We start from the raw sequence: 43,536 nt of genomic DNA on the forward strand, positions 1-43,536 counted from the left end.
CTCGTCACAGATCACCGGGACCTCCTTGCGCTGCGGCGCACGGTCCAGGCGGAAGGCCAGGGCCTTCAGGTTGACCTCGAGGTACTTCGGGGTCTGGCCCTCACCCGCGTAGCCACCCTCACGGGCGACCTGGAAGGGGACCTTCTCCTTGCTGCGCTCGCGGACGGTGACCACGAAGCCCGGCTTCATCTGGAACGACGGCTTGTTGACCTTGCCACCGTTGACCTCGATGTGGCCGTGGACGACCATCTGGCGGGCCTGGTAGATGGTGCGGGCGATGCCCGAACGCAGCACCAGCGAGTCCAGACGGGTCTCCAGCTCGGCGACGAGCGCCTCACCGGTCTTGCCCTCGGCCTTCTTGGCGCGGTCGAACGCGCGCGACAGCTGCTTCTCGCTCAGGTCGTACTGGGCGCGAAGACGCTGCTTCTCGAGCAGACGGACCTTGTAGTCCGAGTTCTGCTTGCGGCCACGGCCGTGCTGGCCGGGCGGGTACGGGCGGGCCTCGAAGTACTTGACGGACTTCGGGGTCAGCGGCACGCCGAGCGCACGCGCGATCTTGACCTTGGGACGCTTCTGGTTCGCCATGAACCAAACCTTCCTTGCTTACGAATACGGCTTTCACCAGGTGTTGACGGAGGTCGCATGTCGCGACCCGGAGAAAACCCCGACGCATGCGCGAAGGGATCAGCCGCTCTCCGGAGCCGGGCACGAAAGTGCTGGTCACACGAAGGGCCCGGAAGCCGGGCCGTCCGCGACACCGAAAACGGTGCGCGACGCTCCTGGTGCGGGCCTCCTGACGGAGGCCTACGGCCAGTGCCCCGCTGGTGCGGCCGGTCGGTGGGGTCTCCCCCGCCGCCGTCCCGGGACATGGCACTCCGACGAAGTATACCGCCGGCTCAGTCGCCCTTTTCCCCGGGCTGCCGATCGGCCTCCTTCTCGGTCCTGTCGGCCGCGTCGGCCTGCTCCACCTTCTCCGCCTTCCGCTCCACCCTGCGCTCCCCCCGCAGCCGCCCGCGCGTCCACTCCACGGTGTCCGCGTACCGGACCTCGCCGCCGCGCCGGTTCGGACGGTAGTACTCCCTGCCGTGCACCGCGTCCGGCGCGTACTGCTGGGCCGCGATGCCCTCCGGCAGGTCGTGCGGGTACTGGTAGCCCTTGCCGTGGCCGAGCTTGCCCGCACCGCCGTAGTGGGCGTCCCGCAGGTGCGGCGGCACCGCGCCCGCCAGGCCCTGCCGGACGTCCGCCAGCGCCGCGTCGATCGCCAGGTAGGCCGAGTTGGACTTCGGCGCCAGCGCCAGCGCGATCGCGGCCTGGGACAGGATGATCCGGGCCTCCGGGAAGCCGATCAGCGCCACCGCCTGGGCCGCCGCCACCGCCGTCTGCAGCGCCGTCGGGTCCGCCAGGCCGACGTCCTCGCTGGCCGAGATCATCAGCCGCCGGGCGATGAACCGCGGGTCCTCCCCCGCCTCGATCATCCGGGCCAGGTAGTGCAGGGTGGCGTCCACGTCGCTGCCGCGGATCGACTTGATCAGCGCGCTGGCCACGTCGTAGTGCTGGTCGCCGTCCTTGTCGTAGCGCACCGCCGCCTGGTTGACGGCGGTCTCGGTGGTGGCCAGCGTGATGCTCGCCTCGCCCTTCTCCAGCGCTGCCCCGGCCGCCGCCTCCAGCGTGGTGAGCGCCCGCCGGGCGTCCCCGCCGGCCAGCCGCACCAGGTGGTCCTCGGCCTCCGCGGTCAGCTCCAGGGCGCCTTCCAGGCCGCGCTCGTCGGCCACCGCGCGGCGCAGCAGCGCCCGGATGTCCTCGTCGGTCAGCGACTCCAGGGTGAGCAGCAGCGAGCGGGACAGCAGCGGGGAGATCACCGAGAAGTACGGGTTCTCGGTGGTCGCCGCGATCAGGGTGACCCAGCGGTTCTCCACGGCCGGCAGCAGCGAGTCCTGCTGGGCCTTGGAGAAGCGGTGGATCTCGTCCAGGAAGAGCACCGTCTCCCGGCCGGACATGCCGACCGCCCGCCGGGCGCCGTCGATCACCGCCCGGACCTCCTTGACCCCGGCGGTGATCGCGGACAGCTCGACGAAGCGGCCCTCCACGGCCTGGCTGATCACATGGGCGAGGGTGGTCTTGCCGGTGCCGGGCGGCCCCCAGAGGATCACCGAGCTGGTGGCCGCCGGCCCGCGCGAGTTCGCGACCAGCCGCCGCAGCGGGGACCCGGGCTTCAGCAGCTGCCGCTGCCCGGCAACCTCGTCCAGGGTGCGCGGGCGCATGCGTACGGCCAGGGGCGCCCGCCCGGGCTCCTTGCTCTGGCGTTCCTCGGCGGCGGCGGTGAAGAGGTCCGGTTCGTCCACACCGGAAGCCTAATTGAGGCGACCGACAGCCCTGTTCCTGCAGGGGTTCGCCGCTCCGGCGGCACGGCCTCGGCCGGAGAAGTCCGAGACCGTGCCGCCGGACCGGCCTCGACAGCAGCGCCCGGCGGGCCCCGTCTACTCCAGTCCGGCAGCGTGATCCGGAACGTACTTCTGCAGATCGCGCGGGGGCCGCTGGTAGCCGCGCGGGGCCGGGCGGGGCGGCAGCTCGATCCTGGGCGGGGCGATCTCGTGGTACGGCACGGTGGAGAGCAGATGGGCGATCATGTTGATCCGGGCCCGGCGCTTGTCGTCGCTCTCCACCACGTGCCAGGGCGAGTCCGGGGTGTCGGTGTGCAGGAACATCTCGTCCTTGGCGCGCGAGTAGTCCTCCCAGTGCTCGATGGACTCGACGTCCATCGGGGAGAGCTTCCAGCGCTTCATCGGGTCCTTCAGTCGGCCCCGGAAGCGCCGTTCCTGCTCGGTGTCGCTCACCGAGAACCAGTACTTGCGCAGCAGGATGCCCGCCTCGATCAGCATCTGCTCGAAGATCGGGCACTGGTGCAGGAACTGCCAGTACTCCTCGTCCGTGCAGAAGCCCATCACCCGCTCGACCCCGGCCCGGTTGTACCAGCTGCGGTCGAAGAGCACGATCTCCCCGGCGGCCGGCAGGGCCTCGACGTACCGCTGGAAGTACCACTGGGTCTGTTCCCGTTCGGTCGGCTTCGGCAGCGCCACGACCCGGGCGATGCGCGGGTTCAGGTACTCGGTCACCCGCTGGATCGCGCCGCCCTTGCCCGCCGCGTCGCGCCCCTCGAAGACCACCACCAGCCGGGCGCCCTCGACCCGCACCCACTCCTGGAGCTTCACCAGCTCCTGCTGGAGCCGCAGCAGCTCCCGGTCGTACAGCTCCCTCGCCAGCTGCCGCTGCTCCTTGGCCACCCCGGGGTCCTCCGTCCGCCTGCCGCTGATGCGCCTTCACGGTAGGCGCTGGACGGCGACCCCGCAGGTCGTGGCCGACCGCGGTGGACGGCGACTAGACCGCCACGAACGGCTCCGGGTAGTGGCACAGCCCGCGCGGCCCGCCGTCGTACGCGGGCAGCGCGAGCGCCTGGAAGTACCCGTCCGGCACCTCGAACGGGCCGGTGACCTCGTGCCGCCCGGCCGGGGTGAAGCCGAACCTGCCGTAGTAGTCCGGATCGCCGAGGACGACCACCAGCTTCTCCCCCGCCTCCTCGGCCGCCGACAACGCGGCCCGGACGACGACTTCGCCGACGCCCTTGCGCTGCCACTCCGGCGCGACCGCGACCGGAGCGAGCGCCAGCGCGTCGCCGCCGCCGTCGCCGACCCGCAGCCGGGTCAGCAGGGCGTGTCCGATCACCAGCCCGCCCTCGTCCACGGCGACCACCGACAGGCCGGGCAGCCAGGCCGGATCGCGGCGCAGCGCGTCCACCAGGTCCGCCTCGTCCGGGCCGGGGAACGCGGCCATGTGGACCCGCCTGGTCGCCGGGGCGTCCTGCGGGCTTTCGATCCTCGTGGTGACCTGAGTGACCTGCATGAGTCAACCCTCCCTGTGTCACACGTCGTTGTGGACCGGCCCCGGACGGTGGGTGGACCGTCCGGGGCCGTTGAAGGTTAGCCGATGACGCCGCGTCAGCCCTTGGGCTGCGCCTCCGACTTGGCGTCCTCGCGGACCTTCGGCTGGGCGTCGACGCCGGCCTCGCGGCGCTGCGCCGGGGTGATCGGGGTCGGGGCGCCGGTCAGCGGGTCACCGCCGGTGGACGTCTTCGGGAAGGCGATGACGTCGCGGATGGTGTCGTACCCGCCCAGCAGGGTGACGATCCGGTCGAGGCCGAAGGCGACACCACCGTGCGGCGGCGGGCCGTAGTTGAAGGCGTCCAGCAGGAAGCCGAACTGCGAGGCCGCCTCCTCCTCGGAGAGGCCGATCGCGTCGAACGCCCGCTTCTGGACCTCGCGCTGGTGGATACGGATCGAACCGCCGCCCAGCTCCGAGCCGTTGAGGACCAGGTCGTAGGCGTTGGACAGGGCCGCGCCCGGGTCGGTGTCGAAGGTGGCCAGCGACTCCGCGGTCGGGGCGGTGAACGGGTGGTGCACCGCGTGCCAGCCCTGGAACGCGCCCTTGTCGTCCTCGATCGGCTCGAACATCGGGAAGTCGACGACCCAGAGGAAGGCCCACTTGGACTCGTCGATCAGCTCGCAGCGGCGGCCGATCTCCAGACGGGCGGCGCCCAGCAGCTCCTGCGAGGCGCGCTCCTTGCCGGCGGCGAAGAAGACCGCGTCGCCGTTCTTGGCGCCGGCCGCGGCGGCGAGGCCGGCCAGGTGCTCCTCGGAGAGGTTCTTGGCGACCGGGCCACGCAGCTCGCCGGTCTCGGCGTCGATCAGCACGTAGGCGAGGCCCTTGGCGCCGCGCGCCTTGGCCCAGTCCTGCCAGGCGTCCAGCTGCTTGCGCGGCTGCGAGGCGCCGCCCGGCATGACCACGGCGCCGACGTACGGGGCCTGGAAGACGCGGAACTCGGTGCCCTTGAAGTACTCGGTGAGGTCGGTGAGTTCCTGGCCGAAGCGGACGTCCGGCTTGTCGGAGCCGTAGCGGCCCATCGCGTCCGCGTAGGTCATCCGCGGCAGCGGGTTGGGGATCTCGTAGCCGTGCACCTCGCGCCAGACGGCGCCGATGATCTTCTCGCCGAGGGCCAGGATGTCCTCCTGGTCGACGAACGAGGCCTCGATGTCCAGCTGGGTGAACTCCGGCTGGCGGTCGGCGCGGAAGTCCTCGTCGCGGAAGCAGCGGGCGATCTGGTAGTAGCGCTCCATGCCGGCCACCATCAGCAGCTGCTTGAACAGCTGGGGCGACTGCGGCAGCGCGTACCAGTGGCCGGGCTGCAGGCGGACCGGGACGAGGAAGTCGCGGGCGCCCTCGGGGGTGGAGCGGGTGAGGTACGGCGTCTCGATGTCGAGGAAGTCGTTCTCCTCCATCACCCGGCGGATGATGTTGTTGACCTTGGAGCGCAGCCGCAGGCCCTTGGCCGGGCCCTCGCGGCGCAGGTCCAGGTAGCGGTAGCGCAGCCGGACCTCCTCGTTGACCGTGCCCGGCTCGTACTCGGCGACCGGGAACGGCAGCGGGGCGGCCTCGGAGAGCACCTCGATCCCGCTGACGACGACCTCGACGGCGCCGGTCGGGATCTCCGGGTTCTCGTTGCCCTCGGGGCGGACCCGGACGTCGCCGACGACCTTGACGCAGTACTCGGCGCGAAGGCCGTGCACCGAGTCCAGGTCACGGACCACGATCTGCACGGTGCCGGAGGCGTCGCGCAGGTCGATGAAGGCCACGCCGCCGTGGTCGCGGCGGCGGGCGACCCAGCCGGCCAGGGTGACGGTGGTGCCTGCGTGCTCCGGGCGGAGCGTGCCCGCGTCGTGCGTGCGGATCACAGCTGCTTCTCCTTCAGGGTGGTGACGAGTGCGTCGAGGGCGACGGGGGTCTGCTCGCCGGTGCTCATGTCCTTGAGCTGGACGACGCCCTCGGCGAGGTCCCGGTCACCGGCGATCAGGGCGAAGCGGGCGCCGGACCGGTCGGCGGACTTCATGGCGTTCTTGATGGTCTTGACGCCGAAGGCGAGGTCGGTGGCGACGCCGGCCCGGCGCAGCTCGACCACCTTGGCGAACAGGACGTTCTTGGCCTCCTCGCCGAGCGCGACGGCGAAGACCGAGGTCGCGGCCGGCAGGTCGAGGACGACGCCCTCGGCCTCCAGCGCCAGGTAGGTGCGGTCCACGCCGAGGGCCCAGCCGACGGACGGCAGCGCCGGGCCGCCGATCATCTCGGACAAGCCGTCGTAGCGGCCGCCGCCGCCGATCGCGGACTGGGCGCCGAGGCCGTTGTGCACGAACTCGAAGGTGGTGCGGGTGTAGTAGTCCAGGCCGCGGACCAGCTTCGGGTCGTCGACGAAGGCCACGCCGTTGGCGGTGAGCAGCTCGCGGACCTTCTCGTCGTACGCCTTGCAGTCCTCGCACAGGAAGTCGCGCAGCATCGGGGCGCCGACCAGCTGCTCCTGCACCGACTCGCGCTTGTCGTCCAGGACGCGCAGAGGGTTGATCTCGGCGCGGCGGCGGGTCTCCTCGTCGAGGTCCAGGCCGGACAGGAACTCGATCAGGGCGGTGCGGTAGACCGGGCGGCACTGCTTGTCGCCGAGGCTGTTGAGCAGCAACGAGTAGTTGCTCAGGCCCAGCGAGCGGAAGGCGTCGTCGGCCAGGATGATCAGCTCGGCGTCCAGCGCCGGGTCCTCGGCGCCGATCGCCTCGGCGCCGACCTGGGAGAACTGGCGGTAGCGGCCGGCCTGCGGGCGCTCGTAGCGGTAGTACGAGCCGGAGTACCAGAGCTTGACCGGCAGGTTGCCCGCCTTGTGCAGGTTGGCCTGGAGCGCGGCGCGCAGCACCGAGGCGGTGCCCTCGGGGCGCAGCGCGAGGTCCTCCTTGCCGCGCTTGGTGAGGGAGAACATCTCCTTGGTGACGATGTCGGTGGACTCGCCGACACCGCGCGAGAACAGCTTCACGTCCTCGAAGACCGGGGTCTCGATGTAGCCGTAACCGGCCCGGCGGGCGGGCGCGGCGATGCGCTCGCGGATCGCCAGGAAGGTCGCGGAGCTGGGGGGCAGCAGGTCGTAGGTGCCCTTGGGGGCGGTGAAGGTGCTCAACTTCTCTTCCGTCACATTCCTCGTCGCGGGAAAGCCGGGGCGCCGGCCGCCCCCGCTGCCTGTCGGAGGTAGGGGTTGGTGGCGCGCTCGCGGCCGATGGTGGTCTGACCGCCGTGGCCGGAGAGGACCACGGTGGAATCGTCGAGGGGCAGGCACACCCGGGCCAGCGAGCTCATGATCGCCTCGCTGTCCCCGCCCGGGAGGTCGGTACGCCCGATGGAGCCGGCGAACAGCAGGTCGCCCGAGAACAGCACCGGGGGGAGATCCTCGGCACCGGGCGTCCGGAAGGTCACCGACCCCCCGGTATGGCCCGGGGCGTGGTCCACGGTCAGCTTCAGGCCGGCCAGCTCCAGCACGCTGCCGTCGGTGAGCTCGCGCACGTCGTCGGGCTCGCCGACGGTGAGCTCGCCCATCAGCTGGGTGCCCAGGGAGCGGCCGAGCGCCTTCTCCGGGTCGGCCATCATGTACCGGTCCTCGGGGTGGATCCAGGCCGGGACGCCGCGGGCGCCGCAGACCGGGACCACCGAGGCCACGTGGTCGATGTGGCCGTGGGTGAGCAGCACGGCGACGGGCTTCAGCCGGTGCTCGCGGACGAGTTCCTCGACGCCGCGGGCGGCCTGGTGGCCGGGGTCGACGATGACGCACTCCTCGCCCGCCGCCGGCGCGACCAGGTAGCAGTTGGTGCCCCAGGCTCCAGCGGGGAATCCGGCGATGAACACGCGCGTCCTTCGGGTGTGCGGCGACAGGCTGCGATGGCTACCAGTAGTGATGTGTAAGGGCAGCCTACCGGCGGGCCGGGTCCGGTTGCGAACCAGATGACGGTGGCGGGCCGGGCCGTCGGGGCGGTTCACCGTGTTCTTACGGGCCCGGTCCCTACACTTGGCCGCCGATGGATGCGATGATCCGCTTCGGAATCCATCCACTCTTTCCGCACATCCTCAGGAGACACGGCCGGTGGTCAGCAGCGAACAGCGGCGGCGGCAGCTCGCCCGCGAGAAATTCGAGCGCCAGGAGAAGCGCCGCGCCGAGGCGGCGGCCGCCCGCAAGCGCCGCAACACGATCATGGGCACCTCGCTCGCCGTCGTGGTGCTGGCCGGCGGCGGCACGCTGTTCGCCACCGGCGCGTTCGACTCGGGCAAGGCGACTTCGGCCGCCTCCTCCCCCCAGGCCGCGCCGACCCAGGCCGCCCCCACCCAGCCGGCCGCCCCGACCCGCAAGCCGGTCGACGGCTGCTCCGCCCCGGCGCCGGGCGCGCCCAACGGCAAGCAGTTCAAGACCGAGCCGGCCATGACGATCGACCCGAGCGGCTCGTACACCATGGCGCTGGACACCAACTGCGGCAAGGTGACGGTCGCGCTGGACGCGGCCAAGGCCCCGCACACCGTGAACTCCTTCGCCTTCCTGGCCGGTGAGCAGTTCTTCGACCACACCAAGTGCCACCGCCTCACCACCGACGGCATCTTCGTGCTCCAGTGCGGGGACCCGACCGCCAGCGCGACCGTTCCGGGCGGCATGGGCGGCCCCGGCTACAAGTTCAAGGACGAGAACCTGACCGGCGCCGCCTACCCGGCGGGCACCGTGGCGATGGCCAACTCCGGCCCGGACACCAACGGCAGCCAGTTCTTCCTGGTCTACAAGGACACCCAGCTACCCCCGAACTACATCCCCTTCGGCAAGATCACCGGCGGCCTGGACGTGGTCCAGAAGATCGCCGCCGCGGGCACCCTGGAGGGTTCTTCGGACGGCCACCCGATGGCCGACGTCACCTTCAACTCGGTTACCGTGTCGAAGGGTTGACAGACCCCGAGGTCTTCGGCGGCGGGCGCCCGGGGGCGCCCCCGCCGGGCCCCGGAACGAACTCGCCCGGCCCGGATGCGGACAGCACCGGGCCTGGTCGCCTATGTTGGCGTTGTATAGGGTGCCCGGACCCGCCTAGCCGTCACCCGCGGCAGCAAGGCACGGCGGACGGGGACGGCGGACTCATCGGTCCGCCGCACATCAACTGTGGACGACGGACGCGCGCCGCCCCGGCGCGGGCGCGACGTCATGTGGAGGACGCGCTATGAGCAGCGACCCGTGGGGCCGTGTGGACGAGCAGGGCACGGTGTACGTCAGGACGGCCGACGGCGAACGCGTCGTGGGTTCCTGGCAGGCCGGCTCGCCCGAGGAGGCCCTCGCCTACTTCGAGCGCAAGTACCAGGGCATCGAGGTGGAGATCGGCCTGCTGGAGAAGCGGGTGCGCACCACCGACCTGGCCGCCAAGGACGCCCAGACCGCGTTGGAGCACCTCCGCGCGCAGGTGACCGAGGGGCACGCGGTGGGTGACCTGGACGCGCTGGCCAAGCGGCTGGACACGCTCGCCGGTGAGATCGAGAGCCGGCGGGAGGAGCGCAAGGCCGCCCGCGCCAAGGCCCAGGACGAGACCCGCTCCGCCAAGGAGGCCCTGGTCGCCGAGGCCGAGCAGCTCGCCGAGTCCACCCAGTGGCGGGAGGCCGGGGACCGGCTGCGCGCCCTGGTGGAGACCTGGAAGGGCCTGCCGCGGCTGGACCGCAAGAGCGACGACGAGCTGTGGCACCGCTTCTCGCACGCCCGCTCGGTCTTCTCCAAGCACCGCAAGGCGCACTTCGCCACCCTGGACGCCGAGCGTGACCACGCCCGGCAGACCAAGGAGGCGCTGGTCACCGAGGCCGAGGCGCTGTCCTCGTCCACCGACTGGGGCAGCACCGCGGCCGCCTACCGCGACCTGATGGCGCGCTGGAAGGCCGCCGGCCGGGCGCAGCGGGACGTCGAGGACGAGCTGTGGGCGCGGTTCCGCGGCGCGCAGGACGTCTTCTTCCAGGCCCGTTCCGCGGTGTTCAGCGAGCGGGACGCCGAGCAGGTGGGCAACCAGAAGCTCAAGGAGGCGCTGGCCGCCGAGGCCGAGGCGATCCTGCCGATCACCGACCTGAAGGCCGCCAAGGCCGCGCTGCGCGACGTCAACGAGCGCTGGGAGGCGATCGGGCACGTGCCGCGCGACGTCCGTCCGAAGCTGGACGGCCGGCTGAACGCGGTCGAGCGGGCGATCCGCGAGGCCGAGGACGCCGAGTGGAAGCGCTCCAACCCGGAGGCCAAGGCCCGCGCGGCCGGCATGGTGGGCCTGTTCCAGGCGAAGGCCGACAAGCTGCAGGCCGACCTGGACAAGGCCCGCGCGGCCGGCAACGCCTCCAAGGCCGCCAAGCTGGAGTCCGAGCTGGCGGGCGTGCAGACCCTGCTGGAGCAGGCGCACAAGAGCCAGGACGAGTTCAGCGGCTGAATCCCAGCCGACTGAACGGCGAAGGCCCCCGGGGAACTCCCCGGGGGCCTTCCTCATGCCGTGGTCACTTGCGGGCGGAGGTGACGCGGTAGACGTCGTACACGCCCTCGACGCCGCGCACCGCCTTGAGCACGTGGCCCAGGTGCTTCGGGTCGCCCATCTCGAAGGTGAAGCGGCTCATCGCCACCCGGTCCCGGGAGGTCTGGACCGCCGCCGACAGGATGTTGACGTGCTGGTCGGAGAGCACCCGGGTGACGTCCGAGAGCAGCCGGGAGCGGTCCAGCGCCTCGACCTGGATGGCCACCAGGAAGACCGAGGACTGGGTGGCCGCCCACTCGACGTCGATCATCCGCTCGGGCTGCTGGCTCAGCGACTCGACGTTGACGCAGTCGGCGCGGTGCACCGAGACGCCGTTGCCACGGGTGACGAAGCCGACGATCGGGTCGCCCGGCACCGGGGTGCAGCAGCGGGACAGCTTGACCCAGACGTCCTCGACACCCTTGACGATCACGCCCGGGTCGCCCTTGGCCCGGCGGCGGACGGCCCGGCGGGTGTCGTGGGTCGGGGTCGCGGTCTCGGCCAGGTCCTCGGTCGCGCCCTCCTCGCCGCCGAGCGCCTGGACCAGCTTCTGGACGATGTTCTGCGCGGCGACGTGCCCCTCGCCGATGGCGGCGTAGAGCGAGGAGATGTCGGGGTAGCGCATCTCGTGGGCCAGGGTGACCAGCGAGTCGCCGGTCAGGATCCGCTGGATCGGCAGGCCCTGCTTGCGCATCGCCCGGACGATCGCCTCCTTGCCGTGCTCGATCGCCTCCTCGCGGCGCTCCTTGGAGAACCAGGCGCGGATCTTGTTGCGGGCGCGCGGCGACTTGACGAAGCCCAGCCAGTCCCGGGACGGGCCGGCGTTCTCCGCCTTGGAGGTGAACACCTCGACGGTGTCGCCGTTCTCCAGCGTCGACTCCAGCGGCACCAGCCGTCCGTTGACCCGGGCCCCTATGGTCCGGTAGCCGACCTCGGTGTGCACCGCGAAGGCGAAGTCGACCGGGGTCGCCCCGGCGGGCAGGGCTATCACGTCACCCTTGGGGGTGAAGACGAAGACCTCGTTGCTGGCCAGGTCGAAGCGGAGCGACTCCAGGAACTCGCCCGGGTCGGCGGTCTCCTTCTGCCAGTCCAGCAGCTGCCGCAGCCAGGCCATCTCGTTGACGGCGCCGGCCTTGTCGTCCTTGCGGACCTGGGTCGGGGTGTCGGTGCGGACCTTGGAGGCCCCGGCGACCGCGCGCTGCTTGTACTTCCAGTGGGCGGCGATGCCGTACTCGGCCCGCCGGTGCATGTCGAAGGTGCGGATCTGGAGTTCGACGGGCTTGCCGCCGGGACCGATCACCGTGGTGTGCAGCGACTGGTACATGTTGAACTTGGGCATCGCGATGTAGTCCTTGAACCGCCCCGGCACCGGGTTCCACCGCGCGTGGATGGTGCCCAGCGCCGCGTAGCAGTCGCGGACGGTGTCGACCAGGACCCGGATGCCCACCAGGTCGTAGATCTCGGCGAAGTCCCGGCCCCGGACGATCATCTTCTGGTAGACCGAGTAGTAGTGCTTCGGCCGGCCGGTGACGGAGGCGGTGATCCGGGCGCCGCGCAGGTCCGTCTGGACCTGGTCGATGACGGTCGCCAGGTACTCGTCCCGCTTGGGGGCGCGCTCGGCGACCAGCCGGACGATCTCGTCGTACATCTTGGGGTAGAGGATCGCGAAGGCGAGGTCCTCCAGCTCCCACTTGATGGTGTTCATGCCCAGCCGGTGCGCCAGCGGGGCGTAGATCTCCAGCGTCTCGCGGGCCTTCTTCTCCTGCTTCTCCCGCTTGAGGTAGCGCATCGTGCGCATGTTGTGCAGGCGGTCGGCCAGCTTGATCACCAGGACCCGCGGGTCCTTGGCCATCGCCACGACCATCTTGCGGACGGTCTCGGCCTGGGCGGCCTCGCCGAACTTGACCCGGTCGAGCTTGGTGACGCCGTCGACCAGCAGGGCCACCGAGTCGCCGAAGTCCTTGCGCAGGGTCTCCAGGCCGTAGTCGGTGTCCTCGACGGTGTCGTGCAGCAGCCCGGCCATCAGCGTCGGGGCGTCCATGCCGAGCTCGGCGAGGATGGTCGCGACGGCCAGCGGGTGGGTGATGTACGGGTCGCCGCTCTTGCGCTTCTGCCCGCGGTGCCACTTCTCGGCGACGGCGTAGGCGCGCTCGATGTCGCGCAGCAGCGCCGGGTCAGCCTTGGGGTCGTTCGCCCGGATCGAGCGGAACAGCGGCTCCAGCACGGGGTTGAGCACGCTGGAGCGCTGGCCGCCGAGGCGGGCCAGGCGGGCGCGCATGCCGCCGCCGGTACCGGAGCCGCGGCCGAGCGGGGCGAGCTGGCGCGAGGAGGTGGGCGCCGGGCGTGCCGGAGTGGCCCCCGAGGGCGTGGGACGGTCTTCGGGGGCGGCCGCTGCGGCCGTGGGCACAACCTCGTCGGGCAAGGACACTCCTCGGGGCACCGGGGCCGACCCCCCGCCGAGGCCCGTGCGGTCCGGGCACAACCGGGAGGGGATGAATCTTCATGGTACCGAGCCGGGCGGCCCGGTGTTCATCCGGCCGGGCCCGTCAACGCAAGGACGGCGGTCGGATGATCCGACCGCCGTCCCTTCAGCCCGTCGCCGAGCCCGTCCCTCAGACCGTGACCAGCGTCTCCAGCGGGGCGCCGTTCAGGTGCCCGGCCAGCCGCTCGCGGCCGTCCAGGAAGCCCAACTCCATCAGCACCACGACGCCCGCCAGCTCGGCGCCGGCCTCCTTCACCAGCTCCAGCGAGGCGCCTATGGTGCCGCCGGTGGCCAGCACGTCGTCCACCACCAGCACCTTCTCACCGGGCTCGAAGGCGTCGCACTGCACCTCCAGCGTCGCCGAGCCGTACTCCAGCTCGTACGAGCGCCGGAACACGTCGCCGGGCAGCTTGCCCTGCTTGCGGATCGGCACGAAGCCCAGTCCGGCCGCGAAGGCCGCCGGGGCCGCCAGCACGAAGCCGCGCGCCTCCAGACCCACCACCTTGGTCGCCCCGAGCTCCTTCGCCCGGTCGGCCAGCGCCCGGGTCAGGGCACCGTAGGCCTCGGCGTCGGCGAGCAGCGGTGCGATGTCCTTGAACAGCACACCCGGCTTCGGGTAGTCCGGGACGTCCCGTATCCGGCTGTTCAGCAGCTCGGCCAGGGTGATGTCGGCGGTGGTCACGGTGGTGTCCTTAGGGTCTGGGTAATCAGCGCTTGGTGGACGGACGGCCCTTGGGCCGCGCGGCACCGGCCGCCCGACCGCGCTGACCGACCATACCCGCGGGCTGGTCCCCGTCCGCACCCTCGTCCGTCGACGCCGCGTCCGAGCCTTCGGCCTTGGCGGCCGCGGCCCGGTGCTGCAGGACCCGCTTGCGCAGGGCCTTCATCTCCGGCTGCTCCTCCTTGAGCTGCGCCAGCAGCGGGGTGGCGACGCAGATCGAGGAGTAGGCACCGGCCGCGAGGCCGATGAACAGCGCGAGCGAGATGTCGTTCAGGGTGCCGGCGCCCAGCAGGCCGCCGCCGATGAACAGCAGCGCGGCGACCGGCAGGAGCGCCACCACGGTGGTGTTGAGCGAACGCACCAGGGTCTGGTTGAGGCCGGCGTTGGCCGCCTCGCTGTAGGTGCGCTTGTTCTGCTTGGTGAGGTCCTTGGTGTTCTCCTTCACGGTGTCGAAGACGACGACCGTGTCGTAGAGCGAGTAACCGAGGATCGTCAGGAACCCGATCACCGTACCGGGGGTGACCTCGAAGCCCACTAGGGCGTACACACCGATGGTGATCAGCAGGTCGTGGATCAGGGCGACCAGGGCGGCCACCGCCATCCGCCACTCGAAGGCGATCGCCAGGTAGAGCGTCACCAGGACCATGAAGATGATCAGGCCGGTGAGCGCCTTGTTGGAGATCTGCTTGCCCCAGCTGGGGCCGATGACCTGGGCCTCGACGGTGTCCAGCGGCACGCCGATCTTCTCGGCGAGCTGCGAGCGGACCTCGTCGGAGCTCTTCGTCTCGTCGGTGCTGACCTGGATGCGGATCTTGTTGCCGTCGGTCGACTGCACCAGCGGGTGCGAGGAGACGACCTCATCGGCCTTGTCCTGCGCCTGCGAGACGGTCAGACCGGGCTTGGTCACGGTGTAGACCGAGCCGCCCTTGAACTCGATGCCCAGGTGCAGGCCCATGGCCAGGCCGATCGCCGCGACCAGCACGATCACACCGGAGATCGAGTACCAGAGCTTGCGGCGCCCGACGAAGTCGAAGCTGACCTCGCCCTGGTAGAGCCGGTGGCCCAGATTGGAGAAGCGTGACACGGTGTCAGGCCTCCTTCACGGCGGCAGAGGAGGAGCTACGGCGACGGCTGCTGCGCAGCGGCGGGCGGGCGCCCAGCCGCTTCGGGTCCAGGCCGGACCACGGGTGACCCTCGGAGAAGAACTTGCGCCGGGCCAGCAGCGTGATCAGCGGCTTGGTGAAGAGGAAGATCACCACGACGTCGAGCGCGGTGGTCAGACCCAGGGTGAAGGCGAAGCCCTGGACCTTGCCGACCGAGACCACGTAGAGCACGGCGGCACAGAGGAAGGACACGAAGTCCGAGACCAGGATGGTGCGCCGGGCACGCGGCCAGGCCCGCTGGACCGCCGGGCGCAGCGGCGCGCCCTCGCGGACCTCGTCGCGGATGCGCTCGAAGTACACGATGAAGGAGTCAGCGGTGATGCCGATCGCGACGATCGCACCGCAGACCGCCGGCAGGTTCAGCGCGAAGCCGATCCCGCCGCCGAGCAGGCTCATGATCGAGTAGGTCAGGGCCGCCGAGACGAGCAGACCGGCGATCGAGACCAGGCCCAGGCCGCGGTAGTAGATCAGCGAGTACGCGACGACCAGCAGCATGCCGATCGCACCGGCGACCAGACCGGCCTTGAGCTGGTCACTGCCCAGCGCCGGGGAGACGGTGGTGATGTCGCTCTTGGTGAACTCCAGCGGCAGGGCGCCGTAGCTCAGCACGTTGGAGAGGTCCTGGGCCTCGGCCTGGGAGAACTGTCCGGTGATGACCGCGCTACCGCCCGGGATCGGGCCGTTGACCTGCGGGTGCGAGACCACCTGGTTGTCCAGCACGATGGCGAACTGGTTGGCCGGCGGGGTCTGGGTGGCCAGCTGGCCGGTGACCTTGGAGAAGGCGTCGGTGCCGGCGCCGTTGAACTGCAGCTGGACCTGCCAGCCGCCGCCGGTCTGGGTGTCGAGGCCCGCCTGGGCCTTGGAGATGTCCGCGCCCTTCACGGCCGCGGGGCCGAGGGCCAGCTTCTCGTAGTAGCCGTGCTCGGCCTTCTGGGAGCAGGCCACCATGGCCTTGTCCTCGGCGCCGGTCTGGGTGGCGCGGACCTCGGGCTTGGTGCAGTCGAGCTTCGCGAAGGCGTCGGCCAGCTCCGGCGGGACGGTGCCCTGGGTCATCGCGGCGCTCAGGTCGGCGGCGCTCGGCGCGGTGGGCTGGGCGCTCGGGGCGCCGGTGGCGGCCGGGGCCGCGGAGCCGGTGGCGGCCGGGGACGGAGCGGTGCTCGCGCCGGTGGCGGCGGCCGACGGGCTGGCGCCCTCGGCGGCCAGGGCCTCACCGACGGCGCGGCCCTGCTTGGTGGCGCTCGCCGAGGCGGTCGGCGCGTGGCTGGCGGAGGAGCTCGCGCCCGCCGAGGCCGAGGCGGTGGCCGACGGGGTGGCGCTGCCCGAGGGGGCGGCGCTCGGGCTGCCGGTCGCGCCGGCGGACGGGGTGCCGCTGGGCGCGGACGGGGTGCCGGTGGGCGCGGGGGGGGTGACACCGCTGGGCGCCACGGCCAGGACCGGACGGAAGAACAGCTTCGCGGTGGTACCGACCTGGTCCGCCGCGTTCTGCTGGTCGCCGCCCTTGGGGATGTTCACGATGATCGTGTCCGAGCCCTGGGTCTGGACCTCCGCCTCGGAGACACCCATTCCGTTGACCCGGCGCTCGATGATCCCGACGGCGATGTCCATGTTGGACTTGTTGACCGCCTTGGGGTCGGTCGACTTCGCGGTCAGCGTGATGCTGGTGCCACCGGCGAGGTCGATTCCGAGCCGGGGCTTGGTGTTGCCCGTCCCGAACATGAGGGCGACCAGTCCGACGGTGACGACCAGGATGAGGGCCAGCGCCCGCCCTGGGTAGCCGTCGCGCGGGCGCGACTTGGGTGTTGCCACCTTGCTCGTTTCTCCCTGTCCATGCCACCTCCCCGACCGGACCCCCGTCCGGCTCGTGGCGGGACGGGGGCATGGCGGTTCTGCGGCCCTGAGGTCCTGTGGGCTCGCGGCACTGCGCCGCGCGGCCGGGCGGGTTGCCCGGCCGTACTACTTGCTCGCGGGAGCCCCGCCCTCGGCATCGCCCTTCTCGGCGCTGTCCTTGGTGAGCGACAGCGCCTTGTCCTCGACCGGCACGGCGTCCGCGTCCTCGGCCTCGGGCTCGGGCAGCTCGTCATCGCCGGGGCGACCGTTGATGATCGCGTCGTACTCCTGGGGGTCCAGGACGGCCGCGATGGCGCTCTTGGTGAAGTGGGTGACCACGCCGGGAGCGATCTCCAGCTCGACGGTCTCGTCGTTGACCGCCTTCACCTGGGCGTACAGGCCGCCGATGGTGCGCACCCCCGCCCCGGGCTCCAGCGCGGTCTGCATCTGCTGCATCTGCGACTGGCGCTTCTTCTGCGACCGGAACATGAGCACGATCGCGATGATCGGGAGGAGAAGGATGATGAGGTTCACTGCAGCCAGGGTCCTTTACGGGCCGCCGGCCGGCGGCCTGTGTGGTATGGGTCGGCCCGTCAGGTGAGAGGGGCGGTCCGGCGGAGTCTAGGCGACCCCGAACTGATCGGACAACGCCAAGCATCGCATCCTGCCGCCGAAAGTGGCGACCCTCGGCCTGCACAGTTTCCACGGACTTCTCCCCTGGCTCCTCCCCGCCCTGCGGCGCCTGGCCGGGCGCCGGGAACCGGTGGACACCTCTCACCCGTTCAGTCCATGCCGGTCAACTTCCGTCCGCCGGGAACAGCTGCGGCTGGGCGGTCGCCGCACCGCGGGTGGTCTGGACCGGCGCGGTCTGCACCGGCGGAGTCAGGCCGAGGTGCTGCCAGGCGGCGGCGGTGGCGATCCGCCCGCGCGGGGTGCGGGCGAGCAGGCCCTCGCGGACCAGGAAGGGCTCGGCCACCTCCTCGACCGTCTCGGCCTCCTCCCCCACGGCGACCGCGAGTGTCGACAAACCGACCGGCCCGCCGCCGAACAGCCGCAGCAGCGCGTCCAGCACCGCGCGGTCCAGCCGGTCCAGACCGCGGGCGTCCACCTCGTAGACGTCCAGCGCCTGGGCGGCGATCTCGGCGCTGACCTGGCCGTCGTGCCGCACCTGGGCGTAGTCGCGGACCCGGCGCAGCAGCCGGTTGGCGATGCGCGGGGTGCCGCGCGAGCGCCCGGCGATCTCGGCCGCACCGGCCGGGTCTATCTCGACGTCCAGCAGGGCGGCCGAGCGGTGCACCACTCGCTGCAGCTCGCTCGGGGCGTAGAACTCCATGTGCCCGGTGAAGCCGAAGCGGTCGCGCAGCGGGGGTGGCAGCAGCCCGGCCCGGGTGGTGGCGCCGACCAGGGTGAAGGGCGGCAGCTCCAACGGGATGGCGGTGGCGCCCGGACCCTTGCCGACGATCACGTCGACCCGGAAGTCCTCCATCGCCATGTAGAGCATCTCCTCGGCCGGCCGGGACATCCGGTGGATCTCGTCGAGGAAGAGCACCTCGCCCTCGGTGAGCGAGGAGAGGATCGCCGCGAGGTCCCCCGCGTGCTGGATGGCCGGGCCGGAGGTGATCCGGATCGGGGCGCCCAGCTCAGCGGCGATGATCATGGACAGGGTGGTCTTGCCGAGCCCCGGAGGCCCGCTCAGCAGCACGTGGTCGGGTGCGCTGCCGCGCTTGCGGGCAGCCTGGAGCACCAGGGACAGCTGCTCGCGCACCCGCTCCTGGCCGATGAACTCGTCCAGCAGCTTGGGGCGCAGCGCCGCCTCAACCGCCTGGTCCTCGCCGTCGGCGGCGGCCGTGACCAGCCGGTCCGCAGGTTCCGAGTCGTACATCCTCGCGGGCTCCAAAGTCTCCGTTGTCGACAAACAGACAGATCGTCAGGGGGGATTCAGCGGGCGCGGTTGAGGCCGCGCAGCGCCAGCCGGAGCAGGGCGCCCACATCCGGCGTCTGCTGCGCCTCCGCCTCCGGGGTGACCGCCGCGACCGCCTCGTCCGCCTCACGCGGGGCGTAGCCCAGGCCGGTCAGCGCGGAGTGCAGCTGCTCGCTCCACGGCGCCGGGCCGGCGGCGATCGGCTTCTGGGCGGGCACCGCACCGTGCGGCGCGCCCAGCTTGTCCTTGTACTCCAGCAGCAGCTTGGCCGCCTTCGCCTTGCCGATGCCCGGCACGGCGACCAGCGCCTTCTCGTCCCCACCCGCGACCGCGGCGCGCAGCGCGTCCGGGCTGTGCACGCCGAGGATGGCCTGCGCCAGCTTGGGGCCGACGCCCGGCGCGGCCTGCAGGATCTCGAACACCGAGCGCTCGTCGTCGTCCGCGAAGCCGAACAGGGTGAGCGAGTCCTCGCGGACCACCAGCGAGGTCGCCAGCCGGGCCGGCTCGCCCAGCCGCAGGCCGGCCAGGGTGTTCGGGGTGCACTGCACGGCCATGCCGACCCCGCCGACCTCGACCACCGCGACGCCGGAGGAGATGGCCGCCACGGGGCCCTGGACGAAGGCGATCACCGAAGCCTGCCTTTCACAGAAGTAGAGGGGGCTTTCAGAAGCACGGAGCGCGAGGTGGAGCGGGCGGCGTTGACCGCGGCCTCCAGGCGGTTGGTCGCCCCGCCGCGCCAGATGTGGCAGATGGCCAGCGCCAGCGCGTCGGCCGCGTCGGCGGGCTTGGGCGGGGCGTCCAGCCGCAGCAGCCGCTGCACCATGGCCGTGACCTGCGCCTTGTCCGCCCGACCCGAGCCGGTGACGGCGGCCTTGACCTCGCTGGGGGTGTGCAGGGTGACGGGGATGCCGCGCCGGGTGGCGCAGAGCATCGCGACCGCGCTGGCCTGGGCCGTCCCCATCACGGTCCGGACGTTGTGCTGGGCGAAGACCCGCTCGACGGCCACCAGATCGGGCCGGTGCTCGTCCAGCCAACCCTCGATCCCCTGCTCGACCAGCAGCAGCCGCTGCCCGATCTCGGCATCGGCGGGCGTGCGCACCACGCCCACCCCGACCATCCGCAGCGGCCGGCCCGGCGCACCCTCGACCACGCCGACCCCGCACCTGGTCAGCCCCGGGTCCACACCCAGCACCCGCACGTCACGCCCCGCCTCTCTGTGACTCACCACTCGCCGAAGGACCTGCGCGAAGGCTACCGTCCGGGTCCGACAGCCCCGCCGACGACACCGGCCCGGCGGTCCTGGGACCACCGGGCCGGGCAGTGAGAACGATCGCTCGGTGCCGTTACTCGGCGTCGAGCTGCGCGCCGACCTCGTCGGAGATGTCGAAGTTGGCGAAGACGTTCTGCACGTCGTCGCTGTCCTCGAGCGCGTCGATCAGCTTGAGGATCTTGCGGGCGCCGTCGACGTCCAGCTCGACCTGCATGCTCGGGAGGAAGTTGGCCTCGGCCGAGTCGTAGTCGACGCCGGCGTCGACCAGCGCGGTGCGCACGGCGACCATCTTGGCGGCCTCGGAGACGATCTCGAAGGAGTCGCCGAGGTCGTTGATCTCCTCCGGCTCCTGGTCGAGGACGACCTCGAACAGCTTGTCCTCGTCCACGCCGTCGGCCTTGGGGACGATCACGACACCCTTGCGGGTGAACAGGTACGAGACCGAACCCGGGTCGGCCATCGAGCCGCCGTTGCGGGTCATCGCCACGCGCACGTCGGAGGCGGCGCGGTTGCGGTTGTCGGTGAGGCACTCGATCAGGACGGCGACACCGTTCGGGCCGTAGCCCTCGTACATGATGGTCTGGTAGTCGGCACCGCCGGCCTCCAGACCGCCACCGCGCTTGACGGCGCGGTTGATGTTGTCGATCGGGACCGAGCTCTTCTTCGCCTTCTGGATGGCGTCGTAGAGGGTCGGGTTGCCCGCCGGGTCGGGACCGCCGGTGCGCGCCGCCACCTCGATGTTCTTGATCATCTTGGCGAAGAGCTTGCCGCGCTTGGCGTCGATCACGGCCTTCTTGTGCTTGGTGGTAGCCCACTTAGAGTGGCCGGACATCGCCAGCTCCTTTACGTCGCCAAATGGAAATGAAACAGATGAGATCTTACCGGTGTCGTCACCGGTAAGACGCACACGGCTACGGGTGCCCTATCGGGCGGCGAGGTGCTCCTCGACCATCCGCACGAAGTAGGCGTGCACGCGGTGGTCGCCGGTGAGCTCCGGGTGGAAGGAGGTGGCCAGCAGGTTGCCCTGGCGCACGGCCACGATCCGGGCCTCCGGACCGTCCGCGGCTGGCAGCTCGGCCAGCACCTCGACACCCGCGCCGACCGCCTCGACCCAGGGGGCGCGGATGAAGACTCCGTGCACCGGCACGTCGTCCATGCCCTTGAAGGCGATCCCGGACTCGAAGGACTCGTTCTGGCGGCCGAAGGCGTTGCGGCGCACCGTCATGTCGATGCCGCCGACGGTCTCCTGGTCCTCCCGACCGTCGAGGATCTTGTCGGCCAGCATGATCATGCCCGCGCAGGTGCCGTACACCGGCATCCCGGCGGCGACCCGCTCGCGCACCGGGTCCATCACGCCGAACAGCAGCGCCAGCTTGGACATGGTGGTGGACTCCCCGCCGGGGATCACCAGCGCGTCGACCTCGGCCAGCTCCTCGGCACGGCGCACCGGACGGGCGAGCGCGTCGGCCTCGGCCAGCGCCACCAGGTGCTCGCGGACGTCGCCCTGCAGGGCGAGGACGCCGATGACTGGAGTGCTCACGGTCTTCAACCTCAATCGATCGTCACTACGGAAATACGCGGCACGGCCCGCCGCGCGCCGGGGCGCCGCGGCGGGCCTGAGCCGATCTACGGGTGGGCGGGGCGATTACCAGCCGCGGTTGGCGTAGCGCTCGGTCTCCGGCAGGGTGTCGCAGTTGATGCCGACCATGGCCTCGCCCAGGTTGCGGGAGGCGTCCGCGATGATCTTCGGGTCGTCGTAGAAGGTGGTGGCCTTCACGATGGCGGCGGCGCGCTTGGCCGGGTCACCCGACTTGAAGATGCCGGAGCCGACGAAGACGCCCTCGGCGCCCAGCTGGCGCATCAGCGCGGCGTCGGCCGGGGTGGCCACGCCACCGGCGGAGAACAGCACCACCGGCAGCTTGCCGAGCTCGGCGACCTCCTTGACCAGCTCGTACGGGGCGCGCAGCTCCTTGGCGGCGGCGTACAGCTCGTTGTGGTCCAGGGCGCGCAGCTGGCCGATCTCGTTCTTGATCTGGCGCAGGTGGCGGACGGCCTCGACGACGTTGCCGGTGCCGGCCTCACCCTTCGAGCGGATCATGGCCGCGCCCTCGGCGATGCGGCGCAGGGCCTCGCCCAGGTTGGTGGCGCCGCAGACGAAGGGGGTGGTGAAGGCCCACTTGTCGGAGTGGTTGACCTCGTCGGCCGGGGTCAGCACCTCGGACTCGTCGATGTAGTCGACACCGAGCGACTGCAGGACCTGGGCCTCGACGAAGTGGCCGATGCGGGACTTGGCCATCACCGGGATGGAGACCGCGTTGATGATCTCCTCGATCATGTTCGGGTCGGACATGCGGGCCACGCCGCCGTCCTTGCGGATGTCGGCCGGAACCCGCTCCAGGGCCATGACGGCCACCGCGCCGGCGTCCTCGGCGATCTTCGCCTGCTCGGCGTTGACCACATCCATGATCACACCGCCCTTGAGCTGCTCGGCCATGCCGCGCTTGACCCGGGCGGTACCGATCTGCGGCTGGTCTGCGGTGGTGGGGGTGGTGGACACGTGAGACCTCACTCGAAGATGAACCAGTGCTATCGCCCTATGGTAGGCGGAACGGGTGGCCCATCCATGTGCCACCCAGTCCAGCCCGGACGACGGGATGCGACAAACGGGCCGTATCCGGGGACAGCCTAAGCAGGCGCCCCCTCGGGCGTGAGCGCGGGCGGCGGGGCGTCGTCCATCTCGAAGGCCAGCGGGAACGGCGCCTTCCCCGCCAACCGGAAGTAGCGCACCAGCCGGTGCTCGCGCACCGCCCGCGCCGCCCGCACCGCGTCGTTGTGGAACCGGCGGGCCATCGGCACCCGGCGCACCGCAGCCGTCAGATCACGAACGGCGTCCTCGCCGCCCGGCTCGGCCATCAGCGCCGCCACCTGCTCCGGCTCCTCGAACACCGCCCGCAGCGCCAGGCTCAGCTGGCTCTCCGCCACCTCGCGCTGCTCGTCGTCGGCCTGCCGCGCCGCGTGCGCCGCGTCCAGCAGCAGCAGCGAGGCCGCCGGGTCCAGCAGCGAGGATGTCGCCAGCTCCATCGCCACCGAGGCCCGCCGGACCAGCTGCGCGTCCAGCGCCGCCCGCGCGGCGTCGATCCGGGCGTGCAGCCGGTCCAAGCGCCCGGCCGTCCAACTCAGGTACATGCCGAACAGCACCACGGCCACGCCGGCCCAGATCCAGGTAGTCACGGGCCGCTACGTTACCGGGTGTCACCGGCTCACCCCTGGGCGGTCGCGCTGCGGTAGCTCTCCCGGTCGATGTCCGTGATGTTCACCGCGGTGAACAGCCGCACCCCGGGCTTCGGCTTCAGGTGCTCGGCCAGCAGCGCCAGGACGCCCTCGCTCAGCGCCGCCTTCGCCTCCGGCGTGCGACCGGGGAAGATCTGGAACTCGACGAAGACCTGCCCGTCGTGCGGGATCCTGGACGTCCCCACGACGAGCAGCTCGCTCTGGCGGAACACCGTCTTGCACGACCCCGGCTTCGCGTCGATGGTCTCCTCCGCGAGCCGGTTGATCGCCACACCGAGCGACACCCGGTCGAAGCTGTGGGCCAGGTTGGCGGAGTAGTCGACGGAGATCTGCGGCATCGTTGCCCCCATGAATCGCGGTGGTGCGGTCGCCCGACCCTAACGCCACGAACATCCGGCCGCCCCGCGGGCCCACCACCACCGACCGGCCCGCCGAGCACCCCCGTCGACCGGCCCGCCGATCAGTCCCTGGCCAGGCCGAACCGGCCGCGCCGCCCGCTGCGCACGTCCTCCTCGACCACCGCCGCCTCCCCGGCCGTCACGGTCTCGTACACCGCCAGGATGTCCGCGCCCACCGTCGACCAGTCGAACCGCCGCACGTGCCGCGAGGCCGCCTTGCGCAGTTCCTCCAGCCGCGCCGGGTCGCCCAGCAGCCGCAGCGCCGTACGGGCCAGCGCGTCCGCGTCCTCCACCGGGAACAGCTCCCCGGCGTCCCCGCCGTCCAGCACCTGCTTGAACGCGTCCAGGTCGCTGGCCAGCACCGGCGCGCCCGCCGACATCGCCTCGACCAGGATGATCCCGAAGCTCTCCCCGCCGGTGTTCGGCGCCACGTACAGGTCCACGCTGCGCAGCAGCCGGGCCTTCTCCCGGTCGGACACCATCCCGAGGAACTCCACCTGCTCGCGGACCTCGGGCGCCAGGCCGGCGACGGCCTCCTCCTCGTCCCCCTTGCCCGCGACCAGCAACCGCACCCCGGGCCGCTCGGCCAGGATCCTCGGCAGCGCCGCCAGCAGCGTCGGCAGGCCCTTGCGCGGCTCGTTGATCCGGCCGATGAAGCCGATCGTGCCCGGCTCCCCCGCGGCCGCGTTGCCCGTCCAGCGCCCGTCCGGCTCGGCGTCCGCGAAGAAGCCGACGTCCACGCCGTTCGGGATCACCACCGCGTCCCCGCCCAGGTGCTCCACCAGGGTGCGCCGGGCGTACTCCGACACCGCGATCCGGGCCCGCATCTTCTCCAGGCCAGGCTGCAGGATCGGCGAGGCCGCGATCATCGCCCGGGAGCGCGGGTTCGAGGTGTGGAAGGTGCCCACCATCGGCCCGGTGGCCGACCAGGCGGCCAGCATCGACAGGCTCGGCGAGGCCGGCTCGTGCACGTGCAGGATGTCGAAGCGGCCCTCGCGCAGCCACCGCCGCACCCGCGCCGCCGACAGGATGCCGAAGCTCAGCCGCGCCACCGACCCGTTGTACGGCACCGCCACCGCCCGCCCGGCCGAGACCACGTACGGCGGCAGCGCCCCGTCGTCCTCGGCCGGCGCCAGCACCGACACCTGGTGGCCCAGCCGGATCAGGTGCTCGGCCAGGTCCCGGATGTGGAACTGCACCCCGCCGGGGACGTCCCAGTCGTACGGGCAGACGATGCCGATCTTCACGGGTTCCTCAAGCTCCTTCGGACAGGTCGTACGGGGCGGGCTCAGGACCCGGAGGCCTCGGCCGCGGGCTCCGGCGCCGCCTCCGCGCGCACCGCGGGCGACCCCTTCACCGTCTCACGGACCGGCAGGTCGGCCAGCCAGAGCTTCTGCAGCATGTGCCAGTCCTGCGGGTACTCCCGGATGCCCCGCTCCCACACGTCCGCCATCGCCTGGGTCATCGCCAGGGTCCGCGCCCTGCGGTCGCCCTCCTCGGGCGCCACGACCTCGGCGTGGATCCGCCCCCGCAGCACCGGACCGTCGTACCAGAGCGTCACCGGCAGCAGCGCCGCCCCGGTCCGCTGGCACAGCGCCGCCGGCCCGGCCGGCATCCGGGTCGCCTCCCCGAAGAAGGACACCTCGATGCCCGCCTCCGAGAGGTCCCGGTCCCCCACCAGGCAGACCAGCCGGCCCTCGCGCAGCCGCCGCGCCAGCGTGCCGATCACGTTCATGCCGCTGCCGGTCAGCGCCAGGACCTCCATGCCCTGGCCCTCCCGGAACGCGACGAACCGGTCGAACAGCCGCTCCGGCTTCAGCCGCTCGGCGACGGTGGTGAACGGGTAGCCCTGCTGCGCCACCCAGGTGCCCGCCAGGTCCCAGTTGCCCATGTGCGGCAGGGCTATCACCGCGCCGCGCCCGGAATCCAGCACCCCGCGCAGGTAGTCGAAGCCCTCCACCTGGACGTCCCGGGCGACCCTGACCCGGCTCCACACCGGCAGCCGGAAGGACTCCATCCAGTACCGCAGGTACGAGCGCATCCCGGCCCGCGACAGCGACCGCAGCGCGGCCTCGTCCAGCTCCGGACGGACCCGGCGCAGGTTGGCCTCCAGCTGGAGCACCCGCTTGCCGCGCCGGCGCCACGCGTAGTCCGCCAGCCGGTCGAACAGGCCCCGCGCCACCGGCTCCGGCAGGTGCTTCAGCACCGCCCACCCCAGCGCGTACGCCCAGTACACCAGTCGGTCCGTCACCGCAGGACGCCCCCCATCAGCTCCCGGCCGCCGCTCGGTCGGCCTCGAACGCCTCCCGGCGCACGGTCAGCATCCGCTGGAACACCGTCACCAGGCTGCCCGCCGCCACCAGCCACAGCGCCACCGGCAGCAGCCACTCTACGTACGGCACCCCGAACTTGTGCAGACCCGCGACACCGGCCGCCACCAGGCTGGCCACCAGCCGCTCGGCCCGCTCCACCAGCCCCGACACGTCGCACGGCAGGCCCTGGCTCTCCGCCCGTGCCTTGGTGTACGACACCACCAGGCCGCTGGCCAGGCAGAAGATCGCCACCGCGCACAGCAGGTTGTTGTCGCCCTTGCCCGCGTACCACATCGCCAGACCGCCGAAGATCGCCGCGTCCGCGACCCGGTCCAGCGTGGAGTCCAGGAACGCCCCCCACTTGGTGCTCCGACCCAGCTGACGGGCCATGTTCCCGTCCACCAGGTCCGAGAAGATGAACAGCGTGATCGTGATGGTGCCCCAGAAGAACTCCCCACGCGGGAAGAACACCAGTGCACCGGCCACCGATCCGGCGGTACCGATCAGCGTCACGGCGTCCGGGCTCACGCCCAGCCGGATCAGGAACGCGGCGAACGGGGTCAGAACACGTGTGAAGAAGGCACGCGCGTATTTGTTGAGCATGGCCTTCCCAGCCGCTCCGATCTCCCAGGTACCCGCCTGGCGCAGCGTGCGCAGCAGACGGCCGGACGAATGAGTCCGCCCGGCGCACCCATCGTAGCCACGCCGGGGACACGCTCTGGCGCACGCACCGCCGGACGGCACACCGGCCACGGCCCACACACGGACGGTCACACGACACGCGCCGACGCGACACCCGACCCTAGACTGCCAAAGACAGCCTCGGCGCTACGGGAGGAGACCCCGATGCCCGACCGCAGCACGGCACGAGCCGGTCAGGCGCCCGCCGTCACCGGCCCCCGGGACCTGCGCAACGTCGTCCTCATCGGCTCCAGCGGTGTGGGCAAGACCACCCTCGCCGAATCCCTCGCCCTCGCCGCCGGCGCCACCGGGCGGGCCGGACGCGTCACCGACGGCACCACCGCGTCCGACTACGAGGAGATCGAGCACCAGCAGCAGCGCTCCGTCCAGCTCTCGCTGCTCCCGCTCGAATGGAAGGGCGTCAAGATCAACCTGATCGACCCGCCCGGCCACCCCGACTTCGCCGCCGACCTGCGGGCCGCCCTGCACGCCGCCGACGCCGCCGTCTTCGTCGTCTCCGCCACCGACCCGGTCACCGCCCCCACCCGCGCGCTCTGGCGCGAGTGCGCCGCCGAAGGCATCCCGCGCGCCATCGCCGTCGCCAAACTCGACCTCGCCCGCACCGGCTTCGACGACATCCTCACCGCCTGCCACGACGCCTTCGGACTCGGCCCGGACACCCTGCGCCCGCTCTTCCTGCCCGTCCTCCACGACGGACACCCCGACGGCAGCGTGGACCTGCTCACCGGCGACACCTACGGCGACGCCGCCCCGCTCCCCGACACCGGCCCCGCCCACGACAGCCTCGTCGAGGCCATCTCCGGCCAGGACGACGCCCTCATGGAGCGCTACCTCTCCGGTGACACCCTCGACACCGACTCCCTGGAAGCCGGCCTGCGCCGCGAAGTCCTCGCCTGCACCCTCCACCCCGCCGTCCCCACCAGCGAGAACGGCCTCGGCGCCGCCGAACTCCTCGACCTGATCGCCCACACCTTCCCCGACCCCACCGAACGCACCCGCCCCGCCCCCGACTGCGACCCCGACGCCCCGCTCGCCGCCCAGGTCATCCGCGTCACCGGCGACGCCTACGTCGGCCGGATCAGCCTGCTGCGCGTGTACGCCGGCATCCTGCGCCCCGACACCAGGATCCACCTGGTCGGCCCCGCCCACACCGCCGACCAGAACGGCGACGAGCGCGTCACCGGCCTCACCAGCCCCTTCGGCAAACTCCAGCGGCCCGTCCCGCACGCCATCGCGGGCGACCTCGTCTGCGCCGCCAAACTCACCACCGCCCGCGCCGGCGACACCGTCCACGAGCCCGGCCACCCCGTCGAACTCGACGGCTGGACCCTCCCCGAACCCCTGCTGCCCATCGCCGTCGAGGCGCACAGCAAGGCCGACGACGACAAGCTCTCCCAGGCCCTCACCCGGCTCACCGCCGAGGACCCGGCCCTACGCCTGGAACAGAACCCCGACACCCACCAGCTGGTCCTCTGGTGCACCGGCGAGGCCCACGCCGAGGTCGTCCTCGACCGGCTGCGCACCCGCCACGGCGTCCACGTCGACACCGTCGAGCCCAAGGTCGCCCTGCGCGAGACCTTCGGCACCGCCGCCGCCGGCCACGGCCGCCTGGTCAAACAGTCCGGCGGCCACGGCCAGTACGCCATCTGCGACCTGGAGGTCGAACCCCTGCCGGCCGGCTCCGGCTTCGAGTTCCAGGAGCACGTCGTCGGCGGCGCCGTCCCCAAGCACTTCATCCCCTCCGTCGAGAAGGGCATCCGCGCCCAACTCGCCAAGGGCGTCGCCACCGGCCACCCGCTCGTCGACGTCCGGGTCACCCTCACCGACGGCAAGGCGCACTCCGTCGACTCCTCCGACGCCTCCTTCCAGAACGCCGCCGCCCTCGCCCTGCGCGACGCCGCCGAGCACGCCGTCATCCGGCTGCTCGAACCCGTCGCCGCCGTCAGCGTCCTGCTGCCCGACGAGTACCTGGGCGCCGTCCTCGGCGACCTCTCCGCCCGCCGCGGCCGGGTCCTCGGCACGGAGACGGGCGGGCCGAACCTCACCCTGCTGCGCGCCGAGGTCCCCGAACTCGAACTCGCCCGCTACCCGGTCGACCTGCGCTCACTCACCCACGGCACCGCCGAGTTCTCCCGCGCCTACCTGCGCCACGAACCCATGCCCACCGCCCTGGCCGAGCGCTACACCGACTGAGCGGCCCCGGTACGCCGCGGCAGCGCGCACGCCGCCGTACCCCCCGGCATCCGGTGCCGGTTGCGCGACACCCAGCGGTACGCCAGGGCCGCCACCGGACGCACCGGCGCGAGGGTCAACACCGCCCCCAGGTACGCCCACGCGCCCCCGGAGCGCATCAACAGCCGCGCCACCGCCTGCGCGCCCCCGTACACCCGGCCCGCCGGCGTCACCCACAGCACCTCGCGCTCGGCCCGCTCGGCCGACACCTCGCCCAGGCCACCCGCGAGCGCGTCCAGCTCCGACAGCTCCGCGAACTGGAACGGCACCGCCTCCCAGCCCCCCGAGGCCAGCGTCTGTCGCAGGTACGTCTCCCCCCACCGCACGCAGGACGAGCAGAACGCGCAGTCCCCGTCGAAGACCAGCACCGGATCCTTCACCACAACCCCCTTCGTCACGCCTTCGCCCTCCATCCTCCTCCACCCCGACACGGCCGGTTCAGGTGGGTATCGACCGGGCCGAAGCTGGGCATCATGCCTCTCAGGCCGGGTGCGGCTCGATCGTGACGGTTCGTGACGGAACTTCAGACGATCATCCGCGCGGGGGTGCCACCGCACGGTAACCTGCCGCTGACAAGGGGAGGAGGGGACGCCACCGTGACCACACTCGACATGACCCCGGGTGCGCAGATACCCCGGACCGACGCCGGCCCGCAGACCGCCGTCACCCAGGCGCTCTCCTCAGCCGCCTACCGGGACGGCGAGATCGGCAAGTTCGTCGAGGACGTCACCGACGCCAAGGAGAAGAAGGGCCGCTTCGCCCTCTTCCGCCCCAACCTCGGCGAGGCCTTCAGCAGGGCGCTGATCTCCCGCGCCCTCGACGGCGACCGCAAGCCCCTCGTCCCCTCCTTCGGCGTCGACACCCGGCAGGTCGTCGAACACTGCCTGGCCGCGGAGGAACTGCGCAACGCCCGCGACCGGCAGCTCAGCACCGTCACCGTCGTCACCGGCCTGCTCTTCCTGCCCGGCACCCTGATCTGGCTCGGCGCCTTCCAGCTGCGCGCCTGGCTCAAGCGGGACAACACCCGCGGCGCCGACGTCTACGGCGGCCTCGCGCTGATCGCGGCCGCCGCCCTCGCGATCCTGCTCGCACTGCGCCCCCCGGCCGCCGGCGTCCTGGGCGTCTACCTGCGGATCACCATGCTCGCCCCGGTGATCGGCTGGTACCTGGCCCGCCGGATCGTCGAGCGCTTCGCCAAGGACCTGCGCACCCGCTGGCAGGACCTGGTCGAGGGCAGCGCGGTCGCCGCCACCGTGGCCAAGGCCGTCCCCCGCGACGACCTGGACAAGAAGGCCAACGACCTGCGCGACAAGCTCGGCCGCCTGGACGCCGAGCAGGAGACCAACGTCCACCACTACGCCGGCCCGAAGGGCATCCTCGGCGCCGGCCGCCGCTGGGGCGAGTGGCGCCTGGCCGACACCCTGCACCCCGCCGAGGGCCACGCCGACTTCCGCGCCTTCCACCCCTGGGACCTGGTCCGCCGGATCTCCGCCCACCTCAAGGGCCTCGGCGTCAGCCACGTCGCCAACAGCGGCATCCCCAACGTCAACATCAAGCAGTGGGTGGTCTTCGACATCAGCGAGGGCGCCGACGAGATCAACCGCCCCGGCAACGCCGACATGGACGGCGACCGGATGCGCGACTTCGCCGTGCAGAGCATCGCCGACAAGCAGACCTTCCCCGGCGGCCCCCGGCACTACCTGGCCACCCAGTTCATCACCCACGACGGCAAGCTGGTCATCACCTTCACCGTCACGGTGACCCTGCTGGCCAACGTGCTGAGCATCTCGGTGGCCGGCTACGCGCTCGGCCCGGTCAAGGGCGTCTTCTTCGACAAGCCGAAGGACAAGGAGAAGACGATCGCCAAGACGGTGAAGTTCTGGGAGGAGCGCACCGTCAAACTCCCCCTGATCGACAACGACGAGGTGGTCCGCCAGGCCGTCCGCGCCCCCTTCCACCGGATGCCCGGCCTGCTCGGCTGGCTCGGCGGCGGCCTCGGCCTGCCCGAGCCCTTCGGACTGCGGCACTCCTGGGTCGCCACCGCCTGGAACAACCGCTCCATGGTCGACAACGCGCTCAACGCGTCCGTCCCGGTGCTCAACGCGGTGCACACCGCGACGCTGGAGTTCCTCCAGGAGCACGACCTGGACGCGGACCGCTTCTTCAAGAACCGCACCTCGATCATCAAGTCCGAGGCGCAGGGCGGCCGCCCGTACAAGGTCGACGAGTTCAACGCCGACTGATCCGGACGTACGAAAGGGGGCCTGCCACCGAACTCCTCGGTGACAGGCCCCCTTTCGTACGTCCGGATCAGCCCTGCGGCCAGGCCTCGGCCAGCATCTTGCGGGTGTCCGCCAGCAGTTGCGGCAGCACCTTGGTGTGGCCGACCACCGGCATGAAGTTGGTGTCGCCGCCCCAGCGCGGCACCACGTGCTGGTGCAGGTGCGCCGCGATCCCGGCCCCGGCCGCCGCGCCCTGGTTCATCCCGATGTTGAACCCGTGCGCCCCGGAGGCCGCCCGCAGCGCGGTCATCGCCTTCTTGGTGAAGTCGGCCAGCTCGGCCGTCTCCGCCTCGTCCAGGTCGGTGTAGTCGGCCACGTGCCGGTACGGGACCACCATCAGGTGCCCGCCGTTGTACGGGTACAGGTTCAGCACCGCGAACACGGAGCTCCCCCGGGCGATGACGAGCCCGTCCTCGTCGCTCAGCGACGGGATCGAGCAGAACGGACAACCGTCGTCCGGAGCCGGGCCGGTGGGCTTGTTCTCACCCTGGATGTACGCCATCCGATGGGGGGTCCACAGGCGGCGGAAGCCGTCCGGCTCACCGACGCCCCGCTGCAGTTCCGGCTCAGTCGTCATGCTGATCAGCATATTCGCCCAACGGTGCTTGCAAAGCCGCGCGGGGCAGACTCTTCAAGAGCCTGCCCCGCGCGTGACGGTCCGACTACGGCATCACACCTGGATGCGGTTCTTCACCGCGTCCAGGATCTCCTGGACCGCGTCCGCCACCGGAACGCCGTTCTTCTGCTCGCCGTTGCGGTAGCGGAAGGACACTGCGCCCGCCTCGACGTCGTCGTTGCCGGCGATCAGCATGAACGGAACCTTGGTCTTCTGGGCGTTGCGGATCTTCTTCTGCATGCGGTCGTCCGAGGTGTCCACCTCGACCCGGATCCCGTGCTTCTTCAGCTCGGCCGCGACCTCCAGCAGGTACGGCACGTGCTCGTCGGTGATCGGGATGCCGGTCACGGTGACCGGGGCCAGCCACGGCGGCATGGCGCCGGCGTAGTGCTCCAGCAGCACCGCGAAGAAGCGCTCGATCGAGCCGAACAGTGCGCGGTGGATCATGACCGGCCGCTGACGCGAACCGTCCGCGGCGGTGTACTCCAGGTCGAATCGCTCCGGCAGGTTGAAGTCGAGCTGGATGGTCGACATCTGCCAGGTACGGCCGATGGCGTCCTTCGCCTGCACCGAGATCTTCGGACCGTAGAAGGCCGCGCCACCCGGGTCCGGGACCAGCGGCAGGCCCTGCTTCTCGGCCACGCTCGCCAGGACGCGGGTGGCCTCCTCCCAGGTCTCGTCCGAGCCGACGTACTTCACCGGGTCCTTGGTGGACAGCTCCAGGTAGAAGTCGGTCAGACCGTAGTCACGAAGGAGGTTGAGGACGAAGGTCAGCGTCGAGTCGAGCTCGTCCGCCATCTGCTCGCGGGTGCAGTAGATGTGGGCGTCGTCCTGCGTGAAGCCGCGGGCACGGGTCAGGCCGTGCACCACACCCGACTTCTCGTACCGGTACACCGTCCCGAACTCGAAGAGGCGCAGAGGCAGTTCACGGTACGAGCGGCCGCGCGCGTCGAAGATCAGGTTGTGCATCGGGCAGTTCATCGGCTTGAGGTAGTAGTCCACGCCCTCGTCGAGCTGCATGGGCGGGTACATACCGTCCGCGTACCAGTCCAGGTGGCCGCTCTTCTCGAAGAGCTTCCCCTTGGTGGCGTGCGGGGTGTAGACGAACTCGTAGCCCTCTTCCTCGTGCCGCTTGCGCGAGTAGTCCTCCATGGCGCGGCGGATGATGCCGCCCTTGGGGTGGAAGACGGCGAGGCCGGAGCCGATCTCCTCGGGGATGGAGAAGAGGTCGAGCTCGTTGCCGAGCTTGCGGTGGTCGCGCTTCTCGGCCTCGACGAGGAAGTCCAGGTGGGCCTTCAGCTCGTCCTTGGTCGGCCAGGCGGTCCCGTAGATGCGCTGCAGCATCGGGTTCTTCTCGCTGCCGCGCCAGTAGGCGGCCGCGTTGCGCATCAGCTTGAACGCCGGGATGTGGCGGGTGCTGGGCAGGTGCGGGCCGCGGCAGAGGTCGCCCCAGCACTGGTCGCCGGACTTGGCGTCCAGGTTGTCGTAGATGGTGAGCTCGCCGGCGCCGACCTCGACGTCGGCGCCCTCGCCGGCGGTGGCGGCGGAGCCCTTGAGGCCGATCAGCTCCAGCTTGTACGGCTCGGCGGCCAGCTCCTCGCGGGCGGCCTCGTCGGTGACCACGCGGCGGGAGAACTTCTGCCCGCGCTTGATGATCTCCTGCATCTTCTTCTCGATGGCCTTGAGGTCATCGGGGTGGAAGGGCTTCTCGACGTCGAAGTCGTAGTAGAAGCCGTCCTTGACCGGCGGGCCGATGCCGAGCTTGGCCTCGGGGTAGAGCTGCTGCACGGCCTGGGCCATGACGTGCGCGGTGGAGTGGCGCAGGATGTCGAGGCCGTCCTTGCTGCCGATCGCGACCGGCTCGACCTCGTCGCCGTCCTGGAGGACGTAGGCGAGGTCCTTGAGCTGGCCGCCGACGCGGGCGGCGATGATCGAGCGGTCGTCGGCGAAGAGCTCGGCGGCCGTAGTGCCCGTCGTCACCACGCGCTCTTCCCGATCGGGTTCGCGGCTGATGATTACCCGGACGTCCGTCACCGGTCTCTCCTGACGTGCTGGATTCAGAGGACGCAACACTGCGCTGCGCGTGACGATGGTACCGAGAGCGTCACCCGCACCGTGAACTCAGGACCTGTCTCATGGGCCCTTGCCGCGCGCTGATCCGACAAAGCCCAGGAGACAGGCCCTACGCCCCCTCCCCTCCGTCCTGGAGCCCCTTCAGCAGTTGCTCGCGGTCGCCCTCGTCCCAGCCGCACAGCTCCAGGCCGTGCGGCCGGGTCAGCCGGCGGAAGCCGTCGCGGCGCTCCAGGCGGCCGGAGACCCGGACCGGGACGCCGGAGAGGTGGGCCTCGGCGGCGAGCCGGTAGTCGGGGTCGGGCAGGCGCAGCTTGAGTTCGCGGACCTCGGCGCCGCCCAGCACCCGCAGTCGGACCGAGCCGGGCCCGGACGGGTCGGCACGCTTGAGCCGGACGACCACGCCGACCACGGTGACGTCGACGGCGGGCTCGATGCGCTCCAGCAGCTCGGCGGCCTCGGCCAGGGCGGGCAGGTCGCCGGGTGAGAAGTCGAGGTCGATCCGGCGGTCCCCGAAGCCGCCCGGGATCCCGGCGGCGGGCGACCAGGCGACGGTGAGCCGGGCCGCGGTCGCGCCGCGCACCAGGTCCTCGACGGACTGGACGAGTTCGCGGCTGACCCCGGACCGGACGGCGTTCTCGAAGGCCTCGGGCCCGCCGCTGACCCGGCGGTAGTCGACGGCCTCGCGCAGCGCCTCCAGGGCCCGGACCAGAGTGGCGACGGCGGCCCGGCCCTCGGGGGCGGGGGTGTAGGCGGTGAGGGCGGCGCCCTGGTCGACGGCGCCCTGTTCGACGACCAGGACGCGGTCCAGGAAGTCCCCGGCGAGGCCGTCCAGCCGGGCGCCGAAGTAGGCCGCCGTGGTCCGTCCGGCCTTGGCCCCGGCGGCGAGCATCGTGCGCGCTGCCCGCTGGAGCCGCTCGGCGTCGTCCCAGGGGGTGGCGTCGGCGGGGCCGGGCCGTTCGCGGCGCCAGCGCAGTTCGTCGCCGGGGACGGCGAGGGCGAGCAGGATCGAGCGGGCGGAGGGGGTGCGGGAGCGGGAGAGGGCGGTGACGGCGTCGGTGAGGAGGTCGACGGCGTCGTCGAAGCCGTCCCCGGCGGGGACGAGCAGGCTGGTGCCGGGTTCGTCGTCCGGCGGGGTCCAGCGGCCGTACCGGGCGGCGGGGCCGCCGCGCCGGACCCAGCCGTGCCGGGCGAGCAGGGTGGTCAGCACCGCCGGGTCGACGGTGGCCGGGTCGGGCAGGGCCTGGGACGGGTCGTCCGGTCCGTGCGGCAGGGTCATGGGTCCAGTTCCTCGCTGCCGGGGCCGGGCGGTCACGGGCTGTCGCCCGCGCCGACCCGGGCCATGATGTCGCAGAGCGCGCGGTCGTCGAAGACCTTGTCGGTGGGTACCCGGACGTTGGTGCGCCGCTGTCCGGTGACCGGGTGGCCGGCCAGGTTGACCCAGTAGCAGCAGTGCCGCAGCTCCAGGGCGTCCGGGCGGGCCCGGAGCCAGTGGTCGACCCGGCGTGGCAGCAGCATCACGACCAGGATGCGCGGGACGGCGACCCGGGCGCGGGCGAGCTTGCGCAGGTGGTCGTTGTCCAGGGTGAAGCTGAAGAACGGCCCGGCCGGGTCGGGCGCGATCTGCTGGGTGGCCTTGAGCTGGATCTTGATGGTGACCTCGTCGTCCACCTCGTGCGCCCGGGAGCCGTGGCTGACCTGCCAGTCGATGCCGTTGTCCGGGAACGGTTGGGAGAGCGAGCAGCCGGCCGCGGCGGCGACCGCGTGCAGATAGCCGACCTGCAGCGTCTCCATGCAGGCGGTGACCGCGAGGTTCCCCCGCAGTGCGGCCGCCGCCCCGTCGGGCTGCGGCTGTGTCAGTGCCATCGCCCCGTGGCCTCCCCCGGCTCCGGGTCCGTCCGGATTCGGACGGGCCGGTCAATAGAACGGGCCAGTCCTGGGCAGGATCCCCGGTCGGGCCTGGGCCAAACGGGTTGAGCGGGCGTCAGAACCGGGTATCACCAGGGCGCGGAACGCACGCCTGAGGGGCAGTCATGCAGCAGCACTGGTACACCGGTCCACTCGCCTCCTTCGACACCGAGACCACCGGCGTGGACGTCGAACACGACCGGATCGTCTCGGCCGCGCTGGTCGTCCAGCTCTCCCCGGGCGCACCGGTGCAGACCACCACCTGGCTCGCCGATCCGGGAGTGCCGATCCCGGACGGCGCCCGCGCGGTGCACGGCATCACCGACGAGCGGGTCCGGGCGTACGGCCGGCCGGCCCGCACGGTGGTGGCGGAGGTCACCCGCGCGCTGGCGGCTCAGGCGCGGGCCGGGCATCCGGTGGTGGTGATGAACGCGCCCTACGATCTGACGCTGCTGGACCGGGAGTTGCGCCGCCATCACGGGCTGACGCTGATCGGCGGACTGGACGGCGCCGGGCTGGTGGTGCTGGATCCGCGGGTGCTCGACAAGCACGTGGACCGCTACCGCAAGGGCCGCCGGACGCTGACCGACCTGTGCGCGCACTACGGCGTCGATCTCGCCGGGGCGCACGACGCGGCGGCGGACGCGACGGCGGCGCTCTCGCTGACCCGGCGCATAGGCGCCCGCTACCCGGCGGCGCTGGGCGGGCTGACGGTGGCGGAGCTGCACCTGCGGCAGGCGGTCTGGCACGCGGCTCAGGCGCGCGGGCTGCAGAGCTGGTTCGACCGCTCGGGGACGCCGGAGCGGGTGGACCTGTCCTGGCCGCTGCGGCCGGCCCGGTGCGGCTGCGGCCGTCGGTTGGAGCCCGAACACCGCTGCGAGGTGGCGGCATAGCGGGTGGCGGTCCCGAACGCGCCGCAGGCCCTGACCGGTTTCCTGGTCAGGGCCTGCGTGCTGTCCGGTGGGCGATACTGGGATCGAACCAGTGACCCCTTCGGTGTGAACGAAGTGCTCTCCCGCTGAGCTAATCGCCCGGGCAACGAGAAGAACCATAGCACCATTCGGGGGTGGTCGTACAACTCGCCCCTTCCGAGCAGGGCTGGCACATCCGCAGAACTCGCGCTCCGCGCGGAAGATGACTGAGCCTCAGCCGGATTCCCCACGGCGCTTCAGGCGGATTCCGGAAATACATGTGAGGCCCGGCCGATAATCGGCCGGGCCTCACATATCACAATGCATTCCGGTGGGCGATACTGGGATCGAACCAGTGACCCCTTCGGTGTGAACGAAGTGCTCTCCCGCTGAGCTAATCGCCCGGGTGCAGAGAAAACATTACCGCATCCGGGAGGGTGCTCCGACCACCCGCCCGGCGGAGCCCCCGCCCCAGGGCGCCCGGCCGCCGTACGCCCGACCGGGTGCCGGGCCCGCCCCGGCCCCGGCCCGCCGCCCCTCCTCCGGACCTCCCGACCGCGCGCCCGACTCGTCGGGCCCGACCGCATCACCCGCTCCCCTGTTCCCGGCCCGCCTCGGCACTTCGTACAGGCTGAGTACATGCCGACCCGGAAACCGGCCGAGAAGAACCGCCGGTAATGCCCCGGGCGGGTACTGCGTGACGATTCCGCAATGCGCCGTAAGGGGTACGACTCGCGCCCGAATCGGGACAGAGGGGTTTACATCGGTCTTGGGGGTGGGATGGTCCGTTCGCCGACGTGCGATTCCCCGAGCGCACACTGAGCGAAAGGCCATGGCGCTTATGAACACCACGGTCAGCTGCGAGCTGCACCTGCGCCTCATCGTGTCCAGCGAGTCCTCACTGCCCGTCCCCGCGGGCCTGCGCTACGACACCGCCGACCCCTACGCCGTGCACGCCACGTTCCACACGGGCGCCGACGAGACCGTGGAGTGGGTGTTCGCCCGAGATCTCCTCGCGGAGGGGCTGCACCGACCCACCGGTACCGGCGACGTCCGGGTGTGGCCGTCGCGCAGCCACGGGCAAGGGGTGGTCTGCATCGCACTGAGCTCTCCGGAAGGAGAAGCCCTGCTGGAGGCCCCGGCCCGGGCGCTTGAGTCGTTCCTCAAGCGGACGGACGCCGCGGTGCCCCCCGGCACCGAACACCGTCACTTCGACCTCGACCGGGAGCTGTCCCACATCCTCGCCGAAAGCTGACCCCGACCGGAGGCGGTCCAGCCCCACTGTCCGTGGGGCGACACCCCCTGCCGTCATCGCAGCCGTCCTACTCGGGGGCACGGCCGCGGACTCAGCCGCGCACGACGCGGTCTCGGGCCGGTGAAAGCCCCGCTCCCAGCGGAGCGGAGCCACAGCACCGCAGGCACCCGGCAGCGGAGCCGGCCACTCGTACGGGTGGCCGGCCTCGCTGTCGAGTGCCGTCGTCCTTCCGGGGCCGCCCATGCTCGTACACCGGGGTCCGGACACCGGGGCCAAGCCCGGACGGCGCCCGCTTTGGGACGCTCTGACGGAATCCGTACAGGCCTTCGAACAAACGCACCGCCCTTCTGCCGCAAGGGCCGGTATGGTCTGGGGTAACCGTGGACGCGGGGTACCGGAGTCCCCCTGCGCGAGGAGCCCCAACGTGCTGATCACCCATGACACCGAGTGCGCGCTGAGCATCCTCGTGGATCTGCTCAACACCGCTCCCGAGGTGTGCGGCGACGAGCGGCTGCCGGACATCGCCGCGCTGGACGCCTTCGTGGTCCGCCAGGAGATCAGCGAGATCGACTCGCTGACCGAGGACGACCTGCGGCGGGTGCACGATCTGCGGACCCGGCTGCGCGAGGTGTTCGGGACGGAGTCCACCGCCGAGGCCGCCGAGCTGGTCAACGCGATCGTCACGGCCGCCGGGACGACGCCCCGGCTGGTCAACCACGACCACCACGACTGGCACATCCACTACTTCGCCCCGCATGCCGCGCTCGGCGACCACCTCGCGGCCGAGCTGGGCATGGCGCTGACGTTCATCCTCATGGCGGGCGAGCGGGAGCGGCTGCGCCGGTGCGAGGCGCCGGACTGCGCCCGGGTCTTCGTGGACCTCTCCCGGAACCGCTCGCGGCGCTACTGCGACAGCCGCACCTGCGGCAACCGGCTGCACGTCGCCGCCTACCGGGCGCGGCAGCGCTCGGCGGAGACCGTCGCCTCCGCCTGACGCGCCGGACCTGCTCAGATTCCGCGCTTGCGGAGGATCTCCTCGATGTCGGCGAAGTCGCCGAGGCCGTCGTCCCGCTTGCCCGTCGCCGGCTTCTTCGGCGCCTTGGACGCGGGGGCCACCGCCGGACGCTCGGGGGCCGGGCCGGCCGCCGCCGGACGCTCCGGCGCACCCTCCACGGCGCCACGGCGGCCCACCCAGCGGGTGGTGACCAGCAGGACGGCGGAGATGCCGAGCAGCACGACGCCGGTCCACACCCGGGGGTCGAAGACCAGCTTGGCCGCCCAGTCGGCGAACTCCCGGCCGATCGTGGCGGCCAGCGGGAACAGGCCGGTCAGGTAGAGCCCAGCGGGCAGCAGGGCCACCGCGAACCAGCGGGTCGCCGAGCGGAAGCGCCGCCGCCACGCCCGTAGGCCCGCGACCGCCACTGCGCCGGCCGTGAGGAGGAAGCTGATCGCCGCGGTCAGCACGGGCGCGCCTGTTCGCTTGCGGTCGTCCTGGTCATCGGTGCCTCCCTGTCGGTCCGGCCTCGGGCGCACCGCCGGCGGGGGCGGGCACCCACTAGTGGAACACTGGGGGAATGATCGATGGTTCCCTTCCCCGCCTCGAGTTCTGGTGCGACCTCCAGTGCCCGGACTGCCGCACCGCGCTGGACGACGTACGGGCGCTGCGCGCGCAGTACGGCGAGGCGCTGCCCGTGGAGGTGCGGCACTTCCCGCTGGAGAAGCACAAGCACGCCTACGCCGCCGCGGAGGCGGCCGAGGAGGCGTTCGCCCAGGGGCTGGGGTGGCCGTTCGTGGAGGCGCTGCTGGCCCGGGTCGAGGAGCTGGACCCGCGCGGGCAGCAGGTGCTGCTGGAGGTGGCCCGGGAGGTCGGGGCGGACGTCGAGGAGGTCGACACCGCGCTCATCGACGGCCGGCACATGCTGACCGTGGACTCCGACCAGGCCGAGGGCAAGGCGATCGGGGTCAAGGGCACGCCGACGTACGTGATCGGCGGCAAGCGGCTGGACGGCGGGCAGAGCCAGGAGGGGCTGCGGGAGGAGATCATCGCCGTCATCGAGGCGGCGAAGGCGTCCTGACATCCCCCCAACTCCTCACAGCGGCTTGCCGTAGCACCGGTTGACGACCCGGTAGCCGAGCGAGTCGTAGAGCCGGACGGCGACCTCGTTGCCGGAGAAGACGTTGAGGCCGAGCTCGCGCACCCCGGCGGCCAGGCACTCGCGTTCGGCGAGCAGCATCAGGGTGCGACCGTGTCCCCGGCCCCGGTGGGCCGGGGACACCTCCACGACCATCACCCAGGCGAGCGGTGTGCCGTCCGGCAGCTCCCGCAGGTTCAGCTCCACCCAGAGCGAGCCGAGCGGCTCCGGCGGGCCGTCGGCGCCGTACAGGCGGCGCAGGGCCGTGCCGGGGCTGTCGGCGCCCTGCGGGAGCACGTTCTGGTGGTCCAGCCGCGACTTGGCTCGGGCCTGCTCCTCAGTGAGCCCGGAATCCATGAGCGAGGAGACGTAGCCCTCCGCCGCCCCGTCGAGCCAGGCCGGGAACTCCGCGGCGCCGATCGGGCGTACGGTGACGCCGACGGGCAGGGCGGGGGCGGTGGCCAGGCTCTTGCCCAGCTTCCGCATCCGCTCGGTGTAGCCGAGGGTGACGGCGAGCCCGCGGGCGATCGGGGCCCACTCGGGGACGTTGACGTCCACCCTGGTGCAGCCCCAGCTGCGCAGCACTTCCTCCGCGGCCAGCGCGCCGAAGGTGCCGCGACCCCGGCCGCGGCCCTCGAAGACCTCCAACTCCGCTATCTCGCCCCAGAGTTGGTTGCCGCACCGGGCCGAGGTGGTGCGCAGTGCACCGACCGGGCGGCCGTTCGCCAGGATCCGCCAGCGTCTGGTGCGGCCGCCGGCGATGGTGGGTGTCTCCGGGCCCTCGGGGCGCAGCGTGGTGGTCATGTGGTGGTCCCTTCCCCTCGCCCGGAAGGTTATCCGCGCTGCGCGTCGCCGCTGCCCGTGCGGGGATTACGGGTCGAGGTCGTCACCGCTGCGCTCGGCGAAGACGGCCATCGCCTTGGCGGTGACCGGGCCGGTGCCGGGCAGTTCGCGGTCGTCGACGCGGGTGACGGCCTGGACGTCGCGGGTGGTGGAGGTCAGGAAGATCTCCTCGGCGTCCTGGAGGGCGCTGAGCGGGAGGTCCGCCTCCTCGGCGCCGCACCAGTCGATGACCAGCTGCCGGGTGATACCGGCCAGGCAGCCGGAGGCGAGGGTGGGGGTGAGCAGGCGGCCGCCGAGGACCACGAAGACGTTGGAGCCGGTTCCCTCGCAGAGCCGGCCGGCGGTGTTGGCGAACAGGGCCTCGGAGGCGCCGGCGCGGTGGGCGGCGGCCAGGGCGACCACGTTCTCGGCGTACGAGGTGGTCTTGAGGCCGGCGACGGCGCTGTGCTCGTTGCGTCGCCAGGGGACGACGGCGACGGCGGTCCCGTCGGGGCGGCGGTTGATGGCGCCGAGGGCGACCACGAGGGTGGGGCCGGCGGTGCCGCGCTCGGAGCCGAGCGGGGAGTTGCCGCCGGTGTAGGTGACCCGCAGGCGGCCGAGCGGGGCGGGGTTGGCTTCGAGGACCCGGGCGCAGGCCTCGCGGACCACGTCGTGGTCGGGGTCGGGCAGGCCGAGGCCGCGGGCGGAGCGGGTGAGCCGGTCGAGGTGGCGGGTGACCGCGAAGGCCTGTCCGTCGACGGCCTTCATGGTCTCGAACACGCCGTCGCCGGTGGTGAGTCCGTGGTCGAGGACGGACAGGGCGGGGTCGGCGGAGTCGACGAGCGTCCCGTTGACCCAGCTCGTGGTGCGGTCGTGCATCGAGAACTGCTCCTAGGCGGCGGGTGGGGACTACGCCCCGGTCGGGTCGATTGCGCTGCCCGACGCTATCGCGACCAACCGGGCGGCCTTCAGTTCGGTTTCGTCCCACTCGCGCTCGGGGTCGGAGCCCCAGGTGATGCCGGCGCCGGTGCCGAAGCGCAGCACGGGCGCCTGCGGGTCCTGCCGGTCGAGCCAGAAGGTGCGGATGCCGACGGCGAGTTCGCCCTCGCCGCGGTCGGCGTCGACCCAGCCGACGGCGCCGCAGTAGGGGCCGCGCGGGGCCGTCTCCAGGGCCTCGATGATCCGTAGGGCGCTGGACTTGGGGGCGCCGGTGACCGAGCCGGGCGGGAAGGTGGCGGCGAGGAGTTCGGGCCAGCCGTCGCCCTCGCGCAGGGTGCCCTCGACGGTGGAGACCAGGTGGACCAGGCCGGGGTGCTTCTCGACGGCGCACAGGTCGGGGACGGTGACCGTGCCGGTCTCGCAGACGCGGCCGAGGTCGTTGCGGACCAGGTCGACGATCATCACGTTCTCGGCGTGGTCCTTGTCGAGGAGGTCCGCCTCGGTGCGGCCGGTGCCCTTGATCGGGCCGGAGGAGACCGTGCGGCCGGTGCGGCGCAGGTAGAGCTCCGGGGAGGCGGTGGCGATCTCGACGCCGTGCTCGGGCAGCCGGATGGTGCCGGCGTAGGGGGCGGGATTGCCGTGGGCGAGCAGGCCGGTGAGGGCGTCGATGTCGCTGAGGCCGGGGTCGGGCAGCGGTGCGGACATCACCCGGCAGAGGTTGGCCTGGTAGACCTCGCCGGCGGCGATGTGCTCGCGGATGCGGCGTACGCCCGCGGTGTAGGCGGCGCGGTCCAGGGAGCTGTGCCAGCCGCCGGCGTCCGGGCCGCGCCAGCCGGCGCCGGAGGGCGGGGCGGGGGCGGGGCGGACCTCGTCGAAGCGGGCGCAGGTGAGTCGGCCCTCAAAGTCGTAGGCGACGGCCCAGTACCCGGAGGAGTCGAGCGCGGCCGGGTCCGAGGTGACGTCGCGCAGTCCGGTGGCCAGGCGGCCGCCGAAGCGGGCGAGCGGGGTGCGGGGGTCGGGGTGGCCGGACACGGTTCTCCTGCGCGGTGGTGCTGGGGGCGGCGGTGCCTGAAGTGTAGGTCGGGGGGCGCGGGCCTGGTCGGGCTCGCGCCCCCGCGTACGAGCAGCTGCATGCGTCACGCGGGTGTGCGTCGGATGGCCTGCGGATGATCGTCCGGAAGCGCCGCAGGTGGCGGCCGGTGACCCCTCGGGAGGGCTGACGGGACGGCACGCGGAGGGCATCCCCTCGGCACGCTGCGGGAACGGATTTTTAGCTGGCCCAGGAATCCGCTAGAGTTCAACACGTCGCCGGGGAGCGCAGCCGAAGAAAAGCGGTGAAGATCCCGGGAGACAGGCGGACGTGGCTCAGTTGGTAGAGCATCACCTTGCCAAGGTGAGGGTCGCGAGTTCGAATCTCGTCGTCCGCTCGATGGAGAACAGTGTAAGATCGTTCTTCATGTGTTGCCTGGTGGAGTGGCCGAGAGGCGAGGCAACGGCCTGCAAAGCCGTGTACACGGGTTCAAATCCCGTCTCCACCTCCAAGAGGATCACCCGGTTCTGCCGGGAGACCTCCCCGCGCGATTAGCTCAGCGGGAGAGCACTACCTTGACACGGTAGGGGTCACTGGTTCAATCCCAGTATCGCGCACGTCGGATCCTTCGGGGTCTGCTGCAGGACCGCCACACCAGGCGCGATTAGCTCAGCGGGAGAGCACTACCTTGACACGGTAGGGGTCACTGGTTCAATCCCAGTATCGCGCACAGTAACGGACCCTCCGGGGTCTGCTGCAGGACCGCCACACCAGGCGCGATTAGCTCAGCGGGAGAGCACTACCTTGACACGGTAGGGGTCACTGGTTCAATCCCAGTAT

Annotated in this window: 40 protein-coding genes and 6 tRNA genes (1 of these 46 running past the window's edge); 12 read left to right on the top strand and 34 right to left on the bottom strand. The window is 71.7% G+C overall.

Annotation, left to right across the window (positions count from 1 at the left end):
* The 7 genes from rpsD to ACIRYZ_RS19775 all read right to left on the bottom strand — a co-directional run.
* Positions 1–585, bottom strand: partial view of a 30S ribosomal protein S4 gene (gene rpsD, locus ACIRYZ_RS19745; RefSeq protein ID WP_196952100.1) — the 5' portion only. It extends 30 nt beyond the left edge of the window; only the first 585 of its 615 coding nucleotides appear in the window; it begins with the start codon at positions 583–585; its stop codon lies off the left edge, out of view.
* 311 nt (positions 586–896) lie between these two features.
* Entirely contained in the window at positions 897–2,342 is a 1,446-nt protein-coding gene (locus ACIRYZ_RS19750) for a replication-associated recombination protein A (RefSeq protein WP_402945838.1), read from the bottom strand.
* A gap of 135 nt (positions 2,343–2,477) precedes the next feature.
* On the bottom strand, positions 2,478–3,281 hold the full coding sequence (ppk2, locus tag ACIRYZ_RS19755; RefSeq protein ID WP_402945839.1) for a polyphosphate kinase 2: 804 nt from the start codon (positions 3,279–3,281) through the stop codon (positions 2,478–2,480).
* A gap of 94 nt (positions 3,282–3,375) precedes the next feature.
* Positions 3,376–3,897 (bottom strand): GNAT family N-acetyltransferase, encoded by a 522-nt coding sequence (locus ACIRYZ_RS19760; RefSeq protein WP_402945841.1) that lies wholly within the window; start codon positions 3,895–3,897, stop codon positions 3,376–3,378.
* 95 nt (positions 3,898–3,992) lie between these two features.
* The gene (gene aspS, locus ACIRYZ_RS19765; RefSeq protein WP_393031460.1) at positions 3,993–5,783 is read right to left on the bottom strand and encodes an aspartate--tRNA ligase; all 1,791 of its coding nucleotides are present in this window, start codon (positions 5,781–5,783) and stop codon (positions 3,993–3,995) included.
* Entirely contained in the window at positions 5,780–7,042 is a 1,263-nt protein-coding gene (gene hisS / locus ACIRYZ_RS19770) for a histidine--tRNA ligase (RefSeq protein WP_402945843.1), read from the bottom strand. The genes aspS and hisS overlap by 4 nt, the downstream gene beginning before the upstream one ends.
* A gap of 11 nt (positions 7,043–7,053) precedes the next feature.
* Complete coding sequence (locus ACIRYZ_RS19775; protein WP_387624969.1) at positions 7,054–7,761, bottom strand: MBL fold metallo-hydrolase; 708 nt, start codon at positions 7,759–7,761, stop codon at positions 7,054–7,056.
* A gap of 235 nt (positions 7,762–7,996) precedes the next feature.
* On the opposite strand from ACIRYZ_RS19775, the gene ACIRYZ_RS19780 reads away from it, so the two are divergent.
* Positions 7,997–8,839: a peptidylprolyl isomerase gene (locus ACIRYZ_RS19780; protein ID WP_402945845.1), complete on the top strand. Its 843-nt coding sequence runs from the start codon at positions 7,997–7,999 to the stop codon at positions 8,837–8,839.
* 265 nt (positions 8,840–9,104) lie between these two features.
* Positions 9,105–10,334 carry a DUF349 domain-containing protein gene (locus tag ACIRYZ_RS19785; RefSeq protein WP_402945847.1) on the top strand — a complete coding sequence of 410 codons (1,230 nt, stop codon included), beginning with the start codon at positions 9,105–9,107 and terminating at the stop codon, positions 10,332–10,334.
* Between the two features lie 64 nt (positions 10,335–10,398).
* Here the strand turns inward: ACIRYZ_RS19785 and ACIRYZ_RS19790 are convergent, their stop codons facing one another.
* The 16 genes from ACIRYZ_RS19790 to pgsA all read right to left on the bottom strand — a co-directional run bounded on the left by ACIRYZ_RS19790 (position 10,399) and on the right by pgsA (position 26,400).
* Positions 10,399–12,852: a RelA/SpoT family protein gene (locus tag ACIRYZ_RS19790; RefSeq protein ID WP_402945849.1), complete on the bottom strand. Its 2,454-nt coding sequence runs from the start codon at positions 12,850–12,852 to the stop codon at positions 10,399–10,401.
* A gap of 172 nt (positions 12,853–13,024) precedes the next feature.
* Complete coding sequence (locus tag ACIRYZ_RS19795) at positions 13,025–13,576, bottom strand: adenine phosphoribosyltransferase (RefSeq protein WP_402945850.1); 552 nt, start codon at positions 13,574–13,576, stop codon at positions 13,025–13,027.
* Positions 13,577–13,601: 25 nt separating this feature from the next.
* Positions 13,602–14,699 (bottom strand): protein translocase subunit SecF, encoded by a 1,098-nt coding sequence (gene secF / locus ACIRYZ_RS19800; protein ID WP_402945852.1) that lies wholly within the window; start codon positions 14,697–14,699, stop codon positions 13,602–13,604.
* 4 nt (positions 14,700–14,703) lie between these two features.
* Positions 14,704–16,584, bottom strand: coding sequence for a protein translocase subunit SecD (gene secD / locus ACIRYZ_RS19805; RefSeq protein WP_402945854.1), 1,881 nt, complete (start codon positions 16,582–16,584; stop codon positions 14,704–14,706).
* Between the two features lie 147 nt (positions 16,585–16,731).
* Complete coding sequence (gene yajC, locus ACIRYZ_RS19810) at positions 16,732–17,139, bottom strand: preprotein translocase subunit YajC (RefSeq protein ID WP_402945855.1); 408 nt, start codon at positions 17,137–17,139, stop codon at positions 16,732–16,734.
* A gap of 262 nt (positions 17,140–17,401) precedes the next feature.
* Positions 17,402–18,487 carry a Holliday junction branch migration DNA helicase RuvB gene (gene ruvB / locus ACIRYZ_RS19815; RefSeq protein ID WP_402945857.1) on the bottom strand — a complete coding sequence of 362 codons (1,086 nt, stop codon included), beginning with the start codon at positions 18,485–18,487 and terminating at the stop codon, positions 17,402–17,404.
* Positions 18,488–18,543: 56 nt separating this feature from the next.
* Positions 18,544–19,155, bottom strand: coding sequence for a Holliday junction branch migration protein RuvA (ruvA, locus tag ACIRYZ_RS19820; protein ID WP_380612090.1), 612 nt, complete (start codon positions 19,153–19,155; stop codon positions 18,544–18,546).
* On the bottom strand, positions 19,152–19,724 hold the full coding sequence (ruvC, locus tag ACIRYZ_RS19825) for a crossover junction endodeoxyribonuclease RuvC (protein ID WP_402946067.1): 573 nt from the start codon (positions 19,722–19,724) through the stop codon (positions 19,152–19,154). The genes ruvA and ruvC overlap by 4 nt, the downstream gene beginning before the upstream one ends.
* Before the next feature lie 145 nt (positions 19,725–19,869).
* The gene (locus ACIRYZ_RS19830) at positions 19,870–20,628 is read right to left on the bottom strand and encodes a YebC/PmpR family DNA-binding transcriptional regulator (RefSeq protein WP_393031491.1); all 759 of its coding nucleotides are present in this window, start codon (positions 20,626–20,628) and stop codon (positions 19,870–19,872) included.
* A gap of 90 nt (positions 20,629–20,718) precedes the next feature.
* Positions 20,719–21,336, bottom strand: coding sequence for a pyridoxal 5'-phosphate synthase glutaminase subunit PdxT (pdxT, locus tag ACIRYZ_RS19835; protein WP_402945860.1), 618 nt, complete (start codon positions 21,334–21,336; stop codon positions 20,719–20,721).
* Between the two features lie 105 nt (positions 21,337–21,441).
* Positions 21,442–22,353 carry a pyridoxal 5'-phosphate synthase lyase subunit PdxS gene (gene pdxS / locus ACIRYZ_RS19840; protein WP_380612087.1) on the bottom strand — a complete coding sequence of 304 codons (912 nt, stop codon included), beginning with the start codon at positions 22,351–22,353 and terminating at the stop codon, positions 21,442–21,444.
* A 128-nt stretch (positions 22,354–22,481) separates the two neighbouring features.
* Positions 22,482–23,027 (bottom strand): hypothetical protein, encoded by a 546-nt coding sequence (locus tag ACIRYZ_RS19845; protein WP_380612086.1) that lies wholly within the window; start codon positions 23,025–23,027, stop codon positions 22,482–22,484.
* Between the two features lie 29 nt (positions 23,028–23,056).
* The gene (locus tag ACIRYZ_RS19850; RefSeq protein ID WP_402945862.1) at positions 23,057–23,425 is read right to left on the bottom strand and encodes a 5-carboxymethyl-2-hydroxymuconate Delta-isomerase; all 369 of its coding nucleotides are present in this window, start codon (positions 23,423–23,425) and stop codon (positions 23,057–23,059) included.
* 122 nt (positions 23,426–23,547) lie between these two features.
* Positions 23,548–24,732, bottom strand: a complete 1,185-nt coding sequence (locus ACIRYZ_RS19855; protein WP_402945864.1) for a glycosyltransferase family 4 protein — start codon at positions 24,730–24,732, stop codon at positions 23,548–23,550.
* Between the two features lie 41 nt (positions 24,733–24,773).
* Positions 24,774–25,736, bottom strand: a complete 963-nt coding sequence (locus ACIRYZ_RS19860) for a phosphatidylinositol mannoside acyltransferase (protein ID WP_402945866.1) — start codon at positions 25,734–25,736, stop codon at positions 24,774–24,776.
* Between the two features lie 16 nt (positions 25,737–25,752).
* Positions 25,753–26,400, bottom strand: coding sequence for a phosphatidylinositol phosphate synthase (pgsA, locus tag ACIRYZ_RS19865; protein WP_224278759.1), 648 nt, complete (start codon positions 26,398–26,400; stop codon positions 25,753–25,755).
* A 243-nt stretch (positions 26,401–26,643) separates the two neighbouring features.
* Between pgsA and ACIRYZ_RS19870 the strand changes: the two genes are divergently transcribed.
* Positions 26,644–28,692, top strand: a complete 2,049-nt coding sequence (locus tag ACIRYZ_RS19870) for an elongation factor G-like protein EF-G2 (RefSeq protein WP_402945867.1) — start codon at positions 26,644–26,646, stop codon at positions 28,690–28,692.
* Here ACIRYZ_RS19870 and ACIRYZ_RS19875 read toward each other — a convergent pair.
* On the bottom strand, positions 28,680–29,129 hold the full coding sequence (locus ACIRYZ_RS19875; RefSeq protein ID WP_402945869.1) for a thiol-disulfide oxidoreductase DCC family protein: 450 nt from the start codon (positions 29,127–29,129) through the stop codon (positions 28,680–28,682). The two genes, ACIRYZ_RS19870 and ACIRYZ_RS19875, sit on opposite strands and share 13 nt — an antisense overlap.
* A 198-nt stretch (positions 29,130–29,327) precedes the next feature.
* On the opposite strand from ACIRYZ_RS19875, the gene ACIRYZ_RS19880 reads away from it, so the two are divergent.
* Positions 29,328–30,974, top strand: coding sequence for a hypothetical protein (locus ACIRYZ_RS19880; protein WP_402945871.1), 1,647 nt, complete (start codon positions 29,328–29,330; stop codon positions 30,972–30,974).
* 67 nt (positions 30,975–31,041) lie between these two features.
* On the opposite strand, the gene ACIRYZ_RS19885 is transcribed toward ACIRYZ_RS19880, so the two are convergent.
* From ACIRYZ_RS19885 to ACIRYZ_RS19900, 4 genes are all read right to left on the bottom strand, one after another.
* Entirely contained in the window at positions 31,042–31,602 is a 561-nt protein-coding gene (locus ACIRYZ_RS19885; protein WP_387625009.1) for an HIT family protein, read from the bottom strand.
* An 81-nt stretch (positions 31,603–31,683) separates the two neighbouring features.
* Entirely contained in the window at positions 31,684–33,663 is a 1,980-nt protein-coding gene (thrS, locus tag ACIRYZ_RS19890) for a threonine--tRNA ligase (protein ID WP_402945873.1), read from the bottom strand.
* Positions 33,664–33,811: 148 nt separating this feature from the next.
* Entirely contained in the window at positions 33,812–34,978 is a 1,167-nt protein-coding gene (locus tag ACIRYZ_RS19895; RefSeq protein ID WP_402945875.1) for a hypothetical protein, read from the bottom strand.
* Positions 34,979–35,010: 32 nt separating this feature from the next.
* Complete coding sequence (locus tag ACIRYZ_RS19900) at positions 35,011–35,565, bottom strand: DUF4365 domain-containing protein (RefSeq protein ID WP_387625015.1); 555 nt, start codon at positions 35,563–35,565, stop codon at positions 35,011–35,013.
* A gap of 167 nt (positions 35,566–35,732) precedes the next feature.
* Here ACIRYZ_RS19900 and ACIRYZ_RS19905 point away from each other — a divergent pair, with 167 nt between their 5' ends.
* The gene (locus tag ACIRYZ_RS19905) at positions 35,733–36,500 is read left to right on the top strand and encodes an exonuclease domain-containing protein (RefSeq protein ID WP_402945877.1); all 768 of its coding nucleotides are present in this window, start codon (positions 35,733–35,735) and stop codon (positions 36,498–36,500) included.
* Positions 36,501–36,568: 68 nt separating this feature from the next.
* Here the strand turns inward: ACIRYZ_RS19905 and ACIRYZ_RS19910 are convergent.
* Positions 36,569–36,640: transfer RNA gene (locus ACIRYZ_RS19910), tRNA-Val, on the bottom strand.
* Between the two features lie 210 nt (positions 36,641–36,850).
* Positions 36,851–36,922, bottom strand: a tRNA-Val gene (locus ACIRYZ_RS19915).
* Positions 36,923–37,359: 437 nt separating this feature from the next.
* On the opposite strand from ACIRYZ_RS19915, the gene ACIRYZ_RS19920 reads away from it, so the two are divergent.
* Together ACIRYZ_RS19920 and ACIRYZ_RS19925 are read left to right on the top strand one after the other, a co-directional pair.
* Positions 37,360–37,773: an SsgA family sporulation/cell division regulator gene (locus ACIRYZ_RS19920; RefSeq protein WP_030056266.1), complete on the top strand. Its 414-nt coding sequence runs from the start codon at positions 37,360–37,362 to the stop codon at positions 37,771–37,773.
* 424 nt (positions 37,774–38,197) lie between these two features.
* The gene (locus ACIRYZ_RS19925) at positions 38,198–38,767 is read left to right on the top strand and encodes a CGNR zinc finger domain-containing protein (RefSeq protein ID WP_402945879.1); all 570 of its coding nucleotides are present in this window, start codon (positions 38,198–38,200) and stop codon (positions 38,765–38,767) included.
* 14 nt (positions 38,768–38,781) lie between these two features.
* Here the strand turns inward: ACIRYZ_RS19925 and ACIRYZ_RS19930 are convergent, their stop codons facing one another.
* A complete protein-coding gene (locus tag ACIRYZ_RS19930; RefSeq protein ID WP_402945881.1) occupies positions 38,782–39,237 on the bottom strand; it encodes a hypothetical protein in 456 nt (151 codons plus the stop codon).
* A gap of 110 nt (positions 39,238–39,347) precedes the next feature.
* On the opposite strand from ACIRYZ_RS19930, the gene ACIRYZ_RS19935 reads away from it, so the two are divergent.
* Complete coding sequence (locus ACIRYZ_RS19935; protein ID WP_402945883.1) at positions 39,348–39,848, top strand: DsbA family protein; 501 nt, start codon at positions 39,348–39,350, stop codon at positions 39,846–39,848.
* A gap of 15 nt (positions 39,849–39,863) precedes the next feature.
* On the opposite strand, the gene ACIRYZ_RS19940 is transcribed toward ACIRYZ_RS19935, so the two are convergent.
* The 3 genes from ACIRYZ_RS19940 to ACIRYZ_RS19950 form a co-directional block, all read right to left on the bottom strand.
* Complete coding sequence (locus ACIRYZ_RS19940) at positions 39,864–40,709, bottom strand: GNAT family N-acetyltransferase (RefSeq protein ID WP_402945885.1); 846 nt, start codon at positions 40,707–40,709, stop codon at positions 39,864–39,866.
* A 66-nt stretch (positions 40,710–40,775) separates the two neighbouring features.
* Entirely contained in the window at positions 40,776–41,606 is an 831-nt protein-coding gene (locus tag ACIRYZ_RS19945; protein WP_402945887.1) for an aminotransferase class IV, read from the bottom strand.
* Between the two features lie 30 nt (positions 41,607–41,636).
* Positions 41,637–42,698, bottom strand: coding sequence for a chorismate-binding protein (locus ACIRYZ_RS19950; RefSeq protein ID WP_402945889.1), 1,062 nt, complete (start codon positions 42,696–42,698; stop codon positions 41,637–41,639).
* 322 nt (positions 42,699–43,020) lie between these two features.
* Between ACIRYZ_RS19950 and ACIRYZ_RS19955 the strand changes: the two genes are divergently transcribed.
* From ACIRYZ_RS19955 to ACIRYZ_RS19970, 4 genes are all read left to right on the top strand, one after another.
* Positions 43,021–43,093 (top strand) — tRNA-Gly (locus ACIRYZ_RS19955).
* Between the two features lie 40 nt (positions 43,094–43,133).
* Positions 43,134–43,207: transfer RNA gene (locus ACIRYZ_RS19960), tRNA-Cys, on the top strand.
* Positions 43,208–43,241: 34 nt separating this feature from the next.
* Positions 43,242–43,313, top strand: a tRNA-Val gene (locus ACIRYZ_RS19965).
* Positions 43,314–43,354: 41 nt separating this feature from the next.
* Positions 43,355–43,426: transfer RNA gene (locus ACIRYZ_RS19970), tRNA-Val, on the top strand.
* Positions 43,427–43,536: the final 110 nt, after the last annotated feature.

This window comes from Kitasatospora sp. NPDC101155, from assembly GCF_044768305.1.
In the GTDB taxonomy this organism is placed as follows: Bacteria; Actinomycetota; Actinomycetes; order Streptomycetales; family Streptomycetaceae; genus Kitasatospora.

Bases quoted from the DNA above. Each gene is read 5' to 3' on its own strand.
- ACIRYZ_RS19760 (WP_402945841.1), bottom strand. From the start codon at position 3,897: ATGCAGGTCACTCAGGTCACCACGAGGATCGAAAGCCCGCAGGACGCC.
- ACIRYZ_RS19785 (WP_402945847.1), top strand. From the start codon at position 9,105: ATGAGCAGCGACCCGTGGGGCCGTGTGGACGAGCAGGGCACGGTGTAC.
- ruvB (WP_402945857.1), bottom strand. From the start codon at position 18,487: ATGTACGACTCGGAACCTGCGGACCGGCTGGTCACGGCCGCCGCCGAC.
- ACIRYZ_RS19830 (WP_393031491.1), bottom strand. From the start codon at position 20,628: ATGTCCGGCCACTCTAAGTGGGCTACCACCAAGCACAAGAAGGCCGTG.
- ACIRYZ_RS19850 (WP_402945862.1), bottom strand. From the start codon at position 23,425: ATGCCGCAGATCTCCGTCGACTACTCCGCCAACCTGGCCCACAGCTTC.
- pgsA (WP_224278759.1), bottom strand. From the start codon at position 26,400: ATGCTCAACAAATACGCGCGTGCCTTCTTCACACGTGTTCTGACCCCG.
- ACIRYZ_RS19870 (WP_402945867.1), top strand. From the start codon at position 26,644: ATGCCCGACCGCAGCACGGCACGAGCCGGTCAGGCGCCCGCCGTCACC.
- ACIRYZ_RS19885 (WP_387625009.1), bottom strand. From the start codon at position 31,602: ATGCTGATCAGCATGACGACTGAGCCGGAACTGCAGCGGGGCGTCGGT.
- ACIRYZ_RS19895 (WP_402945875.1), bottom strand. From the start codon at position 34,978: ATGACCCTGCCGCACGGACCGGACGACCCGTCCCAGGCCCTGCCCGAC.
- ACIRYZ_RS19900 (WP_387625015.1), bottom strand. From the start codon at position 35,565: ATGGCACTGACACAGCCGCAGCCCGACGGGGCGGCGGCCGCACTGCGG.
- ACIRYZ_RS19905 (WP_402945877.1), top strand. From the start codon at position 35,733: ATGCAGCAGCACTGGTACACCGGTCCACTCGCCTCCTTCGACACCGAG.
- ACIRYZ_RS19920 (WP_030056266.1), top strand. From the start codon at position 37,360: ATGAACACCACGGTCAGCTGCGAGCTGCACCTGCGCCTCATCGTGTCC.
- ACIRYZ_RS19935 (WP_402945883.1), top strand. From the start codon at position 39,348: ATGATCGATGGTTCCCTTCCCCGCCTCGAGTTCTGGTGCGACCTCCAG.
- ACIRYZ_RS19940 (WP_402945885.1), bottom strand. From the start codon at position 40,709: ATGACCACCACGCTGCGCCCCGAGGGCCCGGAGACACCCACCATCGCC.
- ACIRYZ_RS19945 (WP_402945887.1), bottom strand. From the start codon at position 41,606: ATGCACGACCGCACCACGAGCTGGGTCAACGGGACGCTCGTCGACTCC.